The following is a 57,671-nucleotide window of genomic DNA, read 5'->3' as shown; positions in this document are numbered from 1 at the left end:
GGTGCGGTAGCACTGGCACGCCCGATAGCCAGATTGGTATAGGGTATGCGGGTGTTGGTGTAAATTTTTTTCGGAAGCAGCCCTGATTGAGCACTTTTGAATCACCCGGAAGAGCAATTATTCTACTTAGCGCCACTTCCGGATGCTCGACTGCCTCCCGAGTAGGCTACAACGCAAAACCACGCGGCTGTGACTTACGTGGCGAAGCTCCGTCCGGCGACTACTCGTATCTTATTTCATTCTACCAGTTATCCGGGGCCGCAGAGGCCGGGGAGGGCCAACTATCCAGCGGCCCTGGCCCCGGTGGTGGCTGGCCGGGAGTTTGTTATTCTATTTCTCTATCGCGCTATGGGTACTCAACTGAAGGCAAAAGATGGCTGGTACGCTGTGTATACCTATCCGAAGGCGGAGAAGCAGGCGTACCACAAGCTCCAGGCGCTAGGCACCGAATCTTTCCTGCCGTTGCAAACGGTGGTCAGCCAGTGGAGCGACCAGAAGCGAGTGAGTGAGGGGGCCCTGTTTCCCAACTACCTTTTCGTGAAAACCACCTCCGAGCGGCGCTTCGAGCTGCTCCAGATTCGGGAGCTGGTGCGCTTTATTTCCTTCGAAGGCCGGCCCGTGGTCATTCCCGAGCAGCAGGTTGCCGCCATTCGGCAAACCGTGACCCAGCCGGGCGCAATCGGGCAAGAAGTATTCGACTACAAGATGGGGGAGAAAGTGCGTGTCCAGGAAGGGCACTTGCAGGGAGGGCAGGGCTACGTGGTGCAGAAAAACGGGGCCGAGCCGCTCGGCATCCAAGTTGCAGCCCTGCGCCAGTCCATTTCCGTGGACCTGGCCGCCAACTGCCTGGTGAGCCTCGCCTCAGCCCTCAGTAGCGCTTTGGCGCTACAAGCATTATTCACACCCTACCGCTTATTGCCTGTTGCTATATGACTGTTCTGCAAAAAGATAATTATCAGCTAAAGGCGCTGTGTCGGCAGGACGTAGAGTCGCACAATTCGCACGTAAACCGGATTAACTTCGCCCTCAACTCCTTCGATTTTGAGCGCCCGGCCTCCGCAGTGCCGTCCACGGCTGCCCTGGACAAGTATAAAGTGCTTTTCGAGGCCATCTATGGGTATCGCAAGGATAAGAAAGACCCACGCAAGCGGGCCACGCCTTCGGCCGGGGCCCTGTACCCGACGGAGCTGCTGCTGCTGCACTTTCTCGACGGCCAATGGCGGCTGCTTTATTACAGCTTCCGGCAGCACTGCTTTTTTGCGGTAGAAAACGCCGGCATCCCGCAGCTGGTCGATGACTTGCGGCCCACGCCCAACCGGGGCGTTATCCTGGTCTATTCCGACTTTGGGCGCACCATTCAGAAGTACGGCGTGCGGGCCTTCCGCTACCTCTACCTCGATGCGTCCTTCGTGCTCTACAACGCCTGGCTGCTGTCGACCACCTGGAAGCAAGACGCGAACCTGGTGGTCCACTTTCCCCGCAAGTCGGCCCGCCACTACCTGCCGGCCCCGGCCAGCAACACGCTGCTGTTCAGCCTGGCCCTCGATAACGATTTCGACGCGGTGAACCTGGATGTGGCCGCCGCTACGCCGGCGTTTTCCCCGGAAACCGCGCCGGCTTCGTCCATTACCTATCCCAATCTGTATAGTGCCAACCTGTTGCGGGCTCAGAGCTTCTACGCCAGAGCCTGCGCCGATGCCCAGGTGCATACCGCGCCGCTGGGCTATGGCGGCCAGGAGCTGCACGAAGAGGACGTTCTGCGTTATCTGCTCAGCCGGCGCTCCGTAAAGTCCTTCGCCGATGGTGCCGTGCCACTGGCGCAGTACGAGGCCGTGAAGCATGACCTGGCCACCTACGCCCGCCGCATCAGGGCCGTGCTGCACATCGACGACTACGAGCTGGCCTGCATTCCGGTGCAGGTCGCGGGCGTGCCGGCCCGGGTCGAGTACCTGGTATCGGGCGAGACCAAAGAGCTGGCCCACCAGAGCCGGCCGGAGCTAAGCCAGCAGATCGTGGCCGCCTGCCAGGACCAGGCTATTATGCGCAATGCCGCCTTTGTGGTGGTGCTGCTGGTGAATGTGAACAAGCGCAGCCGCTATTCGTCGGGCTACACCGACTACGTGCGCGGCGTGCTGTTCAGCGGCCTGCTGTGCGCCCACCTCTACCAGTCGGCGCTATTCACTAAAGTAGGCACTACCTCCATTGGGGGCTTTTCCGAAAAGCTGCTCAACGAAATATTGCAGCAGGAAACCTACCTACCGATAGTAGTGCAAGCCTTTGGCGTGCCCGATAATACGATAGCCAAGTATGATAATTCGACGGTGCCAGACGTGCGTTAAGCGCGTGTGATTTAGTCTAAAATAGCCAGTATCCGGCTGCTTTCAGGTGTTATGAGATATCCAATCGAACAAGGCTTTGTGGAGATTAGTCCCGGCATTGAATTGCATTATGAAGTGTACGGGCAGAAAGACGGGCAACCCTTGGTGGTGGTCAACGACTTTTTTTCGTCCAAACATATCTGGGTGCGGTATTTCGCGTCGGCGCTCAGCCGCTACAAGCTCGTCGTGTACGATTTACGCAATCAGGGCTCTTACAACAAGATTCAGCCTCTGGTAAACAGCATGAGCGTGGACGAACACGTGGCCGACCTGGCCCGCCTGCTCGCCCGGCTGGGGCTACAGCAGCCGGTGCTGGTGGGCATTTCCACCTCCACGCTCATCAGCAAGCGGTTTGCCGTGTGCTACCCCGAGCAGCTGGCCGCCCTGGTGCTCGTCTCGCCCTTTTTCAGCCCCTTCGGGGAAACCCGCAAGAAGCGGCTGCTCACCGGCTGGCTCCACCTGCTGAACACGGCCGGCCCCGACGCGCTTTTCGGGCAGCTCTACGCCCAAACACTGTCGTGCCGCACGGTGCTCGAAGGCCAGGATGTCGCCTTTCTGGCCCAGAAATCCGTGTTTGTCAATACCAGCTCCCCCGAGCAGCTGCGTGCCTTTCTCACCCTGGCCCTCGAACACCATGACAACGCGGAGGAGCTGCGCAAAATCAAAGTACGCACGCTGTTGGTCGCCGGCGAGCAGGATTTTCTGAACGCGCCCTCCAGCATCGCGCTGCTCGCCCGACTGCTGCCCGACCCGGAAGTAGCCATCATCGACTTCTGCAACCACATGCCCTATTTCGAGTCGCAAACGCTGTTTGATAAGGCACTGCTGCGCTTCATCGGCCAGCCCGAACCGGCGGCGTGCTACTAGCAAGTGCGCCCGGCTGCCCGGCCCCGGTTGGTTGCTAAACCTCTATTCACTCTTCTCCTTCGCCCGTTCCGTTATGGTGCCTCACTCGTCCCCTTTCCTGCTCGCCGACCGCCTGAATACCCTGGGCGAGTCGCAGACGCTGGCCATGACGGTCAGGGCGCGGGCGTTGCGGGCGCAGGGCCACCCGGTCATCAATCTGAGCCTGGGGGAGCCCGACTTTGGCACCGCCCCCCACATCCGGGAGGCCGCCAAGCAGGCTATTGATGAAGGTAACTCGTGGTACACGCCCGTGGCCGGCACGCTGGAGCTGCGCACGGCCATTGCCGACAAGCTGCGCCGCGAGAACAACATCGACTGGAACGCCGAGAATATCATCGTTTCGACCGGGGCCAAACAGGCGCTGGCCAACGTGATTCTGGCCCTGGTAAACCCCGGCGACGAAGTGCTGATTTTCTCGCCCTACTGGCTCACGTACCACGAACTGGTGAAGCTGGCCGGCGGCATTCCGGTGCTGCTGGAAGGGCCCGTGGCCAAGCAGCGGAAAGCCACGGCGGCCCAGCTGGCGGCGGCCATTTCGCCGCGCGCCCGGCTGATCATCTATTCTTCGCCCTGCAACCCCACGGGCGCTATTTTCAGCCGCGCCGAGCTGACGCAGATTGCAGAAGTAGTGGCCCGGCACCCGCACGTCCTTATCGTCGCCGATGAGATATACGAGCACATCCGGTTCCAGCCCGACTACTTCAGCATCGCCTCGCTCGACTTTATCAAAGAGCAGGTGATTACGGTGAACGGCTTTTCGAAAGGCTATGCCATGACGGGCTGGCGCGTGGGCTACCTGGCCGCCGCCCGCTGGGTGGTGCAAGCCTGCAACATCGTACAGGGCCAGGTGACTTCCGGGCCGTGTGCCATTTCGCAAAAAGCCGCCCTGGCCGCCCTCACCGGTACCCAGGCCCCCGTGCTAGCCATGCGGGAAGTGTACCGCCGCCGCCGCGACGTGTTGGTAGAGCTGCTCCGCGATATTCCCCACCTGAGCGTGGATGTGCCCGTGGGCGCGTTTTTCCTGCTGCCCGATATCAGCTACTACCTCGGCCGGCGGGTGGGCGGGCAGCCGCTGGCTACGGCCCAGGCCGTGTGCTCGTGGCTGCTGGAAGAAGCGCACGTCGCCGTCGTTACCGGCGAGCCTTTTGGTGCCCCCACCTGCATCCGGATTTCCTATGCCACCTCCGAGGAGAACCTGCGCGAGGCGCTACTGCGCATGAAAGGGGCCTTTGCTGGCTTGGTGAATAAGCTACAGGAAGCCTGATTGTGTATATGCTTGATAAGCCATTATTTATGAAAAAGAAAGAAGTTATTCGCCGGTTATGGGAGCTGCTGATTGAGGCGGGCTACGAGCGTTTTCTCAATTGCAGCCCCGAGGAGCTGAAAGACGAGCTGCTGGTTGATCTGGGCCTGGACTCGATGGGCTTGCTGCACCTAATGGTGGGCATCGAAACCGAATTCGGCATTGAGTGGCGCGCCAGCGACGTGAATGCCACAACTCTGAGCACGCTCGATACCATTGCCAGCTTTCTGCTGATGGAAACGCACAATGAAATCGTGCAGACCTATGCCCTGGCCCAGCACGCGGTGGCCGGTAAGGCTTATTTCCAGGTGCACCGGCAGCTGGCCCCCGGCCGCGAGCCGTTATTGGCGGCCCGTAGCCGCTAGCACCCGGCCGCGCGTTGGTGCCTTTCTTCTACTAGTTCTACTTGTTACTCTTGTCTTGCGTGGCCATGTGGTTTGAGATAAAAAATATCGAAGCAATTGATTCGCCGGCCGTCTTCATTCTGAAAGAGCGGCTGCTGGAGAATATTGCCGCGCTGAAAACCCTGGTGCCCGACGTGGCGCGGCTGCGCCCGCACGTGAAAACGCATAAGATGCTGGAAGTTACCCGGCTGCTGCTGGCGGCTGGCATCACGCAGTTCAAGGCGGCCACCATTGCCGAAGCTGAAATGGTAGCCATGGCCGGCGCGCCCGATGTGTTGCTGGCCTACCAGGTCACGGGGCCGAAAGTGAAGCGCCTGCGGGCCTTGCGGGCCGCGTATCCGCACACGGTTTTTTCCTGCCTGATTGATACCGCCGCCGTGGCCGACGAACTCGCCCAAGATTTCCCCGAGCAGCCCCTGGCCGTATACATCGACCTGAACGTGGGCATGAACCGCACCGGCATTGCCCCCGACCGGGCGCTGGCGCTCTACCAGCACTGCCAGGCCCGGCCCGGCCTGCAAGTGGTAGGATTACATGCCTACGACGGACACATCAACGACACCGATCTGGCGCTGCGCCAGCGCCACACCGACCAGGTGTTTGCCCTGACCCAGCGTGCCCAAACCGATATTGAGACGGCTACCGGCCACCGGCTCTTGCTGGTCATGGGCGGCTCCCCCACGTTTTATAACTACGCCCAACACTCCGCCGAGGTGGTGGTAAGCCCTGGTACGTTTGTCTTCTGGGACGGTTTTTACCAGGAAGCCTTGCCCGACATGCCGTTTCAGCCGGCGGCCATTGTGGCTACCCGGGTGCTGTCGGTGGTGGACGGGGAGACGCTCACGCTGGATCTGGGCCACAAAGCCGTGGCCGCCGAACGGCCGTTGCCCCGGGTGCGCTTTCTCAACTTGCCCGGGGGCGTGCCCATTGGTCAGAGCGAAGAGCACATGGTTGTGCGGGTATCCGATACTGCGGCCCTGGCCGTGGGCACGGTAATCTACGCGGTGCCCATGCACGTGTGCCCCACTATCGCGCTGTACGAACACGTGTACCTGGTGCAGAATCAGGAGAGCCATACTACCTGGAAAGTAAGTGCCCGCAACCGCATGATTACGGTATAGATACCGGGGCGTTGAGCCACGCCTGGCTGGAATTAGAGACTACGGAATAATTATTTTTTATGAAACCTGACTTAAAAGATTGTGTTGGAGTGAGTGCGCAGCAGACGCACCAGTACTGGCAAAACCAGTTGGCGGGCGAGTTGCCGGTGCTGGATTTTCCGGCTGACAAGGCGGCGGCGGAAAAGGCCCCGGACATTGCTTTTCATTATTTTTCCATCGATGTCCTGCTCACGCAGGCTCTTCGGGAATATAGCCAGCAAAACCAGGGCACGCTGTTTACGGGCGTAGTAGCGCTGGTAACGACCTTGCTGCACTGGTACACCCGCCAGCAGGATATCATCGTGACGACCAGCTTCCGGACGGGGGACGCGGACGAGTCGGCCAGCTTCAGCGGCCTGCCTTTGCGCACGCCGGTGCGGCCTTCCGAAGGCTTCGCTACCGTGCTCGAACGCGCAAACGAAGCCGTGGCACAAGCGGCACGTCACCGCGACTTTTCCCTGGAAACCGTAGCGGCTGCCCTGGCGCTTACTTCCGACATCGTGGCGCGCTGCTTGCTGGGCGTGCAGCTCGTCTACCAGTCGGAAACATCCTCCCGGCCAGCCGCCGCCGCTGCTACCGGTGCCGGCAGTGCCGCGCTTATCGTGCGGGTGCAGGAAGGAGCGGAGCTGGCCTTCGCGCTCGAATACGACGCCACCCGATACAGCGCGACTTTGATGGCGCAGTTTGGCCGGCACTGCCAGCAGCTGCTGGGCGCGGTGCTCACCACGCCGGCGCAGCCCATCAGCCGGGCTGAGCTGCTGTCGGCCCCGGAAAAGCACCAGCTGTTGCAGGCGTTCAACGCCAGCGGCATTGCCTTCCCCGAAACCGGCCAAACCATCGTTGAGCTGTTTGAAAACCAAGTGCGGCAACACCCTGACAAGGTTGCTCTGGTATTCGAAGGGCAGGAGCTGACCTACCAGGCGCTGAATGAGCGTGCCGACCAGTTGGCCCGGCGCATGCTGGCCCTGGTACCGGTGGCCGAGGCCAGTGAGCAAAACCGACTAGTGGCCATTTGCCTGGAAAGGGGTTTCAACGTGTATGTGGCCATGCTGGCCAGCCTGAAAAGCGGGGCCGGCTACGTGCCCCTTGACCCGCATTACCCCGAAGAGCGCGTCGCCTTTATGCTTCGGGATACGCAGGTGGGCCTGGTGCTCACCGAAACCAGCATGCTGGCGGCTAAGCCCTACCTGGCAGGCGAGGGGCGGCAGCTACTCGTGCTGAACGCCGCCGACACCGAAACGGCTGCTACCGCTCCGCTGGCCCTGCCCCGCCGCGTGGCGGGCTCCGATGTGGCCTACGTGATTTATACCTCGGGCTCCACGGGGCTGCCCAAAGGCGTGCTGATCGAGCACGACCAGATTGCCGCCACGCTGCTGCACATGCGGCACTACTACGGCCTGAGCGCCGCCGATACCTGCGTGTATTACCGCTCGTATTGCTTCGACGGCAGCATTGAAGAGACCTTGTTGCCCATTATTTCGGGGGCGCGGGTTATCATCGTGCCCACCAATACCGACGAAGACCTGGTGGCGTATCTGTACCGCATTATCGAGCAGTACCAGGTGACCAAAATCAATACGCCGCCAGCTTTCCTGCACCTGTTTCTGGATAGAATTGAGAACGGCGCGGCGCTGCACTCGCTGCGGCACCTGGTATCGGGCGGAGACGTGCTCAACAAGTCGCTGCTCGGCCGCCTGCACGCCAGCCTCACGGCCAGGGTGCACAACACCTACGGCCCCACCGAAAATACCATCGACTCCACCGTGTTCGAAGTAGACCGCGCGGCGCACTACCATACCATCCCGATTGGCAAACCCACGGCTAACTCCTCCTGCTATATTCTCAACGAATACTTGCAGCCGGTGCCGCTGGGCGTGGTGGGCGAGCTATGCGTGGGGGGCACGGGTGTAGGCCGGGGCTACCTGAACCGCCCCGAGCTAACAGCGGACCGCTTCATTGCCAACCCTTTCGCCACCGTGGCCGACCTGGGCTACGCGAATGAGCGCCTTTATAAAACCGGCGACCTGGCCCGCTGGCTGCCCGACGGCAACATCGAATTCCTGGGGCGGATTGATAACCAGGTCAAGATTCGTGGCTTCCGCATCGAGCTGGAAGAAATTGAAAGCATGCTGCTGAAACACCCGGAAATCGATAGTGCCGTGGTGGTCGTAAAGCAGTTTGAGAACAGCAAGGAGCTGGTGGCTTACCTGGTGAGCAAAGTGCCCCAGAGCGCCGATGCGCTACGTGGCTACCTCAAAACCAGCATGCCCGACTACATGGTGCCCAGCTACTTCGTGCAGCTGGCCCAGATGCCCATCAGCACCACCGGCAAGGTGAACAAAGGAGCCCTGCCCGACCCCAAAACGGCGGCCCTGGCCAGCAGTCAGCAGCATATCGGGGCTCGCAACTCCCGCGAGGCCAAGCTGATTGCTATTTGGAAGGAAGTGCTGAACCGCGACACCATCGGGGTGAAAGACAACTTCATCGACATGGGCGGCACCTCGCTGTCGGCCATCCAGGTGATTCTGAAGCTGCGCACCGATGGCTATAAAATTGCGACCCGCGACTTCCTGGAAAACCTGGTGCTGGAAGAGCAGGCCGCCGTGCTCAACGACGACGCGGCGCAGGCCGTGGAGCCCGCCAAACAGAACCAAACCATTACCCTGAGCCCCGCCCAGCAGGCGCTGCTGCAACAACCCACGGCGCAGCATCCGGCCCTGGTATTGCAGGCGCGCACGCTGTTGTCGGAGACGATGCTGACCCAGGTGCTGGAGAAGCTGCTGAATCATCATGATGTGCTACGGGCCGCTTTGGTGCAGACCAATGGGCAGTGGCAGCTGGAAATTCCGCCCACAGCCCAGCCTGCGGTGGCGTACTTCGACCACCAGGCAGTTTCGGTGGCCGCTGCCGCCGAGCACGAGCGCCAGGTGCTGGCCGACGCGCGGGAGGAAGAGTTGGGCCAGGGAATTCCGGCCGTAAAATTCCTGGTGTTCCGGCGGGCCGATGCCGACCGGGTGGGCATCGTGGCGCATGCGGCCCTACTGGACGCCGCCGCCTGGCAGGTACTAGTAGCCGATCTGGCAACGCTGTTTGCCCAGGCCGAAAAGAATAGTCCCCTGGTTCTGCCCTCGAAGGCCAACGCTTTCCAATGCTGGACGGAAGAGCTAGCGGCTTGCCCCACCAGCCGAGCCAGCGAGGAAGAGCTGGCTTTCTGGCACGCTACGGCTACGGCTACGGCCGGCACCCGCCAGGCCACTACCGCCGCCGCCACCCGCCAGGTGCGGTTTGCTCTCAACCGCATCAGCAAGACGGCGCTGGCTACCGCCAACCAGGCGTTTGCTACCACTTCTTCGGAGCTAATGCTGGCCGCCTTCTTACGGGCGCTGCGCACCGAGCTGCGGCTGAAATCGGTGGCGGTGGAAGTAGTCGCCTCCGCCCGCGAGGAAGCCAGCGGCGTTACGGCGGAAAATCCCGACTCGGTTGGCAACTTTTCGGTTCACTATCCGCTTTGGCTGTCTTTGGCCGACTTCTCGACCTGGGATACCGCCCTGCCCTACATGCGTCACCAGGTAGAAAAGGTGCCGGGTAAAGGAGCCGGCTACGCAACCAGCGCGGTGGCAAAACACGCCCCAACCAGCCAGCTGCCTTTTCACTTCGCCTACCAGGAAGCCACTTTCGAGGCCAGCCTGGCCGCTTCGCCTTTCCGGGCGGCGCAGTATGAGGCGGGCAGCGTGGCCGAACAGCCACACGGCCTGGGCCTGGCGGCCACGCTGCTCGACGACGAGCTGCAAGTAGTGCTACACTACGCGGCCGACCAGTATACGGAGCAGGTAATGGATGCCATCCGGCTATCGTTTGAGGCTGAAGTGCACGCGGCCATAGCCTACGGCGCGGCCCGGGTGGCGGCACAGGGGCCACTGTTCCCGATTTCGTACAACCAGCAGTACTTTTTCCGTAGCGGCGACATCGACCAGAGTCGGGGTGTGCTGCCCGAATTCGTGTTTCCTACGGCCAGCGTCGAGCTGTTTCAGTCCTTGTGCACCCAGTTTCTCTCGGCCCTGGATATGCTGCGGGTGCGGTTTGAGCGGCACCACGGCGAGATTTTCCAGCGCATCGCGCCGGCTCATACCGTGGCTCCCGATGTGCGCCGCCACCTAGTGCCGGATGCCAGCAGCGCGGCGGCCACCGAGGCCGTTTTTCAGCGCGAGCTGCACCAGCCTTTCCAGTTTGCCGACGCGCAATTCGTGCGCTTTGTGGTGGTGCACGATGCCCAGGTAGCCCGCTGCCAGATCGTGATTCATCACGCCGTAACCGATGGCGCTTCCAACCAACTGCTCATTCAGCTGATTCAGTCGCTGCTGCGTGGCCAGGTGGAGCAGCTCCAGACTTTCGTGCAGACGGCCCCGCGCTACCAGGACTACATTCAGTGGCAGAGCCGGTTTATGCGCTCGGCCACGGCCCGGCAGCAGCTGGCCTACTGGACCAACAACCTGGCGGGCTTCGAAAAAACTACGCCGCTGGTGGCTACCGATGGAGGCGAGGAGCAGTTCGAGTACCTGTTCCGCGTCAGCCAACTCATTCAGGGCGACAGTCACGAGCGGATTCTGGCCTTCTGCAAAGCCTACGAAATCGACTTGAGCAGCTTCTTCCTCACGGCTTTTGCGCTCACGCTCTACGCCCGCAACGGAGCCGAGGAAACCATCGTCGATATTTTCTCCAACGGCCGCGACCAGCTCATTCCGGGCATTGCGGTGCCCCAGCTGGTGGGCGTCATTGCCAACAAGCTGCCCATCAAGCTGCGCCTGAGCGAGCAAATGAGCTTCGGGGAAGTGTGCAAGCAGGTGATGGAGGTGTATTACGAAGGCCGCCTGCACCAGCAGATTCCCTATATCGAGATGGAAAAGGCCCTGTTGGCAACGACCCGCCAGGTTCTGGGCGACTTTGTGCAGGTGCGCTTCAACTATTTCGACTACTCCGCCTTCTCATTTCAGAACGGTACCGAGGGCTTTACTCAACAGCCCAAGGAAGTGAAGCTGATCGGCAACAACGCCGCCGTGCTCAGCAACTACCGCCTGATTCTGGATTGCAAAGCCTACCAGGATACGGTGAAGCTGGAGTGGAAATATCCCTGCACCGAGCAGTTCGAAGGCTGGGAAGACTCTATTCTGCCCATCGTACGGCTCATCACCGAAAACACCCAGGCCCCGCTGGCCCGCCTGGCCACCAGCACCGCCGAAACGCCCCTCGAAAGTGCCGACGACATGGTAACCATGACCATTTGATCTTGCCTGGTGCGGGCCCTGCGACTCCGATTATCCACGTATTCCTTCTTTAATTCTAATTCGTTACCGTTATGAAAGAGCAGCTTGTAAACAACAATGACCTGTTTAACCTCACCATTGCTACTTCGCCGGAAGAGGTTGACAGCATCAACAAGAAGTTTTACGGGAAGTATAATTATCCCTGGCCCCCGCGCTCCTTTCCGGCCTACCCCGCCGACATGGCCGTGAAGATGCTCAACCAGGACATCGGTAGCTGGGACCATGCCCGCATTCCGGCCAAGCCCCGCATCTGGGTGGCCGGCTGCGGCACCAACCAGGCCCTGTTCACGGCGCTGCGGTTTCCGGAGGCTGAGGTTATTGGCACCGATTTGTCAGTGCAGTCGTTGCAGCTGGGGCGTAAAAACGCGGCCCAGATGGGCATTACCAACCTGAAGCTGGAAGAAAAAAGCATCAACGAGGTGACGTATTCGGAGGAGTTCGACTACATCATCTGCACCGGAGTAGTGCACCACAATGCCAACCCCGAGCTGACGCTAGCCAAGCTGGCCGGGGCCCTCAAGCCCACGGGCGTTATCGAGTTCATGGTGTACAACTACTACCATCGCCTGATGACCACCGCCTGCCAGAACGCCGTGCGCACCTTCTACAACCGGGAAGAGTCGCTGGATATGGACCTGGAAATGACGATCGTGAAAAAGCTCATCGCGCATTTTCCGTTCCGCAACCTGATGGGCGAGTACATGCGCACCCACCACTCGGCCCCCGAAGCCAAGATAGCCGACTGCCTCTTGCAGCCCGTGGAGTACAGCTACACCATCGAATCGTTGGCGAAGCTGGTGGGCCACGGAAACCTGGAGCTGCTGATTCATTGCATCAACCAGACCGACGTGGCGGTGAATGCCCTGAACTGGAACACGCACTTCGACGAGCCCCTGCTGGCCCAGGAGTACGAGGCCCTGTCCGACAACAAGCGCTGGCAGATTTCCAACCTACTCATGCTCAACGATTCGCCCATGCTGTGGTTTTACTTGCAGCGCAACGATGTGGGCACCGAGCGGCAGAGCGAAGGCGTTATTTGCGAAGGCTTCCTGGAAAGTAAATTTGCCAAGAATACCTTCCCGGTCAAAAACCACGTCATCAACCTCAAGGGCAGCTATGCCCTGAGCGACCGGACGCTGACCTACCCGCTCATTCAGGCCCCGGCCGATGCGCAGGCCAAGAAAATCTGGGATGCCGTGAGCCCCGAGCTGACGATGCGTGAGGTGTTCCTGCTGGCCGGCAGCGAGCCCACGTTCCAGAACGTGAACAATGCCCGCATTCAGCTTACCACTTCGGCCTTCCCCTACCTGCTGGCCCAGTAGTAGCGCGGGCCCGCCCCAACTATACGATACGGTATCGGCGTTTGCTCCGGCCTTGGCTAACCAGGCCAGCCCATCGAACGCCAGAAGAGAAGCTGACGCGCCCCGGCGGCGGTGGGGCGCGCCCAGAGGCCGCCCCACCGAACGGATGGCGGCCGATGACCCGCTGTTACCAGGCGGAGGACGAGGTTCCTTTTAACTATTCACCCCTTATTGCGATGTCGCAGCTGAAATTCAGTACTCTTATCCGGTTTATTTTTCTGAGCTTCTTATCGGGCGGAACGAGCTTTCTATTCCTCACCTTCGTCAACCGTGTGATTGGCCAGCTGATGACCCAGGGCTACGCTGCCATCACTCAGACGTATACCTTACTGTTTCTGTTAATCGTCGTCCTGTTTATCTGGACGCGGCGGGTGCTGGCGCTGGCCATCATCCGGTTTTCCCAAGCCTTGTTCTGGTCGTTGCGCAAGGATATTATCTTCCTGGTGCTGAAGTCGAACTACCAGCAGCTCAGCCACCGCAAAGACCTGGTGCACACGGCCCTGGTGCGCGACATCAATATGCTCACCAACGCGTCGCTGAACATTATCCAGTTCTCGACCTCCATCATTATCGTGGTGGCCTGCCTGGTATATATGGCCACGGTATCCGGGCCGTTGTTCCTGGTGAGCTTGTTGGTTATCCTGCTGGGGACGGGGCTCTATCAGTTCAATGCCCGCAGCAACAATGCGTATTTTAAGAAAGCCCGGGCCCTGGAAGACCGGTTCATGTTCTACTTCAATGCCATTCTGGGTGGCTTCAAGGAAATCTACATGGACACCAAAAAGGGCCAGCGGATTTACGGGACGAAGATTGCCCACATTGCCGGCGAGTCGGTGGTGAACCAGGAAAAGGCTTTCGTGGGCCTGCTCAACAACCAGATTACGGGGCAGACCATGTTTTACCTGCTCATCGGGGCCATCCTGCTCTACTGCGGCGCGGCCTGGAACATTGCCCCCACCGATACGGTCAGCTTTCTGTTTATCCTGCTCTATGTGCTCAGCTCGGTCGAAACCATCATGGTGCTGCTACCCAACCTGTTGCAGGCCAAAATATCGTCCGACCGGATTGCCAAGCTGCAAGCCGACCTGCTGAGCGAAAAACCGCTGGGCGAGCTCGTCGACCTGCAGCAGGTGCTGGGCGAGTTCGAAACTATTGCCGTGCGCGACATTACGTTTCAGTACGCCAACGCCACGCAGGGCAACTTCGAAATCGGGCCGATCAACTTCACCATCAGCCGCGGCGACGTGGTGTTCATCTACGGGGGCAACGGCAGTGGCAAAACCACGTTTGTGTCGACGCTGCTGGGCCTGCTGCTGCCCGCCACCGGGGGCGTGTACTACAACGACTTCCTGATTGATGAGCAGCACGGCCAGTCATACTCCTCCCTGTTCGGGGTCGTGTTCAGCGACTTCTATCTCTTCGACGAGTTTTACGGCATCGAGCAGCTCGACCCCGAAAAGCTGGCCTACTACCTGCACCTATTCGAAATCGACGACAAGGTGAAGGTGGAAGACGGCCGGTTTTCCACCACCCACCTTTCCACCGGCCAGCGCAAGCGCCTGGCCCTGATTACGGCCCTGCTGGAAGCCAAGCCCCTGCTGGTACTCGACGAGTGGGCCGCCGACCAGGACCCCTACTTCCGCAAGAAGTTTTATACCCAGATCGTACCCGAGCTGAAAGAGGCTGGCTTCACGATCATCGCCATCACCCACGACGACAAGTATTACAACTGCGCCGATATGCGGTATAAAATGGAAGACGGTAAGCTCGTGCAAGAGGTCGAGCCTGTGTTCCAGAACCTATAAGCCGGCGCGTGCTGCTCCCCGGTTTTTATCCTTCTCCAGTGGGGCACCCGTTGGCTGCTCACTGCTTATTCACTAGCCCGCGCTATGAAAAAACCCAAGTTATTCCTGATGCATTTTGCCGGTGGCAACTGCTTCTCGTTCCAATTTCTGCTCCCCTTGCTCAGTGATTTTGAGGTGTTTCCGCTGGAGCTGCCCGGCCGGGGCCGCCGCATGCGCGAGCCGCTCATCCGCGACTTCGACCAGGCGGCCAAGGATATGTACCACCAAGTGATGCAGGTGCTGGCCCTCGATGCTTTTTCACCTTCCAAATTCCTGATCTATGGGCACAGCATGGGCGCACGGCTGGCTTTTAAGGTGGCGGGCCTGCTCGAAAAAGCGCACAAAGCCCCGCAGCACATCATCATCAGCGGCAGCTCGGGGCCTTCACTGATGCAGAACGACCGCAAAATCCGGCACCTGATGGATACGCCCACCCTGAAGCAGGAGCTGCTGAGCCTGGGCGGCTTGCCCCTGGAGATTCTGGAAAACGCGGAGGTATTCGACTTTTTCGAACCTATCATCCGCTCCGACTTCGAAGTAGTGGAACGGAACCAGCTGGGGCCTTTTCCGCCTATCCAGACGCCCATCTACGCGGTGATGGGTAGCGAGGAGGAAACCGCGCCGGCCATCACCAACTGGCAGCAGTACACCACCGCCGGCTTTACGTCGGAAGTGCTGCCCGGCAACCACTTCTTTATTCATCAACACCCTCGGCGAATGGCTGAGATAATCCAAAGCTGCTATGCTACGACTCCTGTATACAAATATTGAATGCCTGGAGGATAAGGAAATTGCACACTATCTGGATTTCCTGCCCTACAGCATGCACGGCGACATCCTGCGCTACAAGTTTGCCGACGACCAGAAGCACCGGCTGCTGGCCCGCCTGATGCTGCGCTACTGCCTGCTCGAAACCACCGGCAGCGACGAGCTGATGACCAGTTGGAAAAAGAACGACAACCACAAGCCCTACGTGGCTGGCTGGTACCCGTTCAATATCTCGCACGCCGGCAAGTGGGTGATTTTCGCGTACAGCAACGAGGATATCGGCGTCGATATCGAGAAGCAAACCGCCGTCGACTACCAAAGCCTGATTGCCTATTTCCACCCCGAGGAGCAGGCCTACGTGCGTCTCTCCGACGACAAGCAGCTGAGTTTTTTCAACATCTGGGTGAAGAAGGAAGCCATTCTCAAGGCCATTGGCACCGGCATCGTGGAGGGCTGGCAGGAGTTCAGCTGCCTCGATGAAATAGTGGCTTACAAGAACGAGAAATGGCTTTTTCATTCCCTATCCATCGACCCTGGCTACGTGTCTTACCTCTGCACCAGCGAGAATATCACCTCGTTTGAGCTGCAAGAAGTGCGGGCCAGCACTATTGCGACGCAGGCCCACTCGGCGGCATATGCCCTGAAAGAGGCGTAGCCCACTTCTTGCCTGGTATCTATTGTTAGTACCTGTATATCTTATTCTTAACCCCGCTCTTTGGTGGAGCATGGCAGGCTAATCCTGCCCCCGATGATGAAAGCACCGAGTATAGCATTTCTGTTCCCCGTCCTGATTGTGAGTCTTATCGTGATGGTTCTCTCGCGCACCATCGGCGACGTACCGGCCCTGGGCCCGCTGTTCGACCCCTTCGTGGGGCTGGCCCAGAACGAGAAGCCCACCGGGCGTGCCCTGGCCACGCAGCTCGGCGAGCTGCACCGCCCGGTGCAGGTGTATTTCGATGAGCGCGAGGTACCGCATATTTTCGCCGGCGACCAGGCCGATCTGTTCTTCGCGCAGGGCTACGTTACCGCGTCGCTGCGTCTATGGCAAATGGACTTCGTGACCTATGCCTCGGCCGGGCGCCTGGCCGAAGTCTTCGGCACCAAATACCTGGACAAAGACCGGCTGCAACGGCGGCTCGGTATTCTGGAAGCGGCGAAAAAGTCGTTGGCCTTCATTGAGCAGGACAGCCAGACCAACCAGGTGCTCACGGCGTACACCAAAGGCGTCAATGCCTATATTAACCAGCTCGACTACAAAGACTACCCAGTTGAATATAAGCTATTTGCCACCCAACCCGAGCCGTGGTCGAAGCTGAAAACGGTGCTGATTATGAAATATATGGCCACCGCCCTGAGTGGCTACGACGAGGACATGGCCATGTCGAGCATGCGCCTGGCCTTGGGCAAGGACTTCGACCGGGTGTATCCGGAATGGACGCCCGACAACTCGCCGCTGACCGAGCGTGCAACCACCCAGCTGGCCCAGCACCACCCCACCAACCCTGACTCGCTCGGCTACCTGAACTATGCCTTCCTGGAGGGCCTGACCACCGTGACGCCCAGCGAGTATAACCCCAAGCTGGGCAGTAACAACTGGGTAGTCTCGGGCAAGAAAACCAAGTCGGGCAACCCAATTCTCTGCAACGACCTGCACCTGAGCTTGTCGCTGCCGGCTATCTGGCTCGAAATGCAGCTTTCGGCCCCCGGCATCAACGTATACGGCGTTTCGATTCCGGGCGCGCCGGCCATTATCGTGGGCTTCAACTCATCGGTGGCCTGGGGCACCACCAACGGGGCAACCGACGTGAAAGACTGGTACAAGCTCAAAATTGCCGACGATTACTCCGTGTATGAATTTGACGGCAAGTGGCAAAAAACCACCGCCCGCGTGGAGGAAATAAAGGTGCGCGACGCGGCCACGCTTTATGATACGGTGTACTCCACCGTGCACGGTCCCATCGTGATGGACCGTCGCTTCCACGAGAAGCCCGAGATGCTGAACTATGCCCTGCGCTGGGAGCTGCAAAAACCATCCAACGAAATCCTGACGTTTATCAAGCTGAACACGGCCGCCAATTACCAGGACTACAAGGCCGCCATCAGTCACTATGCCTGCCCGGTGCAGAACTTTATCTACGCGGGTAAAAACAATGACATTGCCATTACGCACCAGGGCAAAATTGCCCGCAAATGGGCTGAGCAGGGCCGCTTTGTGCTGGACGGCACCAAAAAGTCGCACCTGCCCACCCGCTACATTCCCGAGGATAGCCTGCCGGAAAGCCACAACCCCGCCAGCGGCTATCTGTTCTCGGCCAACAACCGCCCCACCGACGCGGCCTATCCGTACTATTACAGCGGCTATTACAGCGAAACCCGCGCCGCCCGCATTCATATGCTGCTGGCCGCCGACAATCAGTTTGATGTGGCGAAGATGGAGAAAATGCAGCTCGACAACACCAACGGTTTTGCCGCCCAGGCCATGCCGGTGCTACTGGCCAGCCTTGACCGCACCGCGCTGAATCCGGGCCAGCTAAAATTTCTGACGGCCATTGAGAACTGGCGCGGCGATTATAGCCAGCAGGATACCACTGCCATCTTGTTTGACCTGTGGTGGGACAATGTGGAGGACTACACCTGGGATGAGCTGCGCACCTATCCTTTCTACACCCAGGCTCCCAAAGACGAAGTACTGCTGCAACTGCTGGTCCGCGACCCGCAAAACCCGTATTTCAACCGCATCAATACGGCTGCGCGGGAAAATGCTGCCGCTGTTATTCAATCATCCTTCGTGGATGCCGTAGCGCGTATCGCAGAAAAATCGGGGGAAGGCGCTTCGCCCGAGTGGGGACAGGTAAACAAGATTAACGTGACCCACCTCTCCACCCTGGCGGCCTTCAGCCGCATGGGTATCTCATCGGGCGGCAACCCGGAGGCTATCAACGCTATATCCAAAAACTGGGGCCCGTCGTGGCGCATGATTGTGGAGCTGGGCGACAAGCCCAAAGCCTACGGCATCTACCCCGGCGGCCAGTCGGGCGACGTCGGTAGCAAGCACTACACCGACTTCATCGACGACTGGCAAAAAGGCAATTATTACGAGTTGCACTTCTACACCTCCGAGCAGGAAGCCAAAGCCGCCTGCAAAGAAGCCGCCTGGCAACTCGGTAGGTAGCCCGCCTTAAACGCATCACAGCCCACGGGCTCCCTTAGAAATGGCGGTAACCGTTTCTAGGGGAGCCCGTGGGCTGTGATGCGTCTAAGGGAGTTCAGTAGTTGTGTATTCCTCCCTTTCTGGCCAGTTTGTTGGTGTAGACGCTGGACGTGCCCACTTTTTGTACGCCCCAGATCAATGAGGCCAGGGCTGTGCCAACAGCACCGGAGTATGCACCCGTTGTGGCCAAGGGTTAAACCAAACGACATTCACCATTCACGGAAAAAGCAGCAAGAGTATGCCTTGATGGACTCGAAAACGCGCCGGACGACCAGCAGATTAAGCACCGTCACTTGTGCGCCTCGCTCGACCAGGTAACAGGGGGGGGCGCCTACCTGGACCAGGGCTACATCTGCTACTGCAATGCAAGACAGCCGTTTGTGAGGTGCGGCTCAGGCAGCAGTCTTAAAGCACTTTAGGGCAGTGGAGGCCAGCTAAACTATTTTCCGGCCTGCTATGGAATTCGGTGGGCCTGCGCATCAGATAGTAGAACTCCTTTAGCTACTGTCTGAATGTATGAAACCCCACTTTGCTCCAGGAACAAGCGGTCTGCTACCTTGGCTTGACTGCGCTCAACACCCGCAAGCTGCCCACAGGCCGCGTACTTCAATGTCGTGCCAATCTACCGCACCGGACACTATTCCTGTGCGAGGCTCTATCCCTGACCGAAGCACCGGCCAAAGAATGCCAAGTGCTACGGGTTTAGCAAAAAGCACACATATCGGTGTTATAAGCAACCATGCGGGTGCGTATCGGCTCCCGGTACCGAAGCATAGCGAGGCTCTGATGTTCACCACTGTTGGTTGTACCAGGGAAGAATACTCGGCTCTGGACCATGATATAGTGACTGTGGGATTGGCGGTTGACTACCAAGAATTGACTGCGGTAGCTGTGGCTACGGGTATGGCTCCTGGCCGAATCATTGGTTTGATAGCGTGGAGAATAACTGCTAAGACGACTCGCGGCCAGGCATCGGCGGGGAGGGCGCAGAAAAGGAAAGCTCACGGGAATAAAGCTGTTGCAGCAGCACAATCCCCCGATTTTGCACCTTCCCGCCCTATGCCGGCTGTTGCCGATTCGGACAATCTCAGCAAGGAAAGCGGGTTGCTTAGGGCCTGCAAAGAGAAGCTGAGTGCTTTTTCTATTGCCGTGGATGGCAGTAGCCATTCCAACGGGCGGCGCTTTCTCAACTATGCTCAGTGGCCTCGCCGAGTGTTGTGCGGGAGGGAGGCACAGTGCATTACGCCCCCTGGATTACTCTCCCCCATTGGCTCCGGCCGGGTTTCGGACACGAAAAAACTGGCCATGTGCCCCTGGAGTCTCGAGCATCAGGCACTGCGTGTGGCTTTGCCAGGCGGCAGGCGGGCACCACCAGTACCAAGGGCTACCGCGCTGAGGTCGGGCGGATGGTGCGGCTTGCGGAGGATTGTAGCTCGGTGACTGGCACTACAGAGAACTGCTGAGGGGCGCGTGGCTCTGTAGTTTATTACTCCATGTGATTTGATTCTCACTTTCTGATGCCTAAATCCTCCATATCACTGCACGTTCTGGCACCCTGTGCCCAGCGTTGGGCTACCATGACGCCCCAGGGCGCGGGCCGCCACTGCGTCGCTTGCCAAAAAGTGGTGGTTGACTTCAGCCAGAAAACCGACGCCGAAATACTGGCGGAACTGGCTGCCGCTTCGGGTCGCACCTGTGGGCGTTTCGGGACCAGCCAGCTTAACAGAGCCTTGCAGCCCGGCGCAATAAGCCGTGCCGCGTGGTGGCAAACGGCAGTGGCTGCTACGGTAGCGGTGCTTGGTCTTCGCTTGGCTGTAGCACCCGCCGCTGCTCAAGCGCAAAACATGACCAGAAAACAGACCGATAGGGGCAAGGCTAGTTCAACTTATATAATAGGGGTATCTCCTTTTGTAGAACGACCAAATGAAGCCGAAACCGCCGGCACTACCTGCAGCATACTCAGCGGCCAAGTGACCGATAAGCAGGACGGCACGCCACTACCGGGCGTAACGGTGCTGTTGGAAGGCACCAGGCACGGCGTTTCTACGGACCATGAAGGACACTTCTCCTTGCCAATCACTGACACGGAGCGGCATTATCGGTTGCTATTTCGCTCTGTGGGCTACAACGAGGTTGCTCGGATACAACCTACCGACGAGCAAGCACTAGAAATTCAGCGGACTGCGTCGCCAGTGGGAGTTGTGCACGTTGTAGTAATGGGCGTGCTAGAGGCGCGCGCTCCTATGTACACGCCACGGGGCATGTGGCAGCGGCTGCGTGGCCTCCCACGGCGTGTGGCCCATGCTTTTCAGCGGCAGTAGCCATGCGCAGCACCGCTACTCTCTGTATGCATCACCGATTGGCTAGCGCCACCGATGATATCCTAGTTCGGGCTACTTGCCTGCTGCTTACTGGCAACAAGTGGCTGGGACACAACCCGTGCAGGGCACCGCCCCGTGCCCCGCGGCCTTGCGGGCATCACCGCTGCCCGCTAGAGGGCCACTAGGAAGAAACTCCTGACCGGTGGGCGACTGGTCAGGAGTTTTTCTTTAGTAGCCTTCCAGTAGCCTCCATATAGTAGTGGAGCCTCATTTCTGGTTTTCTATCTTGACTTGGGCATACTTTTTTAGCGCAAAATTTTGGACTAACGCTTGTTATCTGCGAATCATGTCCAATCTTTAGCCCAGTAAAACTCGATTTGTCGATGCGCACGCCCCAGGCTTCATATTACGCTACCTACTTTTATTTCTACGCCAAACCGTAGAGACGAGGCCGTATGTACGCATCCTAAGCATACTTCGAAAAGAGCCTCTCGTAACCGGGAGGCTCTTTTTTTATCTATTTCCTTTTCCCAATGTCTGCGCCCAGCTTCTCTTATTACGGATTCTACTCCTACTTCTACCGGAAGCAGCCGCAGCCCTATTGCTTTACCTGACCAGTCAGGAACCGCCAAGCAAATGAATAGGGCCCCGGACACCGGAGGCCTTTTTTTATGTCTTTTCTTCTCCCGCATCATGCTCCCAGCCGTTGCCATTCAGGGCTTTGAAGGTAGTTTTCACCAGATAGCTGCCCGCCACTACTTTGGTTCTGCCACCCCCACGACACCCTGCGCCACGTTCGGCGAAGTGGTGAAGCAGGTGGCTACTGGAACGAGCGGCTACGGGGTGCTGGCCATCGAGAACTCTATTGCGGGCAGCATTTTGCCCAACTACGACCTGCTGCGCAAAGCCGACCTGCGCGTGACGGGCGAAGTGTATCTGCACATCCGGCAGCATCTGCTGGCTTTGCCGGGGCAGCGGCTGGCTGATATTCAGGAAGTACACTCCCACCCGATGGCCCTGCTGCAGTGCGCCGATTTTCTGAACCAGCACGGTCCGTGGCGGTTGGTAGAAACCGAAGACACGGCCCTGAGTGCCCAGCGCATCCGGCAAGGGCGGCGAACCGGCACAGCGGCCGTGGCTGGCACGCTGGCAGCGGACCTGTTTGAGCTGGAAATTCTGGCCCAGGACATTCACTCCGAAAAGCAGAACTACACCCGCTTTCTGGTGGTGGCGCGACCTGAAAACGCGGCGGCGGTAGCGCAGCCCAACAAGGCTTCGGTATACTTTCATACCACGCACGCCCAAGGCAGCCTGGCGCAGGTCCTCATCCGGATTGCCGACCAGGGCATCAACCTGTCTAAGCTGCAGTCGTGCCCGCTGCCGGGCCGGACCTGGCATTACTACTTTCACGCCGATCTGGAATTTGAGCACCTCCGGCAATTGCACGATGCCCTGCGGGAAATGGCACCCGTAACCGAGAGCTTACAGGTGCTCGGCATTTATCATAAAGGCACCACACACTGACAACCCGAGTGGGCTGCCCAGTGGTAGCCGCCACCGCAATAGAACCTCCCCTGCACGCAACCAGCCTCGGCTGCGCCACCGTAGGGCAAACCGGACTAAATTCAACCTATGCAAGTCTCCGTAGCCAGTCGTTTGCGGCACACCAGCGAGTATTATTTCTCCCAGAAGCTGCGCGAAATCGAGGCGCTGAACAAAGCCGGCGCGCCGGTTATCAACCTCGGTATCGGCAGCCCCGATATGCCGCCGCACCCAGCCGTGGTAGCCGCACTGACGGCTGCGGCCCAGCAGCCCAACACCCACGCCTACCAAGGCTACAAAGGCGTGCCGGCGCTGCGCCAGGCCATTGCGGACTGGTATGCCCGCTTCTACGCCGTGGCGCTGGACCCGGAAACGGAAGTACTGCCTCTACTGGGCTCTAAGGAAGGTATTATGCACGTCAGCATGACGTTTCTGGAGGCCGGCGACGAGGTGTTGATTCCCAACCCCGGGTACCCGGCCTACCGCGCGGCGGCTCAGCTCAGCGGAGCTACGCCGGTGGATTATGACCTGACGGCCAGCAGTAATTGGCTACCTGACCTGGACGCATTGACCCAAAAGGACCTGAGTCGGGTGAAGCTGATGTGGGTCAACTACCCGCATATGCCCACCGGCACGCCACCCGACGCGGCCTTCTTCGCGCGGCTGGTAGCGTTTGCCACCGCCCACGATATTCTCCTGGTGCACGACAATCCCTACAGCTTCATTCTGAACCAGGAACCACCGCAGAGTTTGCTGGCGGTGCCGGGCGCGCGGACTGTGGCCCTGGAGCTGAATTCGCTGAGCAAGTCGCACAACATGGCGGGCTGGCGCGTGGGCATGCTGGCCGGCCGCGCCGACTTGCTGCAGGAAGTGCTGCGCTTCAAAAGCAACCTCGATTCGGGGATGTTTTTGCCGGTGCAGCTGGCGGCCGTGGAGGCCCTGCGGCTGGACGAAACCTGGTATGCCGAGCTGAACGCCCACTACCGGGCGCGGCGCGAGCTGGTATTCGAGCTGCTCGACTTCATCGGCTGCACTTTCGCCCGCGACCAGGTGGGCTTGTTCGTGTGGGCGGCTATTCCGGCCGGCTACGCCGATGGCTACGCGCTGAGCGACGAGCTGCTGCACGCGGCGCGGGTCTTCCTTACGCCCGGCGGCATTTTCGGCTCCAATGGCAACGGCTACATCCGGGTGAGCCTGTGCCAGACCATCGACGTGCTAGGGGCCGCCCTGGACCGCATCGGGCAAGCCCGCAACGCCACTTTTAGCGCCACCGCATCATGATTGTAACGATAATTGGCCTGGGCCTGATTGGCGGCTCGTTGGCTATCAGCCTGAAGGAGAAAGGGCTTACCACGCACCGCATCGGGGTAGACCTAAGCGCCGAAAACCGGCAGAAAGCCCTGGCCCTGCACCTCATCGACGAGGCCAGCACCGACCTGGCCGCCGCCGTGCGCCGGGCCGACCTGGTGGTGGTAGCCGTGCCGATGGATGCCATGCTCACGGTGTTGCCGCAGGTGCTCGATCTGGTAGAGCAGCAGGTTGTTATAGATGTGGGCTCTACTAAGTCGATGCTGCTGGCGCGGGTAGCGGGCCATACGAAGCGGGGCCGGTTTGTGGCCGTGCACCCGATGGCCGGCACGGAGTATTCGGGACCGGAAGCAGCCGTGTCGGAGCTGTTCGATGATAAAACCCTAGTCATTTGTGATGCCGACCAAAGCGACGCCGATGCCGTAACACGGGTTGAAGCACTGTTCTCGCTGCTCAATATGCGGATCGAATACCTGGATGCCGCCGCCCACGACCTGCACACGGCCTACGTGTCGCACATTTCGCACATCACTTCTTTTGCCCTGGCCCTCACGGTGCTGGAAAAAGAGAAGGAGGAACAACAGATTTTCGCACTGGCCAGCGGCGGCTTTGCGTCCACGGTGCGCTTGGCCAAAAGCTCGCCGGATATGTGGGTGCCGATTTTCCGCCAGAACCGCGTAAACGTACTCGACGTGCTCGACGAGCACATCAAACAGCTTCAGCATCTGCGCCAGCTCATTGACGAGGAAGACTTTTCAGCCGTCCACCAACAGATTCGGCAGGCCAATCTGATCAGCAAAATTTTGAAGTAAGACTGGCCTGAACCAAACAAAAAGAACGTCATGCGGAGCGAAGTCGAAGCATCTCACCCGCTTCGTTGAGTAACCGTTGCACCGACGCCACGCGAGATGCTTCGGCTTCGCTCAGCATGACAGACGATTTTTTTCAACCAATCCCCAGCAACTCAACCCCCAACATACTCATGCAATCCGCACTTTTCAACCGCCAGCCCAACGACAAGCCCTACCTGATTTCGGGTCCCTGCTCGGCCGAAACCGAGGAGCAGGTGCTCGATACCTGCCAGCGCCTGGCTGCTACCGGCAAGGTGCAGGCCCTGCGCGCCGGCATCTGGAAACCCCGCACCAAGCCCGGCGGCTTCGAGGGCGTGGGCACCAAAGGCTTACCCTGGCTCAAGAAAGCCAGCGAGCTAACCGGCCTGCCCATTGCCGTGGAAGTAGCTACGGCTAAGCACGTAGAAGACTGCCTGGCCTTCGGCGTCGATATTCTGTGGGTAGGTGCCCGCACTACCGGCAACCCGTTTTCGGTGCAGGAAATAGCCAATGTGCTGCGTGGCGTGCAGGTGCCGGTGCTGGTCAAAAACCCTATTCACCCCGAGCTGGAGCTCTGGGTGGGAGCCGTGGAGCGGCTACAGAAAGCCGGTCTGGAAAAAGTGGGCCTTATTCACCGGGGTTTCAGCAGCTACGGCAACACCGACTACCGCAACGCGCCGATGTGGCACCTGCCCATCGAGATGAAGCGCCGCCATCCCGACATGCCCTTGCTCTGTGACCCCAGCCACATCTGCGGCCGCCGCGACACGCTGTTCACCGTAGCCCAACAGGCCCTGAACCTGGGCTTCGACGGCAACATGATTGAAAGCCACCAAGACCCCGATGCGGCCTGGAGCGACGCCAAGCAGCAAATCACGCCCGAGGTCCTCAAAGACCTGATCCAGGCCCTGGTGTGGCGGCACGAAACCACCGACCAGCGCGAGTTTCTTACGGCGTTGGCCAGCCTGCGCGAGCAAATCAATCAGCTCGACGCCGAAATTATTCAGTTGCTGGGGCGACGCATGGCGGTGGCGGAGAAAATTGGTGAGTACAAAAAGGAAAACGACATCACCATTCTGCAAACCGCGCGGTGGAACGAAGTGCTGGAGCGCGCCCAGCGGCAGGGCAACTCTGTTGGTCTCACGCCGGAGTTTGTGGAGCAATATTTCGCGGCGGTCCACCTCGAGTCCATCAACCACCAGAACTCAGTCATGAACCGGTAGTATCAGAATCGACTTAGCCAGAAAGAGCCCTGGACCTTAGGTGGTTTGGGGCTCTTTCGTCTTGCATCAACAGACTTTTGCTGCGCCACGATGAACTGCTGCCTCGCCGAATTCCGGGCGAATGCGCGGGGCGACTTGCCCGTCTGTGGCGTTTGGCCGTATTTAGGGCCTATGCTCTTTTACACTGTCATAAAGCCCGTGGTGCAGGTGGCGCTGCGCGTATTTTTTCGTCGGATGGAAGTACGCCACCGCGAGCGGCTGGAGCTCTCCGGGCCGCTGGTGATGGTGTCGAACCATCCCAATACGCTCATGGACCCGTTGGTGGCGGCCATTCACCGCCACGAGCCTATTGCTTTTCTGGCCAAGAGCACGTTTTTCAAAAACCCGATTTCGCGGGCCATTTTCACCTCCGGCAACTCCATCCCGATTTACCGGCGCCAGGACCTGGACACCGGGGCCGAGCCCACGACGCCCGCCGAGCTGGCCGAGCGCAACGAAGCCACTTTCGGCCGCTGCTACGACTACCTCGACCGGCGTGGCACCATCATGATTTTTCCCGAAGGCACCAGCGTGAGCGAGCGGCGCCTGCGGCCCCTCAAAACCGGGGCGGCCCGCATTGCCCTCGGGGCCGAAGCGCGCCACGACTTTCAGCTGGGCTTGCGCATCTTACCGCTGGGCATCAACTACTTCGATCCGTCGCGCTTCCGCTCCGATGTGTTCGTGAACGTGGGCCAGCCCATCGTAGTAGCCGAGTATGCCGATGCCTACCGCCTGGACCCCACGGCGGCGGCCGACACGCTGACCGAGGAAATCAGGCGGCGGTTGGAGCAGCGGCTGGTTATTACCCGCGACGCGGCCGAGGATGAGCTGGTGTTGCAGGTGGAGCGCACATTTGGCGAGCACCTCGTGCCCGATGATGAGGAAACGCTCTACGATAACTTCCAGCTGAGCCGCACGCTAACGGAAGCCATCAGCTACTTCGAAAAGCACGACTCGGCCCGGCTGCTGGCCCTGCGCGACCGGCTCGGCTCCTACCTCCTCGACCTCGACCGGCTGCGCCTCACCGATGAAGCCCTGGAATCGAGCAAGGGCAGCGGGATGCGTTGGACGCGGGCGGCTACCTCGGGCGTAAAGCTCGTGCTGGGCCTGCCGCTATATCTGTACGGGGTTATCAACAACTACATTCCCTACATTCTGCCTTCGCTGGTGGCCAAGCGTGCTACGAAAGACGTGGAGTTCGTGGCCCCCATCATGCTGATTATGGGCATGATAACCTTCACCGTAGGCTACGCCCTGCAGATTGGACTGGTCCACCATTTCACCCAAGACTGGCGCTGGACGACGCTCTACGGCCTGAGCCTGGCTCCGACCGGCTTTTATGCCCTGAGCTACTGGAACAACCTGAGTGGCCGCCTGCAACGCCTGCGTGCCCTGCGACTTTTCCGCACCAAGCGCCCCATGATGGAAGATTTGCTGCGGCAGCGGCAAGCCATTCTGCGCCTGCTCAGCGAAGCCCGCGCCGCCTTTCTGGCGGCTACTGCCAACGTGGGTAGCTAGACCACTTGCGCCACTAGGTGGGGCCAAAAGTTACCGCTCAGAAAAGGAAACGTCCTGCTACGCGGTGTGGACAACAAGTAAAAAGACCGTCATGTCGAGCAACGCGAGATGTCTTGCCTGCGGTAGTAGATCCGATTACTATGGCACGCGAGATGTCTCGCTCTGCTCGACATGACGGGCTAGAAAGGGGGAAATACCCCAAAGCACTGTTGTTCACACCGCCCAGCAGGACGTTGCTTTGCGTACGATTGCCGCTGACCGGCCCCTTAAAAATCTACCTTTACGCCCAAGCCCAGCACCAAAATCTGGCTGATGCTTAAGCCTTTGGTATTGGTCAGGTAGCTGTGCAGGTAGAGGTCGTTGGAGCTTAAGTCGTAGTAAAGCGACACGGTGCGGGGGCGGCCGTTGCCTTTGGTAGGCCGCACATAGGTGACGCGTCCGCCAGCCAGCGGGCCGTAGCGGGTATCCGACGAAAACCAGTAGTAATCTTTGGTGTACTGGCCGCGCTCCTCATCGTTGAGCGTGCCGTGGGTATAGCTCAGGTAAGCGCCCACCGACACGGGCTTCACCTGCCACTGGTCGGAGAGGCGCACAGTGAAGGGCGAATACAAGAGCTTGGCCGAAGCCAGCGTGAGCGTAGAGCCGGCAAACTTCTTGGGCACGTAGCCCAGCAGAATATCGGTTTCGACCTTATCGTTCAGATAGGTGTAGCCGGCTCCAACCGCCACCATTCCCAAGCCCCCGCCAGTTTGCAGCACCAAGTGGCGCGGCCGATACCAGGACTTAGGCTCGGCGGCGGCTGGGGAAGCCGGGAGCGTAGGCTCGGAAGCCAGCGCTGCTGCTGGCACACTCAGGGCTGTGGCGGCCAGCGCACAGAAGGTAAAAAAGCGCCGCTTCATTAGAATTTGATCTGTTTGACCCGAAACTGCTTGTCACCCCACACCGAAACGACCATATACTGCCGCTCCGAAAAAGCATCCGCATTCACATACCACACGCCATCCTTGTAGGGCTGCGTGATGCTGGAGCTGTGGCGGTGCCCGTTCATCTGAAACACCAGGCTCTTTGTCTCACGTAGCGCTTGCGCGTAGGGAGCCTGGAGAGCCGGGTCAAAATCCGCATCCTGGGGCGGAACGTGCGAAATCACGACCTGGCGGCGGGCTCCTCCCAGGTTGCTTAGCTCCCGGTTCAGCCACGGCATATTCGGAACCTGACCATCGAAGTTGTACTCGCGGCCGTTGGTGTCGACCATGATGAACTTGGTGTCGCCGTAAATAAAGGAGTAGTTCAGCGGCCCGAAAATCTCTTTATACGCTTCCCGGCCATTGCCCACCGAGTCGTGGTTGCCGATAACGGTTACGTAGGGCACTTTCAACTGGCGCAGCTTCTCGTTGATCCAGCGCATCTCCTTGGCAAAGCCAAAGTCGGAAATGTCGCCGGCCACGACGAAAAAGGAGATACCGGGCTGCTGATTGGCGCTGGCGACCAAGTCGTCCACCTCGTCGTAGAAGCGTTGCGAGTCGCCGGTGAAGATGAAGCGCAGCGTATCCTGGCCGACGGGCAGCGGCATTTGCTGCAAGCGGCCCAGGTTTTTCTCGGTCAGCGCCCGCTCCTCGGCGGGGGCGCGGTAGTCGTTGGGACTAAATTCCAGCTTATCGCAGCTGCCGAGCGCAAGAGCGGCTGTGAGCAGCAACAGGGAAGAAGGGGTTCGGAAGCGGAATCCTCGTGACATAACCTCGGCACTATAACGGCACAATACCTCTCCAACGGCGGAAAGATTCGTCGCTGTATACTGCCTGTGGCTGCAGTGTGTTTCTGCCCGGAAGCTGAACTATACCACTTCCTGGGCGTGCTACCTACGCCGTTGCCCGGCCAACATGGCTCTGGCAACGCTGAATACGGTTTTTGAACGTTGAGTCAATTCTGAGCTTTTTCTGATTTTTTATCGGCAACTCATAAAAAGCAACACGCTAGCAACCTCCGATTACTCGTCCAGATACTGGTGTACGAACTTAATGGCCATCGAGCCTTCGCCCACGGCCGAGGCGACCCGCGCCATGGCCCCCGCCCGACTGTCGCCGGCGGCGAAGATGCCGGGCACGCAGGTTTCGAGCAGGTAAGGCTCCCGGCTGTGCTTCCAGCTGGCGGCAAAGCGCGAATCAGTTACTAAGTCACGGCCAGTCAGCACGAAGCCTTTGCCGTCGCAGAGCACGGTCTGGCAAATCCACTCGGTGCTGGGTTTGGCCCCAATAAACACGAACAGCGCCCGCGCCGGTCGCACTTCTAGCTGGTCGCGGTTCTGAATCACGACTTCCTCCAGATGGTCCTGGCCGCGCACTTCGCGCACCTGGGTGAAGGGCAAAATCTCGATGGCGGGCGTCTGGCTGATCTGCTCAATCAGGTAAGCCGACATAGAAGCCGCCAACGACTCGCCCCGAATCAGGATGAACACCTTGCGGGCGTAGGTGGCCAGGTACATAGCAGCCTGCCCGGCCGAATTGCCGCCGCCCACGATATATACGTCCTGCTGGTCACAGGAGCGGGCTTCGGTGCGGGCCGCGCCGTAATACACGCCCGCGCCGGTAAGGTGGTCGATGCCCGGCACTTCCAGCGTGCGGTAGCTAACGCCCATGGTGAGGACCACGGCGCGGGTGCGCACCTCGCTGCCGTTGGCCAGCGTCAGCACCTTGTACCCGTCCTGCACGCACAGTTTAGTCACTTCCTGCGGAGCCAGCAGTTCGGCCCCCAGCCGGATGGCCTGCGCCCAGGCCCGGTGCGCCAGCTCGGCCCCGCTCAGGCCCGTCGGGAATCCCAGGTAGTTCTCGATGCGGGAGCTGGTGCCCGCCTGCCCACCCGGCGCCTGGCGCTCGATAATCAGGGTTTTCAGGCCTTCCGAAGCGCCATACACCGCCGAGGCCAACCCCGACGGCCCCGCCCCGATAACAACGACGTCGTATAGCTCCTGCGACGCTTCGGAGGCCAGCCCCAGATGCCCGGCCACCACCGCCCGCGCCGGCCGCGACAGCGCCGTGCCGTCCTCCAGCACTACTACCGGCAAATCGGCGGCACTGAAACCAGTGCTGCTCAACAGAATCTGGGCTTCGGGGTTGGTTTCGAAGTCGAGCCACTGGTAGGCGGCCATGTAGCCGGCCAGAAAGTCCTTGAGCTCGTGCGACAGGGGCGACCATTGAAACCCGATCAGGCGCAGGCCCTGAAACCGGGGTTTGTATTGGGCCTGCCAAGCACTGAGCAAGTCGTGAAGGGTGGGGAACAGCAGCTCCTGCGGCGGGTCCCAGGGCTTCATCAGGTAGTGGTCGAGGCGGGCGTTGTTGATGGCCCGGATGGCGGCTTCGGTATCGGCGTAGGCCGTGAGCAGCACGCGCTTGGCATCCGGAAAAATACCCCGGGCCTGCTCCAGAAATTCCACTCCTTCCATTTCGGGCATGCGCTGGTCGGCCAAAATCAGCGCCAGCGGCTCATTGCGGGCTTTCATCTCCCGCAGGGTGGCCAGGGCTTCGGCCCCGGAGCTGGCGCGCAGCACGCGGTAGTCGCGCCGGAACTCGCTACGCAAGTCCCGGTCGATGGCTCCCAGCACCTGCAAGTCATCATCAACGGCGAGTAAAACGGGTTTCTTTTCGGTAGCCATGCGGGAAAGCACTAAGAAGCTGTTTGAGTTATTAAAAAAGGTCATGCTGAGCGCAGTCGAAGCATCTCTACCGCTTCGTAGGAGTCGTTCAACGAAGCGGTAGAGATGCTTCGACTGCGCTCAGCATGACCGGTCCGGAGTTTTTTCACTAACTCAAACAGCTTCTAAGGATGAGGCACTAGTATCGGTATCCGTCCGGCCTACTCGAGTAAGGACTAGCTTACGCTGAATGCCATACCGGCAAGCTCACGACTTCACAGCTTCAGGCCCTCACCCACCGGCAGCCAGGCGCAGAACTCGGTGCGGCCGGGCCGGGACTGTACTTCCAGCCGGCCGCCGTGGTTACGCACAACACGCTGGGCAATGTCGAGGCCCAGGCCGGTGCCGTCGCCGGCCTGCTTGGTGGTGTAAAACGGCTCGAAGATGCGGGGCAGCACCTCGGGCGTGATGCCCGGACCATTATCGATAATGAAGACCCGCACGAAGTCGTCGTCGAGCGTGGTGCGCAGCACTATTTCGCCGCCCGGCGGCAAGGCGTCGATGGCGTTATCAAGCAGGTTGGTCCACACTTGGTTGAGGCTGCTGACCAGGCCGCGAATAGCTGGCAGCACGGGAGCAAAGTCGCGCACGAGGCGGATGTTTTTGGCCCGTAGCGGAAAGCCCAGCATGTTCAGGGTGCTTTCCAGTCCGGCCTGCACGTCGAGCAGGGCATAGTCGCCGCCCCGGTCCATGTGGGAGTAGGTTTTTACGTTTTGCACCAGCGTACTGATGCGCCCCCCGGCTTCCTGCACATCCCCGATTAAGTGGAGCATCATGAGCTGGCCTTCCAGCCAGGCAAAGGCGGCCGGCAGCGCGGCGTTGGGCAGGGCCGCCGCTACGGGTTCCAGCGTGGCCAGCGTCAGGCCGGCTTCCATTAGTCCGGCCGCCAGGCGGTAGCCGTCGGGCACGCCCTGGTCTTCGAGCCAGCTGGCAATTTCGTCTTCCCGGTCGGCACAGGCCAGCGCCGACAGGCCTTGCGTTGGGGAGTGGCCAGGTACAGCCAGTTGGGTTAGGGCCTGAAGCGCGCCGGGTTCGGGGCAGTGCCGCACCAGCTCCAGCAGCAGCGCGGGCTTGGCGGCGGCCCGCTCCTGCAAGGCTTCTACGGCCCGGGAAATAGCGGCGGCGGGGTTGTTCAGCTCGTGGGCCAAGCCCGCCGAGAGCTTGCCCAGCGCCCGCAGCTTCTCGTCGCGCTCCTGCCCCCGGGCCTCTTCCCGCGCCCGGTCGCTCATCAGCGACACGAGGCGCTGCACCAGCTCGGGGCTGGCCTGCTCAAGCTGCGGAAACAGGTTGCGGTGCAGCACATATAGTATCGTGTCGCCGACGGCCACGCCGAAGCCCCCAATGGTGCGCAGCCGGGAGTAAGGCAGCACGCCACTGATCTGGCCGGGTTCGAGCCGGAAGACGGGCTCCCGCTGGCCATTACGGACGGCATAAAACTGCAGCCCGCCCGTCAGAATAGCCATCATGTACTCGGCCTCGTCGCCGGGCCGCGCCACCACTTCGTCGGGAGCATAGTCGCGGCGCTCACCGTGGGCCACCAGCCACTCCAGCGTCTGGGGCGGCAGGCCCTGGAAGGTCGGGATAACCAGCAAGTCGGCGGCAGCAAGGGTTGTGGACATGGGCGGGAGTGTGTTAGGGGCAGGAAATATAGCGCAAACCGTAGGAGCCGGCCACGTGTGAGCCGGGTGTACATACCAGATAAGACGGATGAATAGTGACGAAACTTTATTTCTTTCAGCGGCTCGGGCCAAGCAGCTCGCGCGTGGCCGGCCGAGTCTGTGGTAGTACCGCTTACACCCCGAAAAAACTCGTTTCTTGCCAAACTTTTTAGCCGCGCCGCGCATTCTTTAGTTTCCTCTTTTCTTCCTTTCATGGCCAAACTCAAGACTCTCTTTTTCTGCCAGAACTGCGGGGCCCAATCGGCCAAATGGATTGGCCGCTGCCCCAGCTGCAGCGAGTGGAACACCTACGTGGAGGAAGTTATTCAGAAGGAAGACACCCAGGCCGCTGGCTCTTGGAAAGCGCCTACATCGGGCCCCGGCACCAAAACCGTTAGCAAGCCGCGCGTCATCGGGGAGATTCACTACGAGGAAGAGTCGCGCTTCGACACCAACGACGGCGAGCTGAACCGTGTGCTGGGCGGCGGCCTCGTGCCCGGCTCGCTGGTGCTCATCGGCGGCGAGCCGGGCATCGGCAAAAGCACGCTTATGCTCCAGATTGCCATGAGCTTACGCCAAATGAAGGTGCTCTATATTTCGGGGGAGGAAAGTGAGCAGCAGATCAAGATGCGGGCCGAGCGGCTGGGCCCGCAGCACCCGCAGTGCTACATCCTGACCGAAACCAACACCCAGAACATCTTCAAGCAGATCGACCAGCTGCAGCCGAATGTGGTTATCGTCGATTCCATTCAGACGCTGCACTCCGGCTTGGTCGAGTCGGGGGCGGGCTCGGTGAGCCAGGTGCGCGAATGCACGGCCGAGCTGCTCAAGTATGCCAAGGAAACCGGGGTGCCGGTGCTGCTCATCGGCCACATCACCAAAGACGGCTCCATTGCCGGCCCCAAGATTCTGGAGCACATGGTGGATACGGTATTGCAGTTCGAGGGCGACCGGCACCTGAGCTACCGCATCCTGCGCACCACCAAGAACCGCTTCGGCAGCACTTCCGAGCTGGGCATTTACGAGATGCAGGGCACGGGGCTGCGGCAGGTGAGCAACCCTTCCGAAATCCTGCTCAGCCAGCGCACCGAGAGCCTGAGCGGCATGGCCATCGGGGCCACGCTGGAAGGTAACCGCCCCCTGCTGGTGGAAGTGCAGGCCCTGGTGACGCCCGCCACCTACGGCACGCCCCAGCGCTCAGCCACCGGCTTCGACGCCAAGCGCCTGAACATGCTGCTGGCGGTGCTCGAAAAACGCAGCGGCCTGCGCCTGGGGCAGCACGACGTGTTCCTCAACATTGCGGGCGGCCTGCGCCTCGACGACCCGGCCCTGGATGTGGCCGTGTGTGCCGCCGTGGTGTCGTCGCTGAACGACCTGCCGATTCCGGGCAACGTATGCCTGGCCGCCGAAGTGGGCCTGAGCGGTGAAATACGAGCCGTGAGCCGGCTCGACCAACGACTGTCGGAGGCCGAAAAGCTGGGCTTCAAGGAAATGTACATCTCCCAGTTCAACGCCCGCGGACTCGACCTGGCCCGCTACGGCATTCGGGCCCAGCCGGTGGGGCGGCTAGATGAAGTTTTGAGTGGATTGTTCGGGTAAAACCGTCAAAAACCCGATTCAGAGCGGGGGCTACGAAAAAAGCCAAAATCTGGATTGGACTTTCTTGACCCGAATGCCGTATCTTCGATACAAGAATTGGCTTTTCCCGCGAAACACCTGGTCTACGCGGCTTTGGGAGCGTAGCGGGGGAGAAGCGAATTTGTTGATTGATTAGCGCTTGATTCTACCCTACCAATGGCATATTCTCTCCGCTCATACATACCCCGCCTGCTGTTGGGCGCACTGCTGGCCCTGCCTCTAGCAGGCAAAGCTCAAGGCACCGTGGTGCTTACCGGCAAAATCAGCAGTAAAACGGCCGATACAGTGGCCGTATCGGTTCGGGAAAACCCGCTGGACCCCAAGGAGCAGATTACCTACGCGCGGGTAGACAACCGCGGAGAATTTCGCCTCGCCGTAACCGTCAATGGTCCTACCCGCGCCGACCTAGTGTACGGCGACGATGTAGCCGACCTGTTTCTGGAGCCCGGCAACGCGCTGGAAATCCGTTTCAAGGGCACCGACCTCTCGTCGACGGTGCGTTACAAGGGCAAAGGAGCCGAGGCCAATACGTACTTATCGGAGCTGGATGAGCGGTTTATCGAAAACGACGGGTTCCAGGTCCTCCCCGACAATATCAACTTATACGAAGCGCCTTTTCTCTCCTTCCTCGATTACCGCCGCAAAGAGGAGCGCAAGTTTCTTGAGAACTACGGCCAGGACAACGAGCTGACCCCAGCCTTCCGCGAGTTCGCCAAAGCCGAAATTGACTACAGCTACGCCAACGACCGGCTCACCTACCCCGACTTGCGCGAGCAGGTGGTGGCCACCGAGAGCCGACTGAAAATGACGCCGACTTTCTATGAGTTCCTGAATGACAAAGCCTTAATCAGCAACTCGGCAGCTTTGAAGAGCGAGATGTACCAGGAGTTTTTGATCAACTACGTCCATCACTTGGCTACCTCCACGGGCCATCAGCGCTCCGACCCCGACTTTTACCAGGTGTGCTACGATATGGCCAAAACCCAGCTGGCCGATCCGGTTCGCCCTATTATTATGGGGCGGGTGCTACAGGAGTCGTTCCGCTTCGGGCATGTGCGGCAGTCGGCCACCATGCTGGAAAACTACCGCAGCGTCGACACCAACAACCGGTTCTATCCGCTGCTGCAACACGATTTCGAAACCCACAAAGCATTTGCCATCGGAGCTCCGGCTCCCAGCTTCAAGCTGATTTCGGCTACCGGCGACAGTGTAACGCTGCGGCAGTTTGCGGGCAAGCTGGTGTATATCAACTTCTGGCGCACTACCAGCGGCCTGTGCCTGCGCGACTTGCCCTACGCGGCCGACCTGGCCAAGAAGTTCGACGGGAAAAATATCGTGTTCCTTAACGTGGCCCTCGACGAAAATGAGCCGGCCTGGAAGCAGCTGGTCGTCGGCAAAAAGCTGCCGGGCGTGCATGTGCGGGCCACGGGCGGTATGCGCTCGGCCATTGCCCGGGCCTACGCCATTCAGGATGTACCGGCGTATTTTCTGCTGGCCGAAGACGGTACCTTCCTCAATACCAAGCCCAAGCGGCTGAGCAGTCGCGCCGCAGTCGACGAAATCAAGCAGTCATTCGGCAAAGCATCTACGTACAGCAGCACGCTGCCCGCCTCGGTGGGCAAGTAGCTCACAGCCTGTGACTTCTACCTTTGAAACGCCTCCCAGATTATTTGGGAGGCGTTTTTTGTGAAATTAAACTGCTTCTGAAACTGGTATTAGCAGTGCTGAATCAAACTCTTTCTCTGGCGCTGGGGTTAGGTGCCGCACTTCAGCCCCAGTTCCCGACCTTTACGCCCAATGGCTTCTACTCTTACCGACGGTCTGAATTTCCTGAGCAAGCTCACGCCGCGCCGCGCCCTGAACACGGCGCAGGTGGTGGGCGGCTACGCCCTGAGCAAGCTCACGGGCAAGGCCCGGCACTGGGGCCTGCCGTTGGCCTTGAGCTTCGAGCCCACCACCAGCTGCAACCTGCGCTGCCCGGAATGCCCCAGTGGCCTGCGCAGCTTCACGCGCCCCACCGGCATGCTGCCCGACGAGCTGTTCAAACGCACCATCGACGAAGTGCATAAGCGCCTGTGGTACCTGATTTTCTATTTCCAGGGCGAACCGTATCTGCACCCGAATTTTCTGGATTTGGTGAAGTATGCCGTCGACAAAGGCATTTATACCGCTACCAGCACCAACGCCCACTACCTCAACGACCAAAACGCCCGCCGCACCGTAGAGTCGGGCCTCGACCGGCTGATTATTTCCCTGGACGGCACCACGCAGGAAGTGTACCAGCAGTACCGCGTGGGTGGCAAGCTGGATAAAGTGCTGGAAGGCACTAAAAACGTGGTGAAGTGGCGCAAAGAGCTGAAATCGAGCACGCCGCGCATCATTTTCCAGTTTTTGGTGGTGCGGCCCAATGAGCACCAGATTGAGGAAGCCAAGGCCTTAGCCAACGAGCTGGGCGTGGATGATGTATGGTTTAAAACCGCCCAGATCTACGACTACCAGCAGGGTTCCCCGCTCATCCCGACTATCGACTACTACTCGCGCTACGAGAACAACGTGGACGGCACCTGGAGCATCAAGAACAAGATGCTGAACCACTGCTGGAAGATGTGGCACAGCTGCGTCATCACCTGGGACGGCCTGGTGGTGCCCTGCTGCTTCGACAAAGACGCCGAATACCGCCAGGGAGACCTCAAAACGGAGACCTTCCGCCAGCTCTGGCACGGGCCCAAATACCGGCAGTTTCGCGCTTCCCTGCTCAAAGGCCGCGACCAGATAGAGATGTGCCGCAACTGCACCGAAGGCACCAAGGTGTGGGGGTAAGTTCACTTATAGAATCAAAAAATGGCCGTCCAACATCCCTAGTGGAATCGTTGGACGGCCATTTTTTAGTTCTTACTTCCTCCTTACTTGTGGGCCTTCTTCAGGTTTTTGCCCAAGTCGTCCACTTTGCGCAGGAAGTCGTCGGTAGTAGCGTCGGCGTAGGTGCCAAACGAATTGGAGATGGTGCCTCGCACGCCGTCGGCGCACTCAATGGCGTAGAGAATCGACATATCGTCGGGGTCACTTTCGCCCTCGAAGCGGTAGAAGTCCACGATGGTCACTTCCTCGGGGCCGTAGCTTTTATTCGAGTCGTGACCGATGGTTTGCAGCCGCCCGTCGCTCACGTTGAAATCCTGGGTGAAGCCGTCTTTGCTGAGCTTCTTCTCTACGTTAATCAGGGAGCGTTCTTCTTCTTTGTCTTGCATGGTAGTAGGGTTCGGGTTGGCGGGGCAATGTAGAGCGTGGATAGGAAAGGAGCAAATGCCAAAGCCCCCATGCCCGCTATACGCAGCGGGCACGGGGGCAGGTTGTCACAAGTTGCGAGGGGCAGTTGGCGCGCGCTATTTACCACCCGCGCGGGCCGCCGCCGTTTCGATGGTGCGCTGCAACCGGTCCACATCGATAGTCCCGCAGGCTCCGCCGCACCCTTTGGCGCAGCCAGTAGCCGTCTTGACGAAGAAGGCCCGCCAGAAAATGCGGCCAACGTAGAACGTAGCCGCCACAAATAGCAAGGCGATGATGAGGTATTGGAAGAGCATAACGACCACAAAACTACAACGAAACGAGAAAAGTTTGCCGCAACGCCCAGGCCGGTAGCGCAGCCTCTTGTTGCTAGCAGCTCCCAGGGCTACTAGGCCTGCGAGGCGGCTCCACGCTCCTCTTGCCAGAACTCCCGAATGGTCTGTTGCATTTCTTCGTGCACGTGGCTGTTGCTGGCCACTACCTGCCGGCCGAAAAGCGGGTCGCCATCCTGCAAAAACTCGGTGACGCGCCCTCCCGCCTCGCGCACCAGCAGAATACCGGCCGCCACATCGTAGGAGTTCAGGTTGAATTCGAAGAAGCCTTCGAAGCGGCCGGCAGCCACCCAAGCCAGGTCGGCGGCGGCCGAGCCTACGCGGCGCACGCCGTGGGTGCGCTGCATGAACGACCCCAGGATGCGCAGATAATCATCGAGCTGCGCAAAATGCGTGTAAGGAAAGCCGGTGGCAATGAGGGCGTTGGTGAGCTTGGGCGCGTCGGAAACCCGGATCGGCTGCTCGTTGCAGAAAGCCCCGCCGCCCCGCACGGCCCGGAAGGTTTCGTCGCGCGTGACCTCATACACCACCCCCGCCACCAGCTCGCCGTGGTGGAGCAGCGCCACGCTGACGCAATAGCAAGGCAGACCGTGCACGAAGTTGGTGGTGCCATCGAGCGGGTCAATAATCCAGGTGTAGTCGGTGCCGGCGCTGGTGGCCTGGCTGCTGCCGCCGGTGGTGCCTTCTTCCGTAATAAAGCCCGAGGTGGGCAGCAGCTCGCGCAGTCCCTCCACCAGCAGACGCTCCGCCTCCTGATCCACGTACGATACCAGGTCGTGGACGCCTTTCATTTCTACGCGGCCCCGGTCGAAGGAGGCGGCTTCCTGGCGAATAAACTGGCCGGCGCGGCGGCACACCTCGGCCAGGCCGAAGCTGAGTTGGGTGAAATCAGTCATGATGGTAGCATACTCCCCGAACCGGGCCGGGGTTCAGGTTGGCATTAGGAGCGCAGCGGCAGGAGCAGCAGCACCAGATATACGAAGGAAATAATGATGATGACCCGACGGATGGTGCGGCCCTGGGTGGCGCGCCAGGCGTCGTCTACGTTCGGGCGCGGCTTGCCCCATACATTCTGGCCCGCCGCAAACCGGTAGAGCCAGAACATGATGGTGTAGAATATCAGCGGCAGCAGCCACGGCGACAGGGTTTCCATTACAACTATGCTTGATCGAAATTCAGCGCGCCCGTAGCGCAAACGGTACCGCTCGCCCACCGCCACGACTCTCCCAACGCCTACCAGAACGCCCCGGCGACGCGGACTATGCGACCTACGACATTCGCGCTACGGCAGCTTGCGGCGCCTCGTCGGGCTTGGCTGCAAAGCGCCGGTTCACACTCCTAATCATCGTGCCGAGGAGCAGCAGCACGGCTAGCACCTGCATGGCGGGACCGAGCAGTTCGCCGTGGCGCACATAAAACGTCAGCTCCTCATTCAGGCGCACGGAGTAGCGGCGGCCGGTTTGAATCCACCAGCCGGTTTGGGTCATAATTTCGCCTTTCTGATTAATGAAGGCCGAAATACCAGTGTTGGCTGAGCGGGCAATGTCGCGGCGGGTTTCGATGGCCCGCAGCGTCGCGTATTGCAGGTGCTGCTGATGACCAGGCGAGTCGCTCCACCAGCCGTCGTTGGTGATAATGCCGATGAGCGTAGCTCCGTTGCGGATGTATTCGTTCACGAAGTCGCCGTAGATGGACTCGTAGCAGATAACAGGGGCCACCCGCAGGGTCGAGTCGGCGGCGGCCATGCGGTACACGGTGCGCTCGGCCTGGCTGCCCAAGCCGCCAGCATTGCCGCCCAAGTCGATAGTGGCGGCTTTCACCCAGTTGGGCACGCCCTCCACGCCCGGCACCAGCCGCGACTTATGGTAAAACTCCGCCTTGCCGGTGGCGCTGGGAAAGTGCACGGCCGTGTTGAAGAAGTCGTAGTAGCCTAGGTCGTCGCGGAAGCGGGCCGTGGTGCTGGCCGTTTCCTTGTTGGGGTAAGCCAGCACGCTCGTCACGCCGGTTACCAGCTCCAGGCCGGGGTGGCCGGCCAGAAACTGGCGCACGCGCTGCACCTTGGGGTAGGTTTCGAAGTTGCTTTCCCAGTACGGCTCATCCAGCGCCGTTTCGGGCCAGAGCACCAGGCGCGTCTGAGCTGTCATTTGCTGCTCGGTGAGCCGAATCAGGCGGCTGAGCTGCTCGTCGTAGGAAATGAAGTTGACCGTGCCTTCAAACTTCTCCTGGAAGGGGTCGACGTTGGGCTGAATCACCAGCACCTCCGCCGATTTGCCCTTTTCCTGGTAGGTAGCGCCAATGAGAAACGACAGGCCGATGGGCAGCAGCGTAGCCAGCACCGGAGCCAGCCAGCGGCGGAGCGGCGCAACCGGCGCGGCGTTTTCCGGCGTTGTACCCAGCCCAAACAGCGCCCCGAACACGAGGATATTCACCACCCACATCCAGAGCGAGCCGCCCAGAAAGCCCGTGTACTCATACCACTGAATCAGCTGGTTGGCCTGCGCAAAGCCGTTGCCGAGCGTGAGCCAGGGCCAGGTGAAATCCCAGTGTAGATGCAGCTGCTCGAAGGCCAGCCAATAGATGGGCAGCGAAACGTAGCCCAGCCGCGGCCCGGCCAGCCGCTTGGTGTGGTAGAAGGCCATGGTGGGCAGGCACATCAGCAGTGAGTTGAGCACCACGGCCGTGACGCCGCCGCCCAGCGTACTGTAGCTCACCCAATAGGTTACGAACAAATTCCAGAGCACCAGCGTGAGGTAAGTGTAGCGAAACACCTTCCAGCCGCTGCTGCGCTGCCGCACCAGCACCTGCTCCAGCCGCAGGTAGGGCACCCAGGCCACCAGCAGCAGCAAGGCCAGTGGGGCCGCGTGCACCGGCCAGCCCACCCACAACACTGCCGCCGTGAGCAAAGCCAGCCCCGCCGGCCCCCACGTACTATTCCCGATTTCCTTGAACGACAACAACGATTTCGCCTTTAATAGAGGTACGACCCGCAAACTCGGCGGCCAGCTCGGCCAGCGTCCCGTTCACGGTTTCTTCAAATAACTTGGTCAGCTCCCGGCTTACCGAAGCCAGCCGCTCGGGCCCAAACGCCTCGCTTAGCTGCTCCAGCGTCTTGACGATGCGGTGGGGCGACTCGTAAAAAATCATGGTGCGGGTTTCGGGCTGCAGCTCCCGAATGCGGGTCTGGCGACCCTTTTTCACCGGCAAAAAGCCTTCGAACGTAAACCGCTCGGCCCCGAAGCCCGACTTGAGCAACGCCGGCACGAAGGCCGTAGCGCCGGGCAGGCACTCCACTTTCAGGCCTTTGGCCAGGCACTCGCGCACCAGCAGAAAGCCGGGGTCTGAGATACCCGGCGTGCCGGCATCCGATACCAGGGCCATTCTCTCGCCTTTCTCCAGCCGATCCAGCACGCGTTGCACAGTCTGGTGCTCGTTGTGGAGGTGGTAGCTGAGCATCGGCTTTTTCAAACCCAGATGCTGCATCAGCCGGCCGCTGGTGCGGGTGTCTTCGGCCAGCACCACATCCACCTCGCCCAATATCCGAATGGCCCGCAGGGTAATATCCTCCAGGTTGCCGATGGGCGTAGGCACGAGGTACAGAACGGTAGGCGTTTCAGGCGAGTCAGACATACAGGCAAAGGTAGCACGAGTGCCCACTACTGGCGGCAGTCTTACCTGAAAGCGCCGCTAAGACTTCCGCCCGCGTGCCGTGGGGTGCTGCCCGCTTACCCGACGCCGTGCCGCCCAGCCACCACATCAATGGCCGCTGCCAACCGATGGTCGCGCTTCGTGACGGTGTTGCCCGCGTCGTGGGTGCTCAGGCGAAACTCGACCCGGTTGTACTCGTTGGCCCACCACGGATGATGATCGAGCCGCTCGGCTTCGGCGGCTACTTCGGTCATGAAGGCAAAGGCCGCTTTGAAATCCGCGAACTGAAAGCTGCGGGTCAGGCTGTTGTCGTGTTCGGTCCACATGGCTTTAGGAATGGTTTAGGTATGTAGCTGGGCGCGCACTTCCATCAGGGCAAAGCCGAGCAAGTTGAGGCCGCGCCACGTGTCAGGATTGGCCGCATCGGAGTGGTCCTGGGCTAAGCCAATTCCCCAAATAGCATCGACGGGGCTAGCCTCGACCAATACGCGGCTACCGGTAGTGAGCAAAAACTCCCGCAGGGCCGGGTGCTGCGAAAACTTGGCCACGTTGCCGCGCACCACAATGGCAAAACGGGCGGCCAGCCAGGTAGTTTCATCGAAGCGCTGAATCTGACGACCCAGGCGCTTCGCTACGTCTGGGTGCGGGGCCGCAATGATGGCGGCCCGGGTGGCTTCATCACCGAAAAGACGGGCTTTCTCGGCCATCATATAGTGTTCAGCCGTGGCGTACGGATGACCATCAACCGAGAAGGCCGCCGGATACCACTGGCTGAAGCATTCTTTGCCAACAGAACCGGCACTGCCAGTATGGCCCCAGAAGTAGAGGTATTTGAACGCCTGGCCCGCCTTGAGAGCCGCTCCCAGGGCATCAAGGGTGCGAATAGGAGGGATAAAAGCGGGATTCGTCATAGCGGCCGCAGTTTACGCCGATTGGCGCAAGCACAAAGCAAAACCCTATGCAAAAAAACCTAGTACACCTCTTACCCACTCTCACCAACCGCCCCCAATCATGGCTATTGACCCCAACAACCGCCCCGTGCGGGTAATAAACGACGACACGACCAACGAGGAGCTGGCCGCCGGCCACATTATTCCCGGCGCTAACCCGCCCAAGAACGAAGCCGCCCGCGGTGGTTTCGGCAACCGGGATGGCAAGGAAGGCTTCGGTACCGACAGCGGCAACGGCAGCACGGCGGTATCGGTAAATGAGGATGCGGACCGCGTGACGCACCCCGCCGACAACATCCGGAGCGCCGAGGAAGGAGCCGACCAGCGCCCCAACCAAGATATGCCCACCGACGAAGACATGGATCAGCGCCGCGTAGCCAGCCCCGACAATGCGCTATCGGCCGATGACCGCCGGGGCCGGGATGAGATGCAGAACCCCAACTCCCGGGTCGGGATGGGCCAAATGGAGCAGCGCCAGCCCAACCCCGACGCCGTGGGTGCCAACACCCAAACCAATGCTGAGTTGACCGACCCCAACGCCCAGGATTCCGCCATCGACCAATAGCTTTTTTGCCGGGCCGACCAGCGCATTGGCGGCCGGCCCGGTTTTTAGTTTCACCCCTTAACGCTAGGTATCATGTCCAGCAAGAGCAATCAGCAATCCAAAGAGCATCACGGTGACCCAGCCGGCCAGGGCCAGTCCAAGGGCGACCCGACCAGCACCCCGGTAAACCTCGACGCCGAAACCAAGCGGCTGACCGAAGAGTACACCGAAGATGGGGTGGACGAGATTCCGCCGACGCTGGTCAACAACCCCAACCGCAACACCGATAAGACCGACCTCGACAACACGCCCTACACCTAGGCGCCGGGTCTTTAATCTGCACACGAAGCCTCTGCGCCACCCGCAGAGGTTTTTTTGTACACACTGCCGCTATCCCTCACGCCTTCCCTGCCCGCCAATGGCTCGCTACGCTACCACTGATTTGCACGGGTGCCTGCAGTCGTTCCGGCACTTGGTAGAAAACGTCCTCCGCCTGCGCCCCCGCGACGAGCTGTATCTGCTGGGCGACTACGTGAACAAAGGTCCTGACAGCCGGGGCTTGCTCGACTACCTGATGCAGCTACCCCAGCGCGGCTACCAGGTGCAATGCCTGCGCGGCAACCACGACCAGGAGCTGTTCGACGCCGCGCAGGGCCGCGCCCACCTCGCCTGGTCTTCCCAGGCCGACCGGGCTATGACGCTGCAAATCTTCGGCGTGCAGAGCGTGACCGATATTCCCGCGCTCTACTTGCAGTGGCTCGATGCGCTGCCCTACCAGCTTGACATCCCGGGCTTTACGCTGGTGCATGCCGGCTACAATTTCCGGCTGCCGCCCGAGCAGATGCGCGCCGACTGGCACACAATGCTCAACATCAAGCAGTTTACCTTCGATGCCTCCCGCATGCAAGGTCGGCGGCTGCTACACGGCCACGTGCCCACTCCAACGGCGGAAGTACTACAGCAGGTGAAAAAGCATGCCGGCGCTATCGGTCTCGATACGGGCTGCGTGTACCGCCTCAACCCAGAGCTTTCCCACCTAGCCGTATTGGAGCTCGATTCGTTTTCGCTGACGCTACAACCCAACATCGAGCCGCCCTATCATATCGCCCACCGGCAATAGGCAGTAGCGAGCAGCGTTAGTCACTACCGCGCAGCACGTTGGCTTGCAGCACTTTCTGAGCATCCCGCCGGTAAGGATTCAGCGAGTCGGCGGCTACTTCGCGAAAAGCAGCCCGGGCTTCGGGCCACTGCCGGGCCGCCCAGTAAGCTACGGCCAAGTGGTAGCGGGCCTTGCGCACCAGCGGCGAGCCAGACTGCTGCACCACGCGGCGCAGGTAAGGGCGGGCGGCTTGGCCGTCGCCCTCGCTCAGCAGAAAGATGCCGTTATAATACTGTAATGTATCAGCTCCCAGATTATCAGTCGGCACACGACGTAGCGCGTGCATAGCGGCCGGGTAGTGTCCCAGCCGGTACTGCGTCATGGCCTCGGCCAGCAGGGGCCGGTGTTCGTCCAGGGTGTTTTCGGATGGCAGGCCAGGGTCGGCCACGTAGTAGTTCTGCCAGGCGCTGCCGGACTGCCGGGCAGCGGGTCGCAACAGAAAAAACCAGAGCCCGACGGCAAGTAGCGCCAGCACGGCGACGATAGCGCCCCAGCGGGTTTGGGTGCGGCGCTGCCGCCGCTTGATACGGAGAAGCGCATCCTGGCGCTGGTTGAGGCGGTGGTCGAGGGTCAGCAGGCGGTGGCGCAGGGTTTCGTGGCCTGCCACCCAGCGCAGGTCGGCCGTAATCTGCTCGAATACTTCGAAGGCTTCGCGCAGCGCCGGTTCGCGCAGCATTCTCTCCTCAAATACGTCCTGCTCACTGGTCGTCATCTGACCATCGGCAAAGCGTTCCAGCTCATCCAGATACGGGCGCAGTTCAGCGGGCGACATCATGCAAATAGGGGCAGGAACAGCGAATAAATACAAACGAGCACGGCTGTGCCGGCCCTAAGCTACATAGAATCAGACAGCCGGTGGCGCGGCAGCGGCCCCCGGCAACGCACCGTCGGCTGCACGGCCGCGCAGTTCGATGAGCTTACGCAGGCAGCTGGCTTTTTGCAGGCGGGCCACCGTGGCATTGGCAAAGCCCATTTTGCCGGCTACTTTCTCGAAATTATAGCCCCGAAAGTAGAAGTACATGAGCACTTGCTGGCAGTCGTTGCCCATTTGCCCGAATACCCCTAGCAGATGCTGGCGGCGGCTGGCCTCCACTACGGGCAGCGCGGCGGTCGTTTTCACGGTTTCGATTTGCTCCCGGCCCATGCCATAAAGGTAAGCCCGCAGATCGGGCGGCAGCTTAGTGAGGCGGCCATCGATGACTTGGTCGTAAAAGTCAATCAGTACCGCCCGCAGTGCTTCGTGCGCCGACGCCAGCTCCAGCTGGTGGTGCCGCCGGGCCCAGCGGGCAAAATGGTCCCGGTGGTCCTGATAAAAATTGATTAGAAACGTCTGGTTGCCCATGCGCAGATGGGTCAGTGCTTCGGCCAGGGGCTGATTCATGCTTCAAGTAACGACTTACTGCGGAGAATACGATGAAAAGGCGCCGCAAAAGGTAAGTTCAACAGGGACTGGTTCTGGCTCGTACAGCATTTCAGCAGCTATATAAAGCACGCATATAGTTTGCCCGCGTCGCGCCAACCGATTGTGCATGCGGGGTGTTCCCTGATAATCGATTCAACCGTACCTTTGAACCTATGGAAATTCGCACCGCCCCACTTACCCAGGACATGGTCCTGTTCGACCTCATTCGCCAGGAGAAGGAACGCCAGACCCACGGTATTGAACTCATTGCCTCCGAAAACTACGTTTCGGAACAAGTGATGCGGGCGCAGGGCTCCATCCTGACCAATAAATACGCTGAGGGCCTGCCGGGCAAGCGCTACTATGGCGGCTGCGAAATAGTGGACCAGATCGAGCAGCTGGCCATCGACCGGGCCAAGGAATTGTTTGGCGTGGAGTGGGTGAACGTGCAGCCGCACTCCGGGGCGCAGGCCAACGCGGCCGTGATGCTGGCCATTCTGAACCCCGGCGACAAAATTCTGGGTTTCGATCTGAGCCACGGCGGCCACCTCACCCACGGTTCGCCGGTCAACTTTTCGGGCAAGCTCTATACGCCTTCTTTCTATGGTGTGGAGCCCGAAACCGGCCTCATCGACTGGCAGAAAGTAAAGGAGGCCGCCCGCCGCGAGCAGCCAAAGCTCATTATCTGCGGAGCCTCGGCCTACTCCCGCGACTGGGACTACAAGGCCCTGCGCGAAGCCGCCGACGAAGTGGGCGCGCTGCTGCTGGCTGATATTTCGCACCCGTCGGGCCTGATTGCCAAAGGCTTGCTAAACAACCCGTTTGAGCACTGCCATATCGTGACGACGACGACCCACAAGACGTTGCGCGGCCCCCGGGGCGGCCTCATTATGCTGGGCAAGGACTTCGAAAATCCCTTTGGCCTGAAAACGCCGAAAGGCGAGCTGCGCATGATGTCGGCTTTGCTCGATTCGGGCGTATTTCCCGGCACGCAAGGCGGGCCGCTGGAGCATGTTATCGGGGCTAAAGCCGTGGCTTTCGGCGAATGCCTGAGCGACGCCTACACCGACTACACCCACCAGGTAATCAAGAATGCCCAGGCGCTGGCCAAGGCTTTCGTGGACCGGGGCTACCAGATTATTTCGGGCGGCACCGACAACCATTTGATGCTCATTGACCTGCGAAGCAAGGGTCTGACGGGAAAATTGGCCGAAAACACGCTCATCAAGGCCGACATCACCATCAACAAAAACATGGTACCCTTCGACGATAAGTCGCCCTTCGTTACGTCGGGCATGCGTATCGGCTCGGCGGCCATCACCACGCGCGGCCTGCGCGAAACCGATATGGTACGCATCGTGGACTTCATCGACGACGTGCTGATGCACCACTCCGACGACGCGCATTTGCTGCGCGTGCGGGGGCAGGTCAACGACTGGATGCGGCAGTATCCGCTGTTCGCTTAAGCGGGGAGGCAGTGCACGGGCGCGGGGCTATGCAGACTAATAGAATAGGAGCGGAAGCATCCTGTTTGAGCTGGTTTTCGTTTGTCTCTCGCCGCCTGCCGTCGTACGGTCGTTTGGGGCGCCATTTCCCTACCTCACATTTTCACCGATTATCTTGAATACTGACCAACCCATTGTGGGCGAAGTACACGAAATGTCCTTCATCGACCACCTGGAAGCCCTGCGGTGGCACATTATCCGCTCGGCCATTGCCATTGTGGTCTTTACGACGGCCGCTTTTCTGGCCAAGGATTTTCTGTTTCACGACCTGATTCTGGGGCCTTCCCGCGGTGACTTCTGGACTTACCGCGCCTTTTGCGAATTCGGCCGCTGGATCGGGGCCGACGCCTTGTGCATCGGCAAGCCCACCTTCGACTTGCAGAACCGCCAGATGAGCGGACAGCTGACCATGCACATCAGCTCCTCCTTCGTGGTGGGCCTGGCTATGGCCTTTCCCTACACGTTCTGGGAAATATGGCGGTTTGTGAAGCCGGGATTGTACCCGCATGAGCAGGCCAACTCGCGCGGGGCCGTTTTCTTCGTGTCGGTGTTGTTTATTCTCGGGTTGATGTTCGGCTACTTCATTGCGGCCCCGCTGAGTATCAACTTTTTGGCTTCCTATCAGCTCGATGCCAGCATCGAAAACCAGATTGACCTGCAGAGCTATATCAGCACCCTGACGACGATGAGCCTCTCGTGCGCCTTCGTATTCGAGCTGCCCATGATTGTGTTCTTTTTGGCTAAAGCCGGCCTGATTACTCCCGAAATCATGCGGCTCTACCGCAAGCACGCCATTGTGGTCATCCTCATCGTGGCCGCCATTATTACGCCGCCCGATATTTCGGCCCAGATCATCGTCACCATCCCGATTCTGCTGCTCTACGAGCTCAGTATCAACATTGCCCGCGTAGTAGCGCGGGGCCGCACCGCCTCTTTGAATGCGCAGCTGGCCGCAAACGACGGTGTCAGTCAATAACGAAGCTCTATTTATGTCGACCAACTCTCTCGCCATCGGCTCCGACCACGCCGGCTTTGCCTACAAGGAAATGCTGGCCCACTGGCTGCGCGACAATGGGTACGCAGTCAAAGACTTTGGCACCTATTCCGCTGACTCAGTGGACTATCCGGACTTTGTACATCCGCTGGCTTCGGCCATTACCGCCGGGGAATACGCGCGGGGCGTGCTGGTTTGCGGCTCGGCCAACGGCGTGTGCATCACGGCCAATAAGCACCAGGGAATCAGGGCGGCTATTGCCTGGGAGCCTGAGTTGGCTGCGCTGGCCCGCCAGCACAACGACGCTAATATTCTGTGCCTGCCGGCCCGCTTTATCAGCGAGGAAAACGCCCGCGCCATTCTCAGCCAGTTTCTAAATACGACCTTCGAAGGCGGCCGTCACCAAACCCGCGTCAGCAAGATTGACTGCTAGCGGTAGTTGCAGCGCACTGCTTCTGAATGAAAAAGCCCTCTGCCACTACTATAGCAAAGGGCTTTTTCGTGTGCAGTACCCACCACCACCTCACGTACAGGCTACTACACAAAGCACGTAGGCCGCTTACTGACGCTGGTATACTTTCGGGATTTTGGTGGCGTGGTAGCGGCCGAATACGGTGGGCAGCTTGTACTGCAGCTCGGGCACCAGGCCCGCCTCGTCAATGATGTATTCGGGCGGTAGCACGGCAAAATTATGAGCGAGGCGGAAAATGGCCCCGTATTCATTTAGATGGCCAAAATCGACTTGGGCCAACTGCCAATCCAGGTAGGGCGTGGCCAGGCGGTTTTGCAAATAGGAGCGTCGGTCGGGTCCTAGCACCAGTAGGCGGTGGCTTCGCAAAGCCTCGTACGCGGGGTTGGGCTGCACGGCATAGCCTTGCTCAGCCGGAATCTGCAACACCGGCTCCAGGCCCAGCAGCGTGCGGTAGCGCACCACTACCACCGCTCCAATCACCAGCAGCAGCAATACTTCCGGGAGCCAGGCGCGGGCCGTTTTTTGCCACAGATAGAGGCTGAAATACGTGAGCGGCGGCAGCAGCAGCACCAACGTGCCAGGAGCCATACCCCGGCCAGCCGCCGCCATCAGCACTGCCACCAGCAGCCAGACCAGCATCAGCTGCTGAAACTTGACCTGAAATACCAGGCCCAACGACGTTGTGAAAGAGCGGAACAAAGCCAATAGCAGGACGATACCGGGCAAAATGAGGAGCCGCAGCTGCACAAACAACGGGATACCATCGGCCCCGGCGACCAGCCCGGTCAGCACGGGCTTGAGGTGGAACTGCGCAAAGTCGGGCAACGACTCCGTGTAGAGAAAAAAGGTGCCGACCGCCGCATACGGAAACAAAAATCCGCACACCAGCAGCAGAAAGCTCCGAAACGAGTTGGCCGCGAAGATGATGACGGCAAACAGGCCCACGAGCAGAAACAGCGCCAACGGCAGGTAGCACAGGGCCGCTACGCCAATCAGAAAGCCGGCCCGGAACAGCCGCCGGTTGTCGTAGCCCTCCCGGGAAGTGGGCAGCAGCGCACTCAGGGCCACAATAATAAAGGTGTGCCCGACGAGCAGCGGCGAGAGTGTATCGAGGTCGGCGGTGGCGCTGGCCAGCAGCAGGTAGGTCAGGGCGGCCACGAAGCCCCGGTCGGGGTGCACGTCGGCGCGGTTCAGTACCAGGTTCAGGCGCAGCGCCTGCAGCAGGACCAACGTCAGGGCCAGAATCCGGTAGAGCCACAACGAGCGGCCTGCCACGGTATCGAGCAGGCCAAACAGCCCGGCGGCCAGCGGCGCGGTGCTGTCGTAGACGTCGTGGTACAATAAGGCTCCTTCGTGCAGCCGCTCCCCGATAAGAAATGCCCGTAGCTCGGCGGCCGTCAGCGGAATACCCAGCCAGAGCAGCGGCAGCCGCAGAGCCAGTGCCAGCAGCAGCAGCACTACGAGGCGCGTGGGGAGCGAACTTTTGAAGAAGCGAAGCAAAGCAAGCCGGGGTTCGTGGAGGTTCGAAGAGTGGAATGACCCAAAGGTACGGGCATCCGGTCAAGCCGCGCCGCTCGTCAGCCGCTTTCGGTAGCAGCGGCGGCGGTGGCGGCGGTGGCGGCGCTGGCGGCGGTTTTATCCACCGAAAGGCCAGGTTGAGAAGTTCCGGAGCCCCTAACTTCCTATCTTTGCTGATTCATATGGAAAGTAAACGACAGCAAAAGTTTGCCAGCCTCCTGCAACAGGATCTGGCCGCCGTGTTTCAGCGCGACCTGCCGCACCTGTTTCCGGGCTTGCCCCCGGGCATCAGCACCGTGCGCGTGTCGCCTGATTTGGGCGTAGCCCGCATCTACCTCAGCAGCCTGCTGGCCAGCAGCAATGGCAACGACATGCTGGAACTGGTGCGCGAAAACAGCAAAATTATCCGGCAGGCGCTGGCCAAGCGAATCCGCAAGCAGGTGCGCATCATCCCCGAGCTGGTTTTTTTCCTCGACGATAGTGCCTCCTACGCCGCCCACATAGATGCCGTGTTGGGTACGCTGGATATTCCGGCCGTGACGCCCGAGGACGATACCGATTCCAAACCCGCCGCCGACAAAGCCCCAGCCCGTCCTAAGCTGTTCGCCGACGAGGACGAGTAACAGGTAAGTTGTGACCGAGGGAAGGTGTGTGCTCCGATGCCGCCCGTGCGGTAGGGCATACCCAGCTTTCCTGTTCACACGTTTACCGCTTCACAATTTCACCGTTTCCCCTTGTACTACGACCCGATTAAAAAGTCTCTGGGCCAGGTTTTTAACCGCACCCCGCTACTTCGCCGCCTGTTCTACGTTCTGCTCGATTTGCTGCTGCTCCGTACCTGGCACGTACACCGCGAGCTGCGCCAATGGGCCGCCGGGCGGCAGGGAGAGGCGCTGAATATTCTGGACGCGGGCTCGGGCTACGGGCAGTATACCTACTGGCTGTCGGGCCTGAGCAAGCACTGGAATATACTGGCCGTGGATGTGAAGGATGAGCAGATTGCTGATTCCAACCAGTTCTTTCGCCAGATCGGCCGGCGCAACGTGCAATTTGCGGTTCAGGATCTGGTGCTGTATCAGGAGCCCAATGCCTTCGATCTGGCCCTGTCGGTGGATGTGATGGAGCACATTCTGGAAGACGTGGAAGTGTTCCGCAACATCCACACCTCCCTCAAAGATGGCGGGATGCTGCTCATTTCCACGCCCTCCGACCAAGGTGGCTCCGACGTGCATGCCGATGGCGAAACCAGCTTCATCGAAGAGCACGTGCGCGACGGCTACAACATCCACGAGATTCAGCAGAAGCTGCGCACGGCCGGCTTCGAGCGCATCGAGGCCCAATACAGCTACGGGGAGCCCGGCCAGGTTTCCTGGCGCCTGAGCATGAAATATCCTATTCTGATGCTGGGCATGTCGAAGTGGTTTTTCGTGCTGCTGCCGTTTTATTACCTCGTCACGTTCCCCTTGTGCCTGCTCCTGAACTGGATTGATTCGACCACCAAGCACGACTCGGGCACGGGCCTGATTGTGAAAGCCTGGAAATAGTTTCCCTTCCCTAGCACGCAAGCCCCATCATTGCAGGCGGGTTTGCGTTTGGCCTGTTATCTTGCCTGCTAGTTTTTAGCGCTTCATCCGGAAATACGGCTTTCTGCCGCTACTCGCGTACAAGTGCTGCCCACTGCTGATTCCCTTCTTCTTCCCAATTCTAGAAAGCGCCCTGCATGAACGTTTCCCTGCTCATTGCCCGGCGCTATTTCTCGTCCAAGAACAAGCGTAACATCATCAGTATCATCTCCAATATTTCGATGGTGGGGGTGGCTGTGGGCACCATGGCGCTGATCATCGTGCTGTCCGTGTTCAATGGGCTCGAAGACCTGGTGCGCACGCTGTACGGCAAGTCGGACCCGGACCTGCTTATTACGGCTGTCAAGGGCAAGTCTTTCGAGGCCAATGAAGCCCTGATGCAGCGCATCAGGGCCACCACGGGAGTGGGCCTGCTCACGGAGGTTATCGAGGACAATGCGCTGCTGCAGTACCACGATCGGCAGATGGTGGTGAAGATGAAAGGCGTGAGCGACAACTATTTCGCCCAAAGCGACATCGACTCGGCCATCGTGGAAGGCGACCACCGCCTGACCCGCAACGGCGAGAATTATGCCCTGCTCGGGGCGGGCGTGCAGCACGAGCTGAGCATTGCCCTCGATAACCGATTTTCGCCCCTGCACCTGCTCTATCCCCGCAACACGGGCAAGAAAACGCTTTCCATGAACCCGGAAACCGCTTTCACGCAAAAGAGTATCATCGCCGGCGGCGTTTTTCTGATTGAGCAGCACATCGACGACAGCTACATTTTCGTCCCCATCGACTTCGCCCAGAACCTGCTCAACTACGGCAACCGCCGCACAGCCCTGGAAGTCAAAGTGGGAGCCAGCCGCACGATTCCGGATGTGAAGCGCGACCTGCAGCGCGTGCTAGGCGCCGGCTTCCACGTGTACGACTCCGATGAGCAGCATGTAAGTCTGCTCAAAGCCATTAAAGTGGAGAAGATGTTTGTGTTCATCACCTTCGCCTTCATCCTGCTGATTGCCTCGCTCAACATCTTTTTCTCCCTCTCTATGCTGGTGCTGGACAAGAAGAAAGACGTGGCCATTCTGCTGGCCATGGGCGCTACTAGCCGTATGGTGCGCAATATTTTCCTGCTGGAAGGAGCCATCGTGGCCCAGGTAGGGGCCATCACCGGGCTCGTAATTGGTGTCTCTATCTGCTGGCTCCAACAGACGTTTCATATCGTGTCGATGGGCATGGCGACCAGCGTCGTCGACTCCTACCCCGTCAAGATGCAGCTATCCGATATTATCCTCACGGGCGTCGCTATTATCATCATTACTATCAGCGTATCGATCCGGCCCGCTTTAAACGCGTCAAGATTAGATTTACGCGAGAACTTGTAACTCTTTCCCGGTTACTATGGTAGTTCATCTACTCCCAAGTCCTGTTCGTCAGGTAGATTACGTGTGTATGTCTGACAAGTTTCACTATTTCAATAATTAATTTTACTTTTCATGAAACCCCCATGGTATTTAATAACTGTCCTTAATTTCAATGCCTCATTCAGGCTTCTCATCCGACTATGAAGGTCTCTACTTCACAGCCTTTCCAGATTGTCTATTCGTTACTTGAGCACGAGTACCTAGGCTATCTGTTTGAGTCTTACGTCGTTCAACGTAATACTCGGGGCCAGCTTACGCTCCAGCACCAGACGGTGTCAGCCAAGAATGCCCCGGAGTTTGCCGATGGCCTGGATGAGACGGACTTTGAGTTGGTTGCCTTGACTGATCAGATTCAGCAGGACGCGGTTATCAAGGAATTTTGGTCGAAAAAGACGACGCCCGCTGAGTTTTTTCTGAAGATATACGACCCTGAAAAGGGCGACAAAGGACTACAAGACGCTATTTGCCGCTACGTGCAGGACCGCATGGGCCAAATTCTGGAGCGGTTGCAGGGCAAGCTTGTATTTATAATGGGCAAGGACGGGGAGCCGACCTGGCGCGAAATCGGGGCGGCTCCCGAACCCGCTTCAGTCCTGTTTCACTTCCGCCGCAACGATGACAGCACCCACTATTTCCCCACCATTCAATATCAGGGCCAGCGGCTCGATTTTCAGTTTAAGAATGCTGTAATGGTGTGCTGCCAACCGGCCTGGATGCTGCTCGGCGATACGCTACACAACTTCCGCAACGATGTGGACGGCAAAAAGCTACAGCCATTTCTGCACAAAAAATTCATCATTATTCCCCGACAGGTAGAGGCCAGCTACTTTCAGCGTTTCGTGGCCCCGCTGGTAGAGTCGTTCGATGTGCATGCCCGGGGGTTCGACATTCGCTCGGAGCGCTACGTAGCCCGGCCCCAGCTCACGTTTTCGGACATCCCCGGTGCCGTTATCGTGGCCGAGGAAGAGCGTGGCCGCCCGGTGGCGCTGCGCCGCAATGGGGAGTCGTCGGTTGCCATCATTACTGCCCCTTCCGACCACATTCACTTCGACTTGTCGTTCCGCTACGGCGACCATACCGTGCACAACAGCTACGATAAGCGGGTGTGCGTGAAGCTGGAAAAGAACGATGACTCCTACATTTTCCACCGGCTTATCCGCAACCTGGACCGGGAGCAGGAAATCATTCGGGAGCTGGCCGACCGGGCGCTGGAAGTGCGCAACGGCCGGGCCGTGCTGGAAAAAGCCACCGCTTTCCGCTGGCTGCACAGCCACGCCGAGGAGCTGGCCCGCATGGGCTTCACGGTGCAGCAAGGCACCACTTCTACCAAAGACTACTTCATCGGGGCCGTTACGGTGCAGGTGGGCATTACGGAAGGCAACGACTGGTTCGACGTGCACGGCACCGTCAGCTTCGGGGAGTTCAAAATTCCGTTTATAAAGCTGCGGCCCTATATTCTGGGGCGGCGGCATGAGTTCCGGCTGCCTAATGGGCAGATTGCCATTATTCCGGAGGAGTGGTTTACGCAGTATCTGGAGTTGTTTGCTTTTGCTGAGGAGCACCAGCACACGCTCACGCTCCGCAAGCATCATCTGGCTTTGGTTTCAGATCTGCAAAACGGCAATCTGGCCACCGTCACGATGTCGCGGAAGCTGGAACGGCTACGAGGCTTCGAAACGGTGGAAGACCAGCCGATGCCGCTGGGCTTTCGGGGTGAGCTGCGGCCCTACCAGAAGGCGGGCTACAACTGGCTGCACTTCGTGAAAGAATACCACTTCGGTGGCTGTTTGGCCGATGATATGGGCCTGGGCAAAACGGTGCAGACGCTGGCCTTGCTGCTACAGCGCAAGGAAAGCGGCGAGGCAATGGGCGCGGCGTCTTTGCTGGTGATGCCGACTTCGCTGGTATATAACTGGCTCAGCGAGGCGCAGAAGTTCACGCCCGATCTGCGCATTCTGACCTATACCGGCACCTACCGCGACAAAAACGTGGACCAATTCGCTGGCTACGACGTGGTGCTGACCAGCTACGGCATTGTACGGCTCGACGCGGAGCTGCTGCGCACCTACGGCTTCGACTACGTGATTCTGGACGAGTCGCAGGCTATTAAGAACCCGAGCTCCACTACCTCACAGGCCGTGCGCGGCCTACGCTCCCGGCATCGCCTGATTCTGACCGGTACGCCGGTCGAGAACAGCACCATGGACTTGTGGTCACAGATGTCGTTCATCAACCCGGGTCTGCTGGGCACCCAAACGTTTTTCCGCAAGGAATTCCTCAAGCCCATTGAGAAAGGCAAGGATGAAGGCCGTACCCGCAAGCTACATGCCCTGATTAAGCCGTTTATTCTACGGCGGCACAAAGCGCAGGTTGCCAAAGAATTACCCGCCAAAATAGAACACCTCAGCTATTGCTCCATGACCGAGGAGCAGGCCCAGTGCTACGAAGAAACGAAGAGCTACTACCGCAATAAGATCCTCAAGAACATTGAGGAGCATGGCACGGCCGGCACCCAGTTTATGCTGCTGCAAGGCCTCACCAAGCTGCGCCAGATTGCCAACCACCCGCGCATGGCCCACCCAGACTACGAGCACGAGTCGGGTAAGCTGCGCGAGGTCATCCGCATGATTCGCAGCGTGGTATCGGAAGGCCACAAAGTTTTGGTATTCAGTCAGTTCGTGAAGCACCTCGATATCGTGCGGGCCTCGCTCGACGAGAAGCAGATAGAGTACGCCTACCTCGACGGCAACACCCGCGACCGGCACAAGGAGGTGATTCGGTTCCAGGAAACGGAGGAGCTGCGCGTGTTTCTCATCTCGCTGAAAGCGGGCGGCGTGGGCCTCAACCTCACCGCCGCCGACTACGTGTTCATCCTCGACCCGTGGTGGAACCCCGCCGTGGAGGCCCAGGCTATCGACCGCGCCCACCGTATCGGGCAACAGCGCACGGTATTCACCTACAAGTTTATCAGCAAGAATACCGTGGAGGAGAAAATCCTGGCCCTGCAGAATAAGAAGATTCAGCTGGTCACGGATTTGATAACGACCGATGAGGCGATAATTAAAAGCTTGACCAAAGAGGATATTGAGGAGCTGCTGGGGTAGGCGCGATAGTACCGGTGATTGGCGCTTGAACAGCGTGCCGAAATTTGCGGGCCGTACATTTGCGCTACGTGGTGGAGGTGCAGGTAAGTGGCAAGCCTGTATCTAGCAAAGCTAACTATCATTTTACCGCAGACATTTTATACCAGGACATAAATAATAAAATACTATTACATTTTTGTTCATACCTTTGTCTCATTAACCAAGCTATTCAGCTTGTTCCCGCCCTGTTTACTTCTCTGTTGCAACTTTTGGTTTTCCCGGTCAAACAGCTCTTAGTTGTTTGGCTTCTGCTACTTGATTAAACCCGACTAGCACAAGGTGTTTCCACTACGTTCAACATATAAGTAACCATGACTAAAAGAATATCGATTGAATGGCGGGCACTTTTACCTGCTCTCTTAGTCCTTTTTTTTCAATCCTGCGCTCCTTCAACAGAAGAATTACCTTCACCAACGACTACGTTCTCCCTTACAGTTTCCGAAGCGCGGGCTTGGTATAATATTTCTTTCGTTCCACCTGTACATTCGGGCAGTAACACCCTGATTGTTCAAGGAAATGCAATTCCAAATTCGACTGAGGCACAGTTGCTGTGGCAACAAGCTATAAGTGTAAGACAAGGTAGCGAACAACTTATGTTGGTGCCGCTTGCCAACGATCAAGCATTATTTACCGGGCGTTCTTGGCAAGGTTTGCGCTGCCTTATCATTGCAAAGAAGTCTAACCATGTCCTAGATGGTAATATAGTGGAGCTTCTATTGCGCCGGACCCCAACTCCTATTGATACAGTTACCTTATTTACTAAACTGTATCACAGCTATCAGGATGGATACCTCACTGCACCGAGCCAAGGGGAGGGCTACGTGCTACTTTATTCGGCTGACTACCGATACCTAACAGGCCGCAAGTTTAACGGTGGTAAGTATATTACTGGCGTAGCGCGGTTACGGTTTAAGCCTTATGCTACCAGTAACTTCACAGCTCAAGATAATCGCACTTGGCAATCGACCGATTCCGAATCTGGTGCTCATGCGACAAATAGTGCCTGCACTGACTGGTACAGTGGCAATACGGGAGAATATATCACAACTACTGGTGACTGCTGGCCCAATGATAATACCGGATATGGCGGCGGCTACGGCGGCGGTTCGAGCGGCTGGGGCGATGGCTCGTTTGGCTGGGGTGGCGTTACTCCTGCAGACAACTCCGGTGGTGGATTATACAATCCGACTTGGGTGCAACCCAAATTGTCGCTGCGTATTCGTAACTTAGGTCATGACTACAGCCCCCTCCACCGCCATGAGTAAGGCCGAATACCTAGCGTTGGCCGAGCAAAAATACACCGAGTTGCAGGCCCTTG

Annotated in this window: 47 protein-coding genes; 32 read left to right on the top strand and 15 right to left on the bottom strand. The window is 59.4% G+C overall.

What is annotated here, in order from left to right; genetic code table 11:
* The first annotated feature begins 348 nt into the window (after positions 1-348).
* From E5J99_RS13715 to E5J99_RS13630, 18 genes are all read left to right on the top strand, one after another.
* Complete coding sequence (locus tag E5J99_RS13715; RefSeq protein ID WP_135498382.1) at positions 349-933, top strand: UpxY family transcription antiterminator; 585 nt, start codon at positions 349-351, stop codon at positions 931-933.
* A complete protein-coding gene (locus E5J99_RS13710) occupies positions 930-2,339 on the top strand; it encodes a nitroreductase family protein (protein WP_135498381.1) in 1,410 nt (469 codons plus the stop codon). Before E5J99_RS13715 ends, E5J99_RS13710 begins: the two co-directional genes overlap by 4 nt.
* Positions 2,340-2,390: 51 nt before the next feature.
* Positions 2,391-3,245 (top strand): alpha/beta fold hydrolase, encoded by an 855-nt coding sequence (locus E5J99_RS13705; protein ID WP_135498380.1) that lies wholly within the window; start codon positions 2,391-2,393, stop codon positions 3,243-3,245.
* Positions 3,246-3,318: 73 nt separating this feature from the next.
* Positions 3,319-4,548 (top strand): pyridoxal phosphate-dependent aminotransferase, encoded by a 1,230-nt coding sequence (locus E5J99_RS13700; RefSeq protein WP_135498379.1) that lies wholly within the window; start codon positions 3,319-3,321, stop codon positions 4,546-4,548.
* Positions 4,549-4,577: 29 nt separating this feature from the next.
* Positions 4,578-4,952, top strand: a complete 375-nt coding sequence (locus tag E5J99_RS13695; protein WP_167852125.1) for an acyl carrier protein — start codon at positions 4,578-4,580, stop codon at positions 4,950-4,952.
* 41 nt (positions 4,953-4,993) lie between these two features.
* Complete coding sequence (locus E5J99_RS13690) at positions 4,994-6,112, top strand: D-TA family PLP-dependent enzyme (RefSeq protein WP_210114450.1); 1,119 nt, start codon at positions 4,994-4,996, stop codon at positions 6,110-6,112.
* A 59-nt stretch (positions 6,113-6,171) separates the two neighbouring features.
* On the top strand, positions 6,172-11,433 hold the full coding sequence (locus E5J99_RS13685; RefSeq protein WP_135498377.1) for a non-ribosomal peptide synthetase: 5,262 nt from the start codon (positions 6,172-6,174) through the stop codon (positions 11,431-11,433).
* A gap of 71 nt (positions 11,434-11,504) precedes the next feature.
* Positions 11,505-12,794, top strand: a complete 1,290-nt coding sequence (locus E5J99_RS13680) for a class I SAM-dependent methyltransferase (RefSeq protein WP_135498376.1) — start codon at positions 11,505-11,507, stop codon at positions 12,792-12,794.
* Between the two features lie 215 nt (positions 12,795-13,009).
* Positions 13,010-14,638 carry a cyclic peptide export ABC transporter gene (locus tag E5J99_RS13675; RefSeq protein WP_167852124.1) on the top strand — a complete coding sequence of 543 codons (1,629 nt, stop codon included), beginning with the start codon at positions 13,010-13,012 and terminating at the stop codon, positions 14,636-14,638.
* 84 nt (positions 14,639-14,722) lie between these two features.
* The gene (locus E5J99_RS13670; RefSeq protein ID WP_135498374.1) at positions 14,723-15,448 is read left to right on the top strand and encodes a thioesterase II family protein; all 726 of its coding nucleotides are present in this window, start codon (positions 14,723-14,725) and stop codon (positions 15,446-15,448) included.
* Entirely contained in the window at positions 15,420-16,100 is a 681-nt protein-coding gene (locus tag E5J99_RS13665) for a 4'-phosphopantetheinyl transferase family protein (RefSeq protein WP_135498373.1), read from the top strand. Before E5J99_RS13670 ends, E5J99_RS13665 begins: the two co-directional genes overlap by 29 nt.
* Before the next feature lie 93 nt (positions 16,101-16,193).
* Positions 16,194-18,617, top strand: a complete 2,424-nt coding sequence (locus tag E5J99_RS13660; RefSeq protein ID WP_135498372.1) for a penicillin acylase family protein — start codon at positions 16,194-16,196, stop codon at positions 18,615-18,617.
* 1,556 nt (positions 18,618-20,173) lie between these two features.
* Positions 20,174-20,977 carry a carboxypeptidase-like regulatory domain-containing protein gene (locus E5J99_RS22280; protein ID WP_394345951.1) on the top strand — a complete coding sequence of 268 codons (804 nt, stop codon included), beginning with the start codon at positions 20,174-20,176 and terminating at the stop codon, positions 20,975-20,977.
* Between the two features lie 693 nt (positions 20,978-21,670).
* The gene (locus E5J99_RS13650) at positions 21,671-22,501 is read left to right on the top strand and encodes a prephenate dehydratase (RefSeq protein WP_135498371.1); all 831 of its coding nucleotides are present in this window, start codon (positions 21,671-21,673) and stop codon (positions 22,499-22,501) included.
* Between the two features lie 108 nt (positions 22,502-22,609).
* Positions 22,610-23,800, top strand: coding sequence for a pyridoxal phosphate-dependent aminotransferase (locus E5J99_RS13645; protein WP_135498370.1), 1,191 nt, complete (start codon positions 22,610-22,612; stop codon positions 23,798-23,800).
* The gene (locus E5J99_RS13640; protein ID WP_135498369.1) at positions 23,797-24,639 is read left to right on the top strand and encodes a prephenate dehydrogenase; all 843 of its coding nucleotides are present in this window, start codon (positions 23,797-23,799) and stop codon (positions 24,637-24,639) included. The genes E5J99_RS13645 and E5J99_RS13640 overlap by 4 nt, the downstream gene beginning before the upstream one ends.
* A 170-nt stretch (positions 24,640-24,809) precedes the next feature.
* Positions 24,810-25,880 carry a chorismate mutase gene (locus E5J99_RS13635; protein ID WP_135498368.1) on the top strand — a complete coding sequence of 357 codons (1,071 nt, stop codon included), beginning with the start codon at positions 24,810-24,812 and terminating at the stop codon, positions 25,878-25,880.
* A gap of 171 nt (positions 25,881-26,051) precedes the next feature.
* Positions 26,052-27,437 carry a lysophospholipid acyltransferase family protein gene (locus tag E5J99_RS13630; protein ID WP_167852123.1) on the top strand — a complete coding sequence of 462 codons (1,386 nt, stop codon included), beginning with the start codon at positions 26,052-26,054 and terminating at the stop codon, positions 27,435-27,437.
* Positions 27,438-27,703: 266 nt separating this feature from the next.
* Here the strand turns inward: E5J99_RS13630 and E5J99_RS13625 are convergent, their stop codons facing one another.
* From E5J99_RS13625 to E5J99_RS13610, 4 genes are all read right to left on the bottom strand, one after another.
* Positions 27,704-28,336, bottom strand: coding sequence for a hypothetical protein (locus E5J99_RS13625; protein WP_135498366.1), 633 nt, complete (start codon positions 28,334-28,336; stop codon positions 27,704-27,706).
* Entirely contained in the window at positions 28,336-29,169 is an 834-nt protein-coding gene (locus E5J99_RS13620) for a metallophosphoesterase family protein (RefSeq protein ID WP_135498365.1), read from the bottom strand. The genes E5J99_RS13625 and E5J99_RS13620 overlap by 1 nt, the downstream gene beginning before the upstream one ends.
* A 252-nt stretch (positions 29,170-29,421) precedes the next feature.
* Positions 29,422-31,083, bottom strand: a complete 1,662-nt coding sequence (locus E5J99_RS13615) for an FAD-dependent oxidoreductase (RefSeq protein WP_135498364.1) — start codon at positions 31,081-31,083, stop codon at positions 29,422-29,424.
* A gap of 254 nt (positions 31,084-31,337) precedes the next feature.
* Complete coding sequence (locus tag E5J99_RS13610) at positions 31,338-32,741, bottom strand: sensor histidine kinase (RefSeq protein ID WP_167852122.1); 1,404 nt, start codon at positions 32,739-32,741, stop codon at positions 31,338-31,340.
* Between the two features lie 252 nt (positions 32,742-32,993).
* On the opposite strand from E5J99_RS13610, the gene radA reads away from it, so the two are divergent.
* The 3 genes from radA (at position 32,994) to E5J99_RS13595 (ending at position 37,238) form a co-directional block, all read left to right on the top strand.
* Positions 32,994-34,379, top strand: a complete 1,386-nt coding sequence (radA, locus tag E5J99_RS13605) for a DNA repair protein RadA (protein WP_135498362.1) — start codon at positions 32,994-32,996, stop codon at positions 34,377-34,379.
* A gap of 195 nt (positions 34,380-34,574) precedes the next feature.
* Entirely contained in the window at positions 34,575-36,044 is a 1,470-nt protein-coding gene (locus tag E5J99_RS13600) for a TlpA family protein disulfide reductase (protein WP_135498361.1), read from the top strand.
* Positions 36,045-36,215: 171 nt separating this feature from the next.
* Positions 36,216-37,238 carry an SPASM domain-containing protein gene (locus E5J99_RS13595; RefSeq protein ID WP_135498360.1) on the top strand — a complete coding sequence of 341 codons (1,023 nt, stop codon included), beginning with the start codon at positions 36,216-36,218 and terminating at the stop codon, positions 37,236-37,238.
* Between the two features lie 83 nt (positions 37,239-37,321).
* Here E5J99_RS13595 and E5J99_RS13590 read toward each other — a convergent pair whose 3' ends face one another.
* The 8 genes from E5J99_RS13590 to E5J99_RS13555 form a co-directional block, all read right to left on the bottom strand.
* Positions 37,322-37,663 carry a hypothetical protein gene (locus E5J99_RS13590; protein ID WP_135498359.1) on the bottom strand — a complete coding sequence of 114 codons (342 nt, stop codon included), beginning with the start codon at positions 37,661-37,663 and terminating at the stop codon, positions 37,322-37,324.
* Positions 37,664-37,798: 135 nt separating this feature from the next.
* Positions 37,799-37,996, bottom strand: coding sequence for a FeoB-associated Cys-rich membrane protein (locus tag E5J99_RS13585; RefSeq protein WP_210114448.1), 198 nt, complete (start codon positions 37,994-37,996; stop codon positions 37,799-37,801).
* 92 nt (positions 37,997-38,088) lie between these two features.
* Positions 38,089-38,928 carry an inositol monophosphatase family protein gene (locus E5J99_RS13580; RefSeq protein ID WP_135498358.1) on the bottom strand — a complete coding sequence of 280 codons (840 nt, stop codon included), beginning with the start codon at positions 38,926-38,928 and terminating at the stop codon, positions 38,089-38,091.
* 44 nt (positions 38,929-38,972) lie between these two features.
* Positions 38,973-39,185: a hypothetical protein gene (locus E5J99_RS13575; protein WP_135498357.1), complete on the bottom strand. Its 213-nt coding sequence runs from the start codon at positions 39,183-39,185 to the stop codon at positions 38,973-38,975.
* A 115-nt stretch (positions 39,186-39,300) separates the two neighbouring features.
* Positions 39,301-40,986: an apolipoprotein N-acyltransferase gene (lnt, locus tag E5J99_RS13570; RefSeq protein ID WP_245318966.1), complete on the bottom strand. Its 1,686-nt coding sequence runs from the start codon at positions 40,984-40,986 to the stop codon at positions 39,301-39,303.
* A complete protein-coding gene (gene rsmI, locus E5J99_RS13565; protein ID WP_135498356.1) occupies positions 40,961-41,659 on the bottom strand; it encodes a 16S rRNA (cytidine(1402)-2'-O)-methyltransferase in 699 nt (232 codons plus the stop codon). The genes lnt and rsmI overlap by 26 nt, the downstream gene beginning before the upstream one ends.
* 95 nt (positions 41,660-41,754) lie before the next feature.
* Positions 41,755-42,003, bottom strand: a complete 249-nt coding sequence (locus tag E5J99_RS13560) for a 4a-hydroxytetrahydrobiopterin dehydratase (RefSeq protein WP_135498355.1) — start codon at positions 42,001-42,003, stop codon at positions 41,755-41,757.
* Between the two features lie 15 nt (positions 42,004-42,018).
* On the bottom strand, positions 42,019-42,588 hold the full coding sequence (locus E5J99_RS13555; protein WP_135498354.1) for an NADAR family protein: 570 nt from the start codon (positions 42,586-42,588) through the stop codon (positions 42,019-42,021).
* Between the two features lie 100 nt (positions 42,589-42,688).
* Between E5J99_RS13555 and E5J99_RS13550 the strand changes: the two genes are divergently transcribed.
* The 3 genes from E5J99_RS13550 (at position 42,689) to E5J99_RS13540 (ending at position 44,291) form a co-directional block, all read left to right on the top strand.
* On the top strand, positions 42,689-43,192 hold the full coding sequence (locus E5J99_RS13550; RefSeq protein WP_135498353.1) for a hypothetical protein: 504 nt from the start codon (positions 42,689-42,691) through the stop codon (positions 43,190-43,192).
* 72 nt (positions 43,193-43,264) lie between these two features.
* A complete protein-coding gene (locus E5J99_RS13545; protein ID WP_135498352.1) occupies positions 43,265-43,492 on the top strand; it encodes a hypothetical protein in 228 nt (75 codons plus the stop codon).
* 97 nt (positions 43,493-43,589) lie between these two features.
* The gene (locus E5J99_RS13540; protein WP_167852121.1) at positions 43,590-44,291 is read left to right on the top strand and encodes a metallophosphoesterase; all 702 of its coding nucleotides are present in this window, start codon (positions 43,590-43,592) and stop codon (positions 44,289-44,291) included.
* 16 nt (positions 44,292-44,307) lie between these two features.
* Here E5J99_RS13540 and E5J99_RS13535 read toward each other — a convergent pair whose 3' ends face one another.
* Entirely contained in the window at positions 44,308-45,105 is a 798-nt protein-coding gene (locus tag E5J99_RS13535; protein ID WP_135498350.1) for a tetratricopeptide repeat protein, read from the bottom strand.
* Positions 45,106-45,174: 69 nt separating this feature from the next.
* Positions 45,175-45,711: a hypothetical protein gene (locus E5J99_RS13530; RefSeq protein WP_135498349.1), complete on the bottom strand. Its 537-nt coding sequence runs from the start codon at positions 45,709-45,711 to the stop codon at positions 45,175-45,177.
* Positions 45,712-45,905: 194 nt separating this feature from the next.
* Between E5J99_RS13530 and E5J99_RS13525 the strand changes: the two genes are divergently transcribed.
* The 3 genes from E5J99_RS13525 (at position 45,906) to rpiB (ending at position 48,664) form a co-directional block, all read left to right on the top strand.
* Positions 45,906-47,198, top strand: a complete 1,293-nt coding sequence (locus E5J99_RS13525; protein ID WP_135498348.1) for a serine hydroxymethyltransferase — start codon at positions 45,906-45,908, stop codon at positions 47,196-47,198.
* Positions 47,199-47,352: 154 nt separating this feature from the next.
* Positions 47,353-48,213, top strand: a complete 861-nt coding sequence (gene tatC / locus E5J99_RS13520) for a twin-arginine translocase subunit TatC (RefSeq protein ID WP_317128833.1) — start codon at positions 47,353-47,355, stop codon at positions 48,211-48,213.
* A gap of 13 nt (positions 48,214-48,226) precedes the next feature.
* Positions 48,227-48,664, top strand: coding sequence for a ribose 5-phosphate isomerase B (gene rpiB, locus E5J99_RS13515; protein ID WP_135498347.1), 438 nt, complete (start codon positions 48,227-48,229; stop codon positions 48,662-48,664).
* Between the two features lie 126 nt (positions 48,665-48,790).
* Here rpiB and E5J99_RS13510 read toward each other — a convergent pair whose 3' ends face one another.
* The gene (locus E5J99_RS13510) at positions 48,791-50,203 is read right to left on the bottom strand and encodes a hypothetical protein (RefSeq protein ID WP_135498346.1); all 1,413 of its coding nucleotides are present in this window, start codon (positions 50,201-50,203) and stop codon (positions 48,791-48,793) included.
* A 200-nt stretch (positions 50,204-50,403) separates the two neighbouring features.
* Here E5J99_RS13510 and E5J99_RS13505 point away from each other — a divergent pair, with 200 nt between their 5' ends.
* The 5 genes from E5J99_RS13505 (at position 50,404) to E5J99_RS13485 (ending at position 57,618) form a co-directional block, all read left to right on the top strand.
* Positions 50,404-50,844, top strand: a complete 441-nt coding sequence (locus E5J99_RS13505; protein WP_135498345.1) for a ribosome-binding factor A — start codon at positions 50,404-50,406, stop codon at positions 50,842-50,844.
* Between the two features lie 111 nt (positions 50,845-50,955).
* Positions 50,956-51,765 (top strand): class I SAM-dependent methyltransferase, encoded by an 810-nt coding sequence (locus E5J99_RS13500; RefSeq protein WP_135498344.1) that lies wholly within the window; start codon positions 50,956-50,958, stop codon positions 51,763-51,765.
* Positions 51,766-51,941: 176 nt separating this feature from the next.
* A complete protein-coding gene (locus E5J99_RS13495) occupies positions 51,942-53,171 on the top strand; it encodes an ABC transporter permease (RefSeq protein ID WP_135498343.1) in 1,230 nt (409 codons plus the stop codon).
* Positions 53,172-53,350: 179 nt separating this feature from the next.
* Positions 53,351-56,314: a DEAD/DEAH box helicase gene (locus E5J99_RS13490; RefSeq protein WP_135498342.1), complete on the top strand. Its 2,964-nt coding sequence runs from the start codon at positions 53,351-53,353 to the stop codon at positions 56,312-56,314.
* 350 nt (positions 56,315-56,664) lie between these two features.
* Positions 56,665-57,618 carry a hypothetical protein gene (locus E5J99_RS13485; protein ID WP_135498341.1) on the top strand — a complete coding sequence of 318 codons (954 nt, stop codon included), beginning with the start codon at positions 56,665-56,667 and terminating at the stop codon, positions 57,616-57,618.
* Positions 57,619-57,671: the final 53 nt, after the last annotated feature.

The sequence above is a fragment of the Hymenobacter elongatus genome, from assembly GCF_004745955.1.
Taxonomy (GTDB): Bacteria; Bacteroidota; Bacteroidia; order Cytophagales; family Hymenobacteraceae; genus Hymenobacter; species Hymenobacter elongatus.
The sequence above is the reverse complement of the archived record's forward strand: the minus strand, read 5'-3'. Positions and strand labels throughout refer to the sequence as shown.

What these genes read in the sequence shown, in the direction of transcription:
- E5J99_RS13680 (WP_135498376.1), top strand. Translation starts at nt 11,505, where the DNA reads ATGAAAGAGCAGCTTGTAAACAACAATGACCTGTTTAACCTCACCATT.
- E5J99_RS13540 (WP_167852121.1), top strand. Translation starts at nt 43,590, where the DNA reads ATGGCTCGCTACGCTACCACTGATTTGCACGGGTGCCTGCAGTCGTTC.
- E5J99_RS13705 (WP_135498380.1), top strand. Translation starts at nt 2,391, where the DNA reads ATGAGATATCCAATCGAACAAGGCTTTGTGGAGATTAGTCCCGGCATT.
- E5J99_RS13610 (WP_167852122.1), bottom strand. Translation starts at nt 32,741, where the DNA reads ATGTCCACAACCCTTGCTGCCGCCGACTTGCTGGTTATCCCGACCTTC.
- E5J99_RS13535 (WP_135498350.1), bottom strand. Translation starts at nt 45,105, where the DNA reads ATGATGTCGCCCGCTGAACTGCGCCCGTATCTGGATGAGCTGGAACGC.
- radA (WP_135498362.1), top strand. Translation starts at nt 32,994, where the DNA reads ATGGCCAAACTCAAGACTCTCTTTTTCTGCCAGAACTGCGGGGCCCAA.
- E5J99_RS13485 (WP_135498341.1), top strand. Translation starts at nt 56,665, where the DNA reads ATGACTAAAAGAATATCGATTGAATGGCGGGCACTTTTACCTGCTCTC.
- E5J99_RS13625 (WP_135498366.1), bottom strand. Translation starts at nt 28,336, where the DNA reads ATGAAGCGGCGCTTTTTTACCTTCTGTGCGCTGGCCGCCACAGCCCTG.
- E5J99_RS13650 (WP_135498371.1), top strand. Translation starts at nt 21,671, where the DNA reads ATGCTCCCAGCCGTTGCCATTCAGGGCTTTGAAGGTAGTTTTCACCAG.
- E5J99_RS13685 (WP_135498377.1), top strand. Translation starts at nt 6,172, where the DNA reads ATGAAACCTGACTTAAAAGATTGTGTTGGAGTGAGTGCGCAGCAGACG.
- E5J99_RS13645 (WP_135498370.1), top strand. Translation starts at nt 22,610, where the DNA reads ATGCAAGTCTCCGTAGCCAGTCGTTTGCGGCACACCAGCGAGTATTAT.
- E5J99_RS13615 (WP_135498364.1), bottom strand. Translation starts at nt 31,083, where the DNA reads ATGGCTACCGAAAAGAAACCCGTTTTACTCGCCGTTGATGATGACTTG.
- E5J99_RS13545 (WP_135498352.1), top strand. Translation starts at nt 43,265, where the DNA reads ATGTCCAGCAAGAGCAATCAGCAATCCAAAGAGCATCACGGTGACCCA.
- E5J99_RS13490 (WP_135498342.1), top strand. Translation starts at nt 53,351, where the DNA reads ATGAAGGTCTCTACTTCACAGCCTTTCCAGATTGTCTATTCGTTACTT.
- rpiB (WP_135498347.1), top strand. Translation starts at nt 48,227, where the DNA reads ATGTCGACCAACTCTCTCGCCATCGGCTCCGACCACGCCGGCTTTGCC.
- E5J99_RS13495 (WP_135498343.1), top strand. Translation starts at nt 51,942, where the DNA reads ATGAACGTTTCCCTGCTCATTGCCCGGCGCTATTTCTCGTCCAAGAAC.
- E5J99_RS13640 (WP_135498369.1), top strand. Translation starts at nt 23,797, where the DNA reads ATGATTGTAACGATAATTGGCCTGGGCCTGATTGGCGGCTCGTTGGCT.
- E5J99_RS13635 (WP_135498368.1), top strand. Translation starts at nt 24,810, where the DNA reads ATGCAATCCGCACTTTTCAACCGCCAGCCCAACGACAAGCCCTACCTG.
- rsmI (WP_135498356.1), bottom strand. Translation starts at nt 41,659, where the DNA reads ATGTCTGACTCGCCTGAAACGCCTACCGTTCTGTACCTCGTGCCTACG.
- E5J99_RS13715 (WP_135498382.1), top strand. Translation starts at nt 349, where the DNA reads ATGGGTACTCAACTGAAGGCAAAAGATGGCTGGTACGCTGTGTATACC.
- E5J99_RS13525 (WP_135498348.1), top strand. Translation starts at nt 45,906, where the DNA reads ATGGAAATTCGCACCGCCCCACTTACCCAGGACATGGTCCTGTTCGAC.
- E5J99_RS13505 (WP_135498345.1), top strand. Translation starts at nt 50,404, where the DNA reads ATGGAAAGTAAACGACAGCAAAAGTTTGCCAGCCTCCTGCAACAGGAT.
- E5J99_RS13710 (WP_135498381.1), top strand. Translation starts at nt 930, where the DNA reads ATGACTGTTCTGCAAAAAGATAATTATCAGCTAAAGGCGCTGTGTCGG.
- E5J99_RS13630 (WP_167852123.1), top strand. Translation starts at nt 26,052, where the DNA reads ATGCTCTTTTACACTGTCATAAAGCCCGTGGTGCAGGTGGCGCTGCGC.
- E5J99_RS13665 (WP_135498373.1), top strand. Translation starts at nt 15,420, where the DNA reads ATGCTACGACTCCTGTATACAAATATTGAATGCCTGGAGGATAAGGAA.
- E5J99_RS13575 (WP_135498357.1), bottom strand. Translation starts at nt 39,185, where the DNA reads ATGGAAACCCTGTCGCCGTGGCTGCTGCCGCTGATATTCTACACCATC.
- E5J99_RS13670 (WP_135498374.1), top strand. Translation starts at nt 14,723, where the DNA reads ATGAAAAAACCCAAGTTATTCCTGATGCATTTTGCCGGTGGCAACTGC.
- E5J99_RS13675 (WP_167852124.1), top strand. Translation starts at nt 13,010, where the DNA reads ATGTCGCAGCTGAAATTCAGTACTCTTATCCGGTTTATTTTTCTGAGC.
- E5J99_RS13595 (WP_135498360.1), top strand. Translation starts at nt 36,216, where the DNA reads ATGGCTTCTACTCTTACCGACGGTCTGAATTTCCTGAGCAAGCTCACG.
- E5J99_RS13695 (WP_167852125.1), top strand. Translation starts at nt 4,578, where the DNA reads ATGAAAAAGAAAGAAGTTATTCGCCGGTTATGGGAGCTGCTGATTGAG.
- E5J99_RS13550 (WP_135498353.1), top strand. Translation starts at nt 42,689, where the DNA reads ATGGCTATTGACCCCAACAACCGCCCCGTGCGGGTAATAAACGACGAC.
- E5J99_RS13530 (WP_135498349.1), bottom strand. Translation starts at nt 45,711, where the DNA reads ATGAATCAGCCCCTGGCCGAAGCACTGACCCATCTGCGCATGGGCAAC.
- E5J99_RS13560 (WP_135498355.1), bottom strand. Translation starts at nt 42,003, where the DNA reads ATGTGGACCGAACACGACAACAGCCTGACCCGCAGCTTTCAGTTCGCG.
- E5J99_RS13585 (WP_210114448.1), bottom strand. Translation starts at nt 37,996, where the DNA reads ATGCTCTTCCAATACCTCATCATCGCCTTGCTATTTGTGGCGGCTACG.
- E5J99_RS13620 (WP_135498365.1), bottom strand. Translation starts at nt 29,169, where the DNA reads ATGTCACGAGGATTCCGCTTCCGAACCCCTTCTTCCCTGTTGCTGCTC.
- E5J99_RS13660 (WP_135498372.1), top strand. Translation starts at nt 16,194, where the DNA reads ATGATGAAAGCACCGAGTATAGCATTTCTGTTCCCCGTCCTGATTGTG.
- E5J99_RS22280 (WP_394345951.1), top strand. Translation starts at nt 20,174, where the DNA reads ATGCCTAAATCCTCCATATCACTGCACGTTCTGGCACCCTGTGCCCAG.
- E5J99_RS13580 (WP_135498358.1), bottom strand. Translation starts at nt 38,928, where the DNA reads ATGACTGATTTCACCCAACTCAGCTTCGGCCTGGCCGAGGTGTGCCGC.
- E5J99_RS13555 (WP_135498354.1), bottom strand. Translation starts at nt 42,588, where the DNA reads ATGACGAATCCCGCTTTTATCCCTCCTATTCGCACCCTTGATGCCCTG.
- E5J99_RS13590 (WP_135498359.1), bottom strand. Translation starts at nt 37,663, where the DNA reads ATGCAAGACAAAGAAGAAGAACGCTCCCTGATTAACGTAGAGAAGAAG.
- E5J99_RS13600 (WP_135498361.1), top strand. Translation starts at nt 34,575, where the DNA reads ATGGCATATTCTCTCCGCTCATACATACCCCGCCTGCTGTTGGGCGCA.
- E5J99_RS13700 (WP_135498379.1), top strand. Translation starts at nt 3,319, where the DNA reads ATGGTGCCTCACTCGTCCCCTTTCCTGCTCGCCGACCGCCTGAATACC.